Below are 55,957 nucleotides of genomic sequence, written 5' to 3'. Positions count from 1 at the left end.
CGACGGGCGCATCCAGGCGGTAGGTGTATTCGCGTTCGTAGGTCTGGTGGAAGGCCGCCAGGATGTCCGCCAGATGTCCGGCGGCGAGGTCTCCGGCGGGGATCGGCACCTCGGTTGTATGTTCCTGGTTCTGGTAACGCAGTTTGACGTAGCGGATGAAGCGGATGCTCTCGGCCGGCACGCTTTCCTGGACGAAGCGTTCGGTGGCGGCAGCCTCGATTTCGGCGAACAGGGTGGCGATCGCGCTTTCGGCACCCTCGGCCATGTCCATCAGGCGTGTCACGAAATAATCGTGCCGGAGGTCGGACATCATCATGCCCCAGGCCGAGAACACGGACGCGCTGGCGGGGATGACGACCTTGCGTACGCCGAGTTCCATGCCCAGTGCGACCGCGTGCATCGCGCCGCCGCCGCCGAAGGCGACCAGTGTGAAGTCGCGCGGGTCGAAACCCCGGTTCAGCGAAATCAGCTTCAGCGCATTGGTCATGTTGTTATTGGCAATGCGGATGATGCCGCGCGCCACGTCGGTGGTGGAGATGCCGATCTTCGCGCCGAGCGCCTCCAGTGCGCGTTCGGCCGCCTCCATGTCGGCCTTCACCGACCCGCCGCAGAAATAATCGCGGTTGATGCGGCCCAGCCAGAGATTCGCATCGGTCGTCGTCGCGTCGGTGCCGCCGCGTCCGTACGCGGCGGGACCGGGACTGGCCCCGGCGGATTTGGGACCGACATGGAGTTTGGCGAATTCATCGACCCAGGCGATGGACCCGCCACCGTTGCCGATTTCCACCAGGTCGACGACCGGCACCATGATCGGATAGCCGGCGGAGGTCCGGTCCCGTTCGATCCAGTAATCGGTCATGATCCGGACCTGGCCATTCTCGATCAGCGAGCATTTGGCCGTGGTGCCGCCGATATCGAGCGCCAGCACGTTCGGCTCGCCGATCATGCGCCCCAGTTCGGCGGCGCCCCAGAAGCCGGAGGCGGGGCCGGATTCGACCATCGTGATCGGGGTCGCCGCGGTGGAGTCGACGGAATCGACCCCGCAATTCGACTGCATGATGAAAAGGTTTCCGGCAAAGCCGCGATCGCTCAGGCCGCTGCGCAGGCGCGACAGGTAGCGTTCGGCCACCGGTTGGACATAGGCCGACAGGACGGTCGTGTTCGTCCGTTCATACTCCCGCCATTCGCGGGTGATCTGGTGGGAGGCGACGACGGAAACCTCGGGCCACAGACGACGGATTTCGGCTGTTACGGCCTGTTCATGCGATGGATTGGTGTACGAGTGCAGGAAGCAGACCGCGATGGCCTGCACGCCTTCGGCACGAAACATGTCGATGATGGAGGGCAGCGCGGCCATATCGAGGGGCGTGGATTCCTCGCCTTTGTAGGACAGTCGGCCCGGCAGTTCCGCGCGCAGGTGGCGGGGCACGAACGGCGGCGGCTTGCGGTAATTGAGGTTGAAGAAATCGGGTCGGTTTCCTCGGGCGATTTCCAGGATGTCTCGAAAGCCCTCGGTGCTGATCAGGCCGACCTTCGCGCCCTTGCGCTCGGTCAGTGCGTTGATGACCACCGTTGTGCCGTGGGCGAGAAAATCGATCGTGCTGGCCGTTATCCCGGCCTTTTCGATGACGTTCAGAACCCCCTGCTCGAAGTTCGGGGGCGTCGTATCCGATTTGGCCGTCAGGACATGCGACTCGCCTGTGGCGTGATCGGTTTCGAAACAGACCAGATCTGTGAATGTTCCGCCGACATCTGTTGTTACGCGGATCGTTTTTCGTGACATAATCCGATCTCCTGACCGAGATTGTTATGACAAGAGGCAGACTGCGCCTGGAACCTTGAGAAACTGCGCCGCCTGAACGCGCGAGGGCGTGTAATGTCCGGCCTCGTGCAGGCAGTTGATGCTGCCGATATTCCGCCCGCCGACGATGACGGGAACATTGATGACCGAGGCGCAGCCGAGCGAATGAATCAGGGCGTGGTCGTTGAAGACTTCGGCGATTTCCGAAATCGTGTTGGCCACGAACGTCTCGTGCCGTTCAAGGACGATGGTGGACCATTTTCCGGGGCTGAGCGGCTTGGTGCCCGATACGGGATAGGCATCGGGCATGTTGGTATAGCGGCGCTCGGAAACGCCCTTTTCCAGATCATAGGCCGTGATGGTGAACAGCTTGACCCCCACCGTCTGGTCCGCGAGCGTGTGCAGCGCATGAAACATGCCCGCGGGTTGTTCGCACCCGTTCTGCATTGCTGGAATGAAGATATCGTCCAGTTGTTCGGACATGATCTTTCCCTCGCCGGTCGGATGATGATCCGGCCGGTGTGTTTATTGATGTAGCCTTTGCACTGTCCCTTTTTGGGAAAGTGTCGCGATGTTACTTGCGTGCCATGACTATGCATCGCTCCGTTTTCGGGAGCGGGTTATTGCCACGACATCGGTGACGGGCGTGACATGCCCATCTTCGGCGAACACATCCATCGTGCAGGTGTGCAGGACGGAGGCGGGTTGCATGGTATGGTTCCAGACCGAATGCTTGTGCGTCGACTGGAAATGCGCTGAATCGCCCGTACGAAGGATCGCGCGGTGGCCGGCGACTTCCAGGGTGATTTCCCCGGCCAGCACGAAGAAGATTTCCTCGCCCTCATGGCTGACGGGTGCGTCGCGAAAGCCGGGCGGCTTATGGATGATCACGCTGCGCAGGATATTTCCCTGGAAGGGAACGGACAGGCGTTCGTATCGAACCGCTGTATGGGTCGATGGGTCCAGCGACCGTTCGTGACGTTCTTCGCCTGCATCCTTTTCCAGCCGGAAGTTGGAAAAGAAATCGTTGGTGTCGATGCCCAGAGCCTGGCCGATCGAGAGCAGGGATGTCAGGGACGGGACGGTGATGCCGCGTTCCACCTGCGAGATGAAGCCTACGGAAAAACCCGCTGCGCTGGCGACATCTTTCAGGGTCAGGCCACGCTCCTGGCGGACGGCACGCAGCCTTTGCCCCAGTGGGGCAAGGCCGTCCGCCTGCGCTAGTCGAGAGGTGCGTGAACCCTGTTGAGACATCGCAAATCGTACCATACCCAGTTCGTTCCGTCATACGATTGAAGTATTCCTTCAAACTGTCAATCAGAATTTTAGCTGGGGTGAAATTTCGTCCGTGAGGGTGGGGTAAAGTCGGGCAATGGTTTTCTTTCTCTCTCTTGGCGTGCTGGTGAGGGGAGGTGGCAGCGGCCGGCCCACTCATGGATCGCGACGGCGAACAGGATGGTTGCCAGGTCGGTCGATGCGGTGGAAAGAAGATGTTGGCCACCGAACGGGCTGACGGTGGCGAGAACAGACAGGCTCGTGAAATAGACGAAGATCCAGCCGGCATGGCGCGGGTCGCGATGCAGGGTGACGCGCCCATCGCGTGTGAAGCGCAAGGCCAGCATGATCGTTGAGCGCCCGAGCGGCATGGGCAGCAGCCAGCGCAGGGTTGGTCAGCCTGTCCAGAGTACGATCAATGTTGCGATGGCGAATGCGAGCGGAGAATACAGGGTAAAGGGGGATACCGACGCGGTGCTGGTGGTCGACGAGACCGGTTTTCTCAAGAAGGGGACTGCATCGTGCGGGGTAGGACGGCAATATAACGGGTCCGCGGGCAAGATCACGAATTGCCAGATTGGCGTGTTCACGGCTTGTGTCTCCGCCATGGGGCACGCATTTCTCGACCGGGCTTTGTATCTGCCGAAGGCCTGGACGGAAAAGCCTGAGCGCTTGGCGGCGGCCCATGTGCCGGACGATGTCCAGTTTGCCAGCAAACCGTCTCTGGCCACCGTGATGATCGGTCGGGCGCTTGCGGCCGATGTGCCGTTCCGGTGGGTGGCCGGCGACAGCGTCTATGGCGTCGGGGAGTTGGAAATGGCTTTGCGCCGTGCCGGCCGGAGCTATGTTCTGGGCGTGAATGCCAATCATCACTTCCATTCCTGGCGGCCGGATGTCTGCTGGGCCGGCGAGGCGCGCGAGATTGTCGACACCCTGCCGGACGCCGCCTGGGTCCGCTGTTCCGCCGGACACGGCACCAAGGGCGAGCGGCTGTATGACTGGCTGTATTGCCCGATGGCCGATCTCGAAGCCTCCGAATATTCAGAGACCTCAACCGGGACATGGACCCGTGGGCTGCTGGTCCGGCGCAATCCCTCCGATGGCGACCTGGCGTATTTCACGACCTGGTGCCCTCAGGGAACACCGCTCGAGACCCTGGTGCGCGTCGAGGGTACGCGCTGGCGCATTGAAGAGGGTTTCGAGACCGCCAAGAACGAATTCGGCCTCGACCACAACGAGACCCGATCCTGGCATGGTTGGCACCGTCACGTCTCGCTGGTCATGCTGGCTTACGCCATGATGGCCGCTGTGCGGTCCAAGGCCAACGCCATGGCGCTCAAAAAAAGCCAGTTGGACTAACGCGACAGCTCATCCGCTGGTCAATCCAGGAAATCCGCCGTCTTGCCATGAAGAGGACCCGAAGCCGCGCCTCCATCGGGCATATCCTCCGATGGTCGTTCTTTCGACGCGCTCATCAGGTTGCAGCCTGCCTCTCTCATAGCAAACAGAAAGCGCAACTGTAGTGATAGGCCGTCTTGCGCGGTCTCGCCAGAGATTCCGGTTTCTGACGCTCCAATCGCCAGTTCAATCGCAAACGCCGCACGCCCTATTCGATTACCTCTGCCATCAACTTAATCATATAAACTTATCGATCAGGACAAGGGAGTCTTTTCCGGAAGGGGGGAGGATGATATGGCCCGGCCTTATGCCCTCTGAAGGAAACGCACCATGCCGCCGGAACTGATCGCGGTGCTGATCGCGGTCAGCGATGACCGGCCGATGGTGCTGACGCTGGACGGTGGCCGCCTGCTGCCGTCCGGACCGCTGGAGGCCGGCCATCGGTCGCTTCAGACCGGTCTGCGGCTGTGGGTTGAACACCAGACCGGCCATGCGCTGGGGCATGTCGAACAGCTTTATACCTTTGCCGACGCGCCGGTGGATGGCGGGCCTGACGAGCGGCGGGTCATGATTTCCTACCTGGCGCTGACCCGCATCCGCCGGGGGGAGCGTGGGTGGCGCGGCTGGTACGAGTACTTCCCGTGGGAGGACCAGACCGCGCCCGAAGGGCGTGACCTGGTGGTGCGCATTGCGGGGCTGCTGGAGGGATGGGCCGGTCGTGCCCCGTCCGCCGCCAGGCAGGAGGCCCGGCGCCAGCGCGTGGCCCTGACCTTCGGGCTGGAAGGGTTGGGCTGGGACGACGAACTGGTGCTGCAACGCTACGAACTGCTGTGGGAGGCCGGGCTGGTGCCGGAATCCGCCCCGCCGGGAGAGGCGGTGCTGCCCGGCATGGGCATGGCGCGGGACGAGCGGCGGGTGCTGGCCACCGCGATGGCGCGCCTGCGGGCCAAGATCCGCTATCGGCCGGTGATCTACGAACTGATGCCCGACAGTTTCACGCTGCTGCATCTGCAACGCACGGTGGAAGCCGTGGCCGGCCAGCCGATGCACAAGCAGAATTTTCGCCGGCTGGTGGCCCAGCAGGGGCTGATCGAGGAAACGGGCGAGGTGGCGCCGGATACGCGGGGCCGGCCGGCGCGGCTGTTCCGCTTCCGGCGCGAGGTGATCGGCGCGCGGCGGATCGCGGGGTCCAAGCTGCCGCTGGCGCGTGCCGTGTGAAAGCGTGTCCGCAATGACGCGCCGGCGGCGGGCCGATCTTGCTCATCCGAGCATTTCCGGACAGGTTGTGTGGGCGATGTTCACGGATATGTTTTCATTAACCAATGAACTGGAACTGGGCCGTTTTTTTCGTGATGCGAGGCTGGCCGCGTGCCGCCGTGGCTTGACGTGGGCCGCCGGCGGGTTGAACAGCACGAATGCGACGCCATTTAGCCCTATTATGCTCAACATGAGTATAAAGGTCGAAGGAGACCGTGATGTCCGAAACCCTTGCCGCTCCGTCTCAGCTTGACGCGCTTTATGATCGTGTCGCCCGTGTCGTCCCGCGTCTGGAGTGGGATCTGTTCGCTGACGATATCGCGGCGATCCTGGAGCTGAAGCGTCGGCGCAATGCGGTGATCCTGGCCCATAATTACCAGACGCCGGAAATCTTCCACTGCATTGCCGACATTCGGGGCGACAGTCTGGCGCTGGCGCGCGATGCGCAGGGGCTGGATGCCGAGGTGATCGTGATGGCCGGCGTGCATTTCATGGCCGAGACCGCCAAGCTGATGAACCCCGACCGCACGGTGCTGATGCCGTCGCTGGAGGCCGGGTGCTCGCTGGCCGATTCGATCACGGCCGAGGACGTGCGCGCCCTGCGCCGCGCCCATCCGGGCGTGCCGGTCGTGACCTATGTGAACAGCACGGCGGAGGTGAAGGCGGAGAGCGATATCTGCTGCACCTCGGCCAATGCGCGGCGGATCGTGGAAAGCCTGGGCGTGCCGCGCGTGATCATGATCCCCGACGAGTTCCTGGCGCAGAACGTGCAGCGCGAGACCGGCGTGGAGATCATCACCTGGCGCGGTCATTGCGAGGTGCATGAGCGTTTCACGCCGCAGGAAATCCGCGCTTGGCGCGCCGACAATCCCGACGTGGCGGTGCTGGCGCATCCGGAATGTCCGCCCGCCGTGGTGGCGGAGGCCGATTTTTCGGGCTCGACGGCGGCGATGTCGGATTTCGTCTCCAGCGGCGCGCATCGCAAGGTGCTGCTGGTGACCGAATGTTCCATGAGCGACAATCTGGCCGCCACGCATCCTGACGTGGAGTTCGTCCGGCCGTGCAATCTGTGCCCGCACATGAAGCGTATTACGCTGCGGGCCATCCGCCACGCGCTGGAGACCATGAGCCATGAGGTGACGATCCCCGAGCATCTGGTGGCGGGCGGGCGGCGTGCGGTTGAACGGATGCTGGCGGCGTGACCGGTTTCGCCGCCCTGGCCGGGCAGCCGGTCATTGCCGGGGGCGGGCTGGCCGGTCTGGCGACCGCGCTGCTGATGGACCGGCCCTGCGTGCTGCTGTCGCCGATGCCGCTGGGGCAGGATGCCGCCAGCGCGCTGGCCCAGGGCGGGATCGCGGCGGCGATCGGGGCCAATGATTCGGTTTCCCTGCATGAGGCGGACACGCTGGCGGCGGGGGCCGGGCTGTGTGTGGCCGACGCGGTCGCGGCGATTGTCGGGGCCGGGCCGGATGCGGTGGCGGGGCTGCGGTCGCTGGGCGTGGTGTTCGATATGGGTGCCGACGGGACGCCTGACCTGCATCTGGAAGCCGCGCATTCCCGCGCCCGCATCGCCCATGCGCTGGGCGATGGGACGGGGGCCGAGATCATGCGCGCGCTGGTGGCGCGGGTGCGGGCCACGCCGCGCATTACGGTGATGGAGGGCGCGCGCCTGCGGCGGCTGATCGTGCGTGACGGACGGGTGGCTGGTGTGGAGATCGTGCGCGGTGGGGTGATGCTGGCCCTGCCGACCGGTGCCTGTGTCATTGCCACCGGCGGGCTGGGCGCGCTGTTTCCCGCGACGACCAGCCCGGTGGGCGGGCAGGGGCTGGGACTGGCCTGCGCCGCGCGGGCTGGCGCGGTGTTGCGGGATATGGAGTTCGTCCAGTTTCATCCCACGGCGCTGGCCGATGGGCCGGCGGGGGCGCCGCGGGCGCTGGTCAGCGAGGCGGTGCGGGGGGCCGGGGCGGTTCTGGTGGACGAGACCGGCGCGCGCTTTACCGACGAGCTTGCACCGCGCGACGTGGTGGCGCGGGCGATCCAGGCGCATCTGACGGGCGGACATCAGGTGCTGCTGGATGCGCGGGCGGCGACGCATGGGGCGTTTGCGCGGCATTTTCCGGGTATCGCGCGGGCCTGCGCGGCGCGGGGACTGGACCCCGACCGTCAGCCTCTGCCGGTGCGGCCGGCGGTACATTACCATATGGGCGGGATCGAGACCGATCTGAACGGGCGCAGCACGGTGCCCGGCCTGTGGGCATGCGGCGAGGCGGCATCGACCGGGTTGCATGGCGCCAATCGGCTGGCCAGCAATTCGCTGCTGGAAGCCTTTGTCTGCGCGGGGTTCGTGGCGCGGGATCTCGAGGCCGCGTCGTTGCCCGCGCCCGGTCCGGTCGGTGACCCGGTGCCGGATGAAGGGGACGGGGTAGGGCTGGCCGACATGCATGCCTGCCTTGGCCGTGCCGCCGGCATTCTGCGCGATGAGGCCGGGCTGGCGCGTGCCGCGCGGGCGCTGGCGCCCCATGTGGCCACCGACGATCGTGCGCTGGTGGGCGCGATGGTGTGTCTGGCGGCACTGGAGCGGTGGGAAAGCCGGGGTGGCCATTATCGCACCGATTATCCGCTGACCGCCGCGACTGCCGTGCATTCGCGCCTGACGCTGGCGCGGACGTTGAGCATGCTGGATGCGCTGTCGTCCGGCGCGCCTGTTTCCACTCCTGCCGATGGATTGACCGTGCCATGACCCCTTTGCCCGACCTGATGCTGGAACCGCTGGTGCGTGCGGGATTGCTGGAAGATCTCGGCTGCGGTGGTGACCTGACCACCGATGCGCTGGCCCTGCCCGGCCAGATGCTGCGTACGGCGCTGGTGGCGCGCCAGCCCGGCGTGGTGGCGGGGCTGGCGATGGCCCGCCTGGCCTTTACGCTGATGGACCCAACGGTGCGTTTCGAGATCGAGCGGCCGGATGGCAGCGTGGTGGCGCCAGGCGAGCGGATCGCGCGCGTGACCGGGCCGGCGCCGGCCATTCTGGGCGGCGAGCGGGTGGCGCTGAATTTTCTGTCGCATCTGTGCGGGATTGCCACCGCCACCGCCGGGATCGTGCGGGCCGTCGCGGGCACGAAGGCGCGCGTGTGCTGCACGCGCAAGACGCTGCCGGGGATGCGCGCGATCCAGAAATATGCCGTGCGGGCTGGTGGGGGGGCGAATCATCGTTTCCGCCTGGATGATGCGATCCTGATCAAGGACAATCACATTGCCCTGGCGGGCGGCGATGTGGCGCATGCGCTGGCGGCGGCGCGGGCGCGGGCGGGGCATCTGGTCAGTATCGAACTGGAAGTGGATACGCTCGACCAGTTGGCCCAGGCGCTGCGCGCGGGGGGAGCGGATGCGTTCCTGCTGGACAACATGACGCCCGACCAGTTGCGCGAGGCGGTGGCGATGGTGAACGGGCGGGCCGTGACCGAGGCCTCGGGCGGGATTACGCCCGATAGCGCGCCTGAGATCGCCGCGACGGGGGTGGATATCCTCTCGATCGGGTGGCTGACCCATACGGTGCGGGCGCTGGATATCGGCCTGGATTATGAGGCGGCCGCCTGAAAATCGGGCTGGTGGCTCGACAGGCCGGCAGATCCCTGTTCATCATGACCGGCAGGGCGCTCTGGTACGCCCGCCTATGATGGAAGCCGCGCGATGTCCCTGCGTCCCGCCGTTTTGTTTGTCTGCACGGGCAATATCTGCCGTTCGCCGCTGGCGGAGGCCGCGTTTCGGGTCGCGGCCGGTCGTTATGGGCTGGAGGTGCTGGTCGATTCGGCCGGAACCGGCGACTGGCATCGAGGTGCTGCGCCCGATCGGCGGGCGCAGGCGGTGGCGCGACGGCATGGGCTCGATATCGGCGATTATCGCGCGCGGATCGTCGGTCCGGGCGATTACCGGATTTTTACCCATATCGTGGCCCTCGATCCGGGGCATCTGAAGATCCTGCGCGGTCGCAGGCCGATGGATGCGACGGCGGAGCTTTCGCTGCTGCTGGATCATGTGCCGGGGCGTGAGGGGCAGGGTGTGGCCGACCCGTATTACGGGGAGGCGCGGGCATTCGACGTGACGTGGGACGATGTGCGGCAGGGAGCCGAAGCCCTGGCGCTGAAACTGGCCCGCGCAACGCGGGACTGACCGGCGAGGGAGGCGCGCGATGACGCGAGTGGGGCTGATCGCCTGTCTGGGAGCCATGCTGGTACTGGTGACGCCGACCGTCGGGCGGGCCGCGCCGCCGATCGAGCGGCTGCGCCTGCCGGCGGGGTTTCATGTCTCGGTCTATACCGACCAGGTTCCTTCGGCGCGGGAAATGGCGGTGGGGGCGCGGGGCACGCTGTTCGTCGGCTCGATGACCGGCGGCGTGGTCTATGCGGTGACGGGTGGGCCTGAACGGGCGGCGCGGGTTCGGATCGTGGCGCGCGGGTTGACCATGCCGGTGGGCGTCGCGTTCCGCCATGGTGACCTGTATATTTCCGACGTGCGCGACATCGTGGTGCTGCGCGGGATCGAGGACCATCTGGACGACCCGCCGAAGCCCGAGGTCGCGGTGACGGACCTGCCGTGGCGGATGGGCGACCATGGCTGGAAATTCATCGCCTTCGGGCCGGACGGCAAGCTGTATGTGCCGATCGGGGCGCCATGCAATATCTGCGATGTCGGCCATCGTTTCGGCAAGCTGATGCGGATGAATCCGGATGGGTCCGATCGCGAGGATATTGCCTGGGGACTGCGCAATAGTGTGGGGTTCGACTGGCAGCCGGGCACCGGGACGCTGTGGTTTACCGATAACGGGCGCGACCTGCTGGGGGATGATATGCCCAGTGACGAGCTGAACCGGCTGGATCGTCCTGGCGAGTCCTTCGGGTATCCGGTGTGCCACCAGGGCGATAGTCTGGACCCGGTTTTCGGGCGAGGGCAGGATTGCCGCGATTTCACCCCGCCGGTGCTGAAGCTGGGCGCGCATGTCGCGGCGCTGGGGATGCGGTTCTATCGTGGCGGCATGTTTCCCCAATCCTATCGGGGAGCGGTGCTGATCGCGGAACATGGATCGTGGAACCGCAGCCGGCTGGCGGGCTATCGGGTCATGGCGGTGCGTTTCGGCCCCGAGGGCGGGGTGGCGTCTTACACGCCGCTGCTGGACGGGTTTCAGGCCGATGAAACGCCTTGGGGGCGCCCGGCGGATGTGCAGCCGCTGGCGGATGGCAGCGTGCTGGTGAGCGACGACCTGGCCGGTGCGATCTATCGCGTGACCTATCGCGCACCATAGGGTGCGGTTTACCTGCCGGCGTCGGGAAACCCGCGGCGCAGGCCAAAGCGATAATGATTTGGGAAAGGGTGGCGCGAGTGACGGGGCTCGAACCCGCGACCTCCGGCGTGACAGGCCGGCGCTCTAACCAACTGAGCTACACCCGCATCGGCTTGGGGTTTGTGCCCCACGTCCGTGTGTGGAGGGCGAATTAACAAAGCCCGGCGATTCTGGCAACAGGCTACACGGAAAAAAATGACGGTCGGCGAAAAACCTGCCCGGCGCGGTGGGGCGCCGGGCGGGGGAAATTCAGTTCGCGCCGGCTTCGCCCAGGGCCTTGGCGCCATCGAGCGTGACGGCGACTCCGTGGACCGTGGCGGCGACCCGGACGGCCGTCTGGACCTGTTCGGCGGACAGGCCGCCCTCGCGCACCACCCGCTCGTGGCTTTCGACGCACATGCCGCAGCCATTGATGGCCGAGACGGCGAGCGACCACAGTTCGAAATCCAGCTTTTCGATGCCGGGGCGGCCGATGACGTTCATCCGCAGGCGCGCGGGCATCTTGGCGTAGTCGCCTTCGACCATATGCACGAAGCGGTAATAGATGTTGTTCATGCCCATGATCGCGGCGGCGGCCTTGGCGGCTTCGAGGGCTTCGGGCGAGAGGACCGATTTGTATTCTGCCACGATGGCGCGCGTGACGTCCTCGTTGCGCGCGGCGAGGGCGGAGGCCACGAAGGTTCCGGCCAGTTGCTGCGGCGTCAGGGTGATGTCGTTGGCCAGGGAGCTGAGATTGAGCTTCAGATCCTTCGCGTAATCGGGAAGGCGTTCCTTGAGCGATTCGATCGACATGGCGGCGTGACCTGCTGGGCGGAGGCGTCCGGCCGGCCATGCGGACGGTCGCGGGGAGGCTCCGGCGAATGAATAAAGGAAGACGGGCGTTTTCCGTCGTCGTTTATCGGGCGTCACCGTGTGGTGATCCGGCACCCGTGGCGGGCGGAGCCCGCGTCCGCCTGTCCGGCCCCGGACAGGCGGCGTGGTCCGGCCTGGTGGCCGGACCGTCCTGATCGGGAGGCGATCAGGGCTTCAGGAAGGCTTCGCCCTGCTTCCAGTTGCACGGGCACAGCTCGTCGCTCTGCAGCGCGTCCAGGATACGCAGGACTTCCTGCGGGTTGCGGCCGACCGAGAGGTCGTTGACGCTGACGTGGCGGATGATGCCTTCCGGGTCGACCAGGAAGGTCGCGCGGTTGGCGACGCCGGCCGTCGGCGACAGGACGCCCAGGGCGGTCGACAGCTCGCGCTTGATGTCGGCCAGCATCGGGATCTGAAGGCCCTTGAGGTCTTCGTGATGCAGGCGCCAGTTCAGATGCACGAACTCGCTGTCGATCGAGACGCCGTAGACCACGGTGTCACGGTCCTTGAATTCGCCGGCCAGCTTGCCGAACGCCACGATTTCGGTCGGGCAGACGAACGTGAAATCCTTCGGCCAGAAGAAGACCAGCTTCCACTTGCCCGCATCGCTCTTGTCCGAAATCTGGACGAAATCGCCCTTCAGCCCTTCCGGGCCGCCGGGGACGGCTGCCAGATCGAATTCCGGAAATTTATCGCCGACTGTCAGCATCGGTTCTGCTCCCTTGCATTAGGTGGTCGTGACCGTGGCCACAGAAGGCGGTCACGGCATGGGTTGTATCTATGGCTCCGAAGGCGATATCATGCCAATGAATAATTTATATCCGGATGATCGAGTGAGTCGATGACGCCCCTGCCTTCGGCCCAGCAACTGCGCTATCTGATCACGTTGGCGGAGATGCGCCATTTCGGCCGTGCGGCGCAGGCTTGCGCGGTGACGCAATCCACGCTTTCGGCCGGTATCCTGGCGCTGGAACGGCAGTTGGATATTCAGCTTCTGGATCGCAATGTGGGCAAGCGTGTGGTCTTTACCCCCATCGGCGACGAGGTGGCGGCGCGGGCGCGATTCGCGCTGGAGGCGCTACAGGCCGTGCAGGACGTGGCCGATGCCTCGCGCGCGCCGATGACCGGGCTGCTGCGGCTGGGGGTGATTCCGACCATCGGGCCTTTCGTGCTGCCGGGGCTGGTGGCGCGGCTGCGCCGGCATTTTCCGCAGATTCGTCTGTCAGTGAACGAGGACCTGACCGGCAATGTGCTGGACAAGCTGGCCCTGGGCCGGCTGGACCTGGTGCTGCTGGCCATGCCCTGCCCATGCGAGGGGGCCGAAATGCTGCCCTTGTGGCGGGATGAATTCATGCTGGTGCTGCCGGCCAATCATCCGCTGACGGCGCTGGAGGCGATTCCGGTGGAGCGTATTGCCGGCGAGCGGATGGTCCTTCTGGAAGACGGCCATTGCCTGCGCGATCAGACCCTGGCGCTGTGCCGGCAGGACCGCGGATGGACCAGCACCGAGGGCGAGGAGGAATTCGTCGTGACCTCGCTCTATACGCTGGTCGAGATGGTGGCGGATGGGCTGGGGATTGCGCTGTTGCCGCAACTGGCGGTGGAGTCGGGCATTCTGCGCGACCATCCGGTGGTGGTGCGGCCGGTGACGGGGTGCCAGGCGTGGCGCACCATTGGGCTGGGCTGGCGTGCGCGCTCGCCGCGCGCGGGGGATTTCCGCCTGCTGGCCCCGCATGTTCGGCCACCGGGGCTCGGTGCCTCGGTCGAGGGGTGAAAATACCGCCTGAAAGGGCCGAAAACGGGGGTGGATGGTTGACTCGGGGGCGCTCGACCGGTATTCGGCCCGTCTTCGCGGTTTACCGCCGCCAGTGAGGGTCGGGTCATGAAGATCAGAAACAGCCTGAAGTCGGCCAAGGTTCGTGACAAGGACTGCCGTGTGGTCCGTCGTCATGGCAAGGTCTATGTCATCAACAAGAAGAACCCCCGCATGAAGGCCCGTCAGGGCTGAATGTTGCGGGCGGCCTTGGCCGTTCCGTTCTTTTTGGGTGACGCGAAAACCCGCGCCTGCCTCCGGATTCCGGGCGGTTGGCGTGGGTTCTCGCGCGTACGCGCGTTGGCGACGGCATGGCTGTGGCTGGGCTGCGTCATGCCCGCGTGGGCGGATGCGCCAGCCGGGCATGCTGCTCCGGCGCCGGCTGCTTCCGCTGGGGCGGGGGATGAGGGGCATCCCGGCCCGTCTGCGACTCCGGACCTGTCTGTTCTGACGGCGCAACTGGCGCGAGCGTCCTCCCGGGCGGCGGCGGTGGATCTGGAAGTCCGGCTGGAGCGGGCGCGGCGACATGCGCTTTCTCCCACCACACGCCTGTTGCAACGCGGTGCCGTGGCGCATCTGGCCGAGGGCAAGGCGTTGAGTGCGGTCGAGGATCTGGACGATGCGCTGGTGTTGCAGCCGGATATCGCGATCCTGTGGCGCGACCGGGCGCAGGCACGGCTGGCGGCGCGCGACCTGACCGGAGCAATTGCCGACCTGGGTGTTGCGCTCCAGCATGATGGGCAGGACGCGGTGGCGTGGCGGTTGCTGTCGGCGATCGAGGAACAGCGCGGCGACTGGCAGGCGGCCGAGCGGGCCTGGCAGCGGGTGATGGCGCTGGACCCGATGGTGGAGGGCGGCCGCGCCAAGGGCGAGCAATTGCATCTGAAGGCATTTGGTCGCCCGACCTGATGGGCGGTGCCGCGGATGTAGTCTCGGATTATATGTCTGGGGCGTGGGTGTGAGATGCCCGCATTGTATGACGTAACTGTCGCGATTCCTGACATTTTATGGCATACTGGGTGCATGAGTGATCAGGCCGTACGTGGAACGACGACGGGTGGGCGCCGGGCGGTCGGACCGGTGCCGGATCGTGCGCTGTTGCGGGCGACCGCGCTGGCGCATCTGGCCCGTTTCGGTACGACCCGCGCCGGGTTGACGCAGGTGCTGGAGCGCCGCGTGCAGCGCTGGGCGCGGCGGGCCGTCGAGGGCGGCGAACTGTCGGAAGAGGTGGAAAGCCGGACGGCGCCGCTTGGTGCGGTGATCGCGCAGGTGGTGGCCGACATGGTGGAACTGGGTGCGGTGGATGATGCGGCCTTTGCCGGGTCGCGTGCCCGGTCGCTGACACGCTCCGGCCGGTCGCGCCGGGCGGTGCAGGCGCATCTGGCCGCGCGCGGGGTCGAGGCGGAAACGGTTGGGGCCGTGCTGGATGACGCGCTGGGCGCGCGCGGGCAGGATGGACAGGACGTGGAACTGGCGGCGGCGCTGATCTTTGCGCGTCGGCGCCGTGCCGGGCCGTTTGCCCCCGCGCGGGAGGGGGGCGAGGACGTGGTTTCGGGCGACGAGGCGACGGTGCGCCGCCGCAAGGTGCTGGATGCCATGGCGCGGGCCGGGTTTGGTCGCGCGACGGCCGAGGCGGCGCTGGATATGGACCCCGAGGAAGCCGAGGACCGGATTATCCGGATGAAATCGGCGTGACGGGCCGCGCCAGGCGCGTGCGTTGGCTGATGCTGTGCGGCCTGTTGCCGCTGGCGGCCTGTGGAGGTGGCAGCAGCGGTGGCAGCGGTCGTGGCTGGAACGGGCCGGTGCAGTGCGCGCCCTATGCGCGTTCGGTGACCGGGTTGCGGTTGAGCGGTGCCGCCGCCGGCTGGTGGCGGCAGTCGGAAGGGGCGTATGCGCATACGCAGGTGCCTGCGCCGGGCGAGGTGCTGGTGTTCCGCTCTACCCGCCGGCTGCCGGACGGGCATGTGTCGGTCGTGCGGCAGGTGCGTGGGTCGCGCGCGATCCTGGTCGATCAGGCGAACTGGGTGCCGGGGCGCATCGATCGGGGCATTCCGGTGGTCGATGTCTCGCGGGCCAATGACTGGTCTGCGGTGCGGGTCTGGTGGCAGCCGGTTCACAGCATGGGTAAAAGCGTCTATCCCACATATGGGTTCATCTCGCGCGACCTGCCGGATCGTCCGTCGCCGGACGCTTGAGCGGGTGCGGGACGGGGCGCTTGCATGGCGGGCTTCCCGGTTCCATGTCTTATCGGGATTCATGTGATGTCGGGATTGTCCGGGCGGATCGGGGTCGGTCCGGAAGCCGACGGCGCCACGGCGCGGAAACGAGGGTGTGTGTTATGGGTAGCTTGAGCATCTGGCACTGGCTGATCGTTCTGGCCGTCGTGCTGGTTCTGTTTGGCGGCGGCGGCAAGATCAGCACGCTGATGGGCGATGTCGCGCGCGGCGTGAAATCGTTCAAGAAGAACATGGCCGACGACGAGAACATGGAAAACAGCAATCCGGGGCCGGGCGGGCATATCGCGCCGCCGGGGCCGGCGGCCGGAGCGCAGCGCGATGCCAGCTTCTCGGCATCCGGTCGCCCCTCTGGTTCCTCGACCCCCTGAGGCTGCGGCCAGGGCGAACGATTCAGGATCATTTTCCGATATGGACCAGATGACGACGACGGATCTGTGGTCCGGCGCGGTGCAGGATGTCATCGCCGCCGGCCGGCGGATGGACCGGTTTGGCTGGGTGCCGGCCACGGCGGGCAATATCAGCCGCCGCCTGCCGGACGGGCGGATTGCGATCACGCGGTCGGGCGGGCACAAGGGTTGCCTGACGCAGGAGGGCGTGATCGAGGTCGGGATGGATGGCAAGGCCGTGCATCCGGGCGACCGGCCTAGTGCCGAGACCCTGCTGCATTGCCAGCTTTACGCGCATGACCCGGCCATCGGGGCGGTGCTGCATGGTCATTCCGTCGCTTCGACCGTGCTGTCGATGGCGACGACCGATGGTGCCCTGACCCTGGCGGACTATGAGGTCCAGAAGGTGTTCGAGGGGCAGACCACCCATGACGCCAGCGTGCGTGTGCCGGTGTTCGACAATGACCAGGACATTGCACGGCTGTGCACCGTCGTGGCGCCCGAGCTGGGGCGGATGCCGGCGGGATACATCATTCGCGGCCATGGCGTTTATGTGTGGGGCGCCACCATGGACGTGGCTCTGGCCCGGCTGGAGGGGCTGGAGTTTCTGCTGGCTTGCGAACTGGAAAAGAGGAAGCTGCGCCGATGAGCCGCCTGACCGTCTATCGCGATGACGATCCGGGCCGCGTCGTGTCGCGGACCGACAGCGCGCCGGAGATTGCCCAGGCCCTGCGGGGGATCGGTGTGCGGTTCGAACGCTGGGACAGTCCGGTGGTGCCGCCGCCCGATGCCTCGCCCGAAGCCGTGCTGGACGCCTATCGCCCCTATCTGGACGAACTGATGGGGGAGACCGGGGCGGGATCGGCCGATGTGGTGCGGATTACCACCCAGACCCCGAACCTGGCCGAACTGCGCGCGAAATTCCTCTCGGAACATATCCATAGCGAGGATGAGGTCCGCTTCTTCGTCCATGGCTGGGGCAATTTCGTGCTGCATGTCGGCGGCAGCGTCTATGACGTGCATTGCGTGGCGGGCGACCTGATTTCGGTGCCGGCGGGCATTCCGCACTGGTTCGATGCCGGGATGGAGCCCGATGTGGTGGCGTTGCGGGTCTTTACCGACAAGACCGGCTGGATCGCCCAATATACGGGCGACGATATCGCCCGGCGCTTTCCAGCAGCCTGAGGAGCGGATGACGGTGGCCGAAGCGGCGACGCACGCGGACGGGGGGATCGACTCCGTTCTGCTGGATATCGAAGGCACGACGATTCCGGTCGCCTTCGTGCATCAGGTTCTCTTCCCCTATGCCCGCAAGGCGTTGCCCGAATTGCTGGCGACGCGCGGCGACGAGCCGGCCGTGCGGGACGCCGTGGCCGACATCGCCCGGCTGGCGCCCGGCGTGGCGCCGCTGGCGCAGTTGAATGACTGGATGGACCGGGACGAGAAGATCGGGCCGCTGAAGGCGTTGCAGGGGCTGGCATGGGCGGAAGGCTACCGCACCGGTGCCTTGCAGGCGGCGCTGTATCCCGACGTGCTGCCGGCCTTGCGGCGCTGGCATGAAGGCGGGCTGCGGCTGGCGGTCTATTCTTCGGGCTCGGAGGCGGCGCAGCGCCTGATCTATGGCCATACGACCGAGGGCGACGTGCGCGGCCTCTTCGACGGGTTCTATGACCTGCGGATCGGCGGCAAGCGCGAGGCGGACAGTTATCGCGCCATTCTGGCCGAGGCCGGATGGGAGGCGGGGCGCACGTTGTTTCTCTCCGATATCGTGGCCGAACTGGATGCCGCGGCGGCGGCGGGGCTGCGGACCTGCCAGCTTGCCCGGCCGGAGGATGGCACCCGCCCCGGCGAGGGGCATCCGGTGGCCGCCACGCTGGATGAGGTGGCGCGCCTGTTTGCTTTGCCTGGCACGCCATGAGGGCGCATCTGCATACCGGCTGGCGGCATATCCCCGACGCGGCGCGGGGCATGGCGGCGGCGCTGGGCAATTTCGACGGGGTGCATCTGGGCCATGCCCATCTGCTGCACACGCTGCATACCGCGCGGCCCGATCTGGGGCTGGCGGTGGTGACGTTCGAGCCTCATCCGCGGGAAGTGTTCCGCCCGCAGGACCCGCCTTTCCGCCTGACCCTGGCCGAGGAGCGGCTGGCCGCCCTTTCGGCGCTGGGTGTGAGGCACGTTTTCCAGATTCCCTTCGATGCCGCCTTCAGCGCCATGACCGCCGAGCAGTTCGTGACGGACGTGCTGCATGAGGGACTCGGCCTGCGGCACCTGGCCTGCGGCACCGATTTTGCCTTCGGCCATCGTCGGGGCGGTAATGTCGCGTTCCTGGCCGAGCGGGCCGAGGAACTGGGGATCGGGATGACCATTGTGCCGGCGCTGGCCGACGCGGGGGGGCCTTATTCCTCGACGCGCATCCGCAGGCTGTTGCAGGACGGGTATCCCGAGCGCGCGGCCGAGGAACTGGGACGGCCCTGGGCGATCCGGGGCGTGGTGCAGCATGGCGACAAGCGCGGCCGCCTGCTGGGCTTTCCGACAGCCAATGTGCCGCTGGGCCGGCATCTGGAGCCCGCGCGGGGTGTGTATGCCGTGACGGTGCGGCTGCCCGATGGGCAGGCCTGGCCGGGGGTGGCCAATATCGGCCGGCGCCCGACCATCGATGACGGGCAGGAAAGCCGGCTGGAAGTCCATCTGCTGGATTTCGAGGGGGATCTGTACGGCCAGACGCTGTCTGTCGCGCTGCATACGCTGTTGCGCGACGAACGGCGCTTTGACGGGCTCGATGCGCTGAAGGCGCAGATCGCCGAGGACGCGGCGACCGCCCGGACATATCTGGATCGGCTGACGCGGACGGGCCTGTGATACGGCCTGCCAAGCTTGACCATCTGGCGTGCGGCTCCGCATAAGGTTGGGTCCGCGAGGGGAATAATCTTTCCGTCGCATCGTTGTTCATTGTCGCCAGTAGCCAGAAATTCAGGGTCATGACCGAGTCGAAGTCACAGGATCTCTATCGGGATACGGTATTCCTGCCGAAAACCAGCTTCCCCATGCGGGGCAGCCTGCCGACGCGGGAGCCGGAGATTCTGGCGCACTGGGCGGCCAGCGGGCTGGACGGGCAGTTGCGCGCGCAGGCGGAGGGGCGGCCGTCCTTCATGCTGCATGACGGGCCGCCTTATGCGAACGGTAACCTGCATATCGGCCACGCGCTGAACAAGATCCTGAAGGATGTGGTCAATCGCGCCCATCGGATGGCCGGTTTCGCGGTGCATTACCGCCCCGGCTGGGATTGCCACGGCCTGCCGATCGAATGGAAGATCGAAGAGGAATATCGCAAGTCCGGGCGCGACAAGGATTCGGTGCCGGTCCTTCAGTTCCGCGCCGAATGCCGGGCCTATGCCGCGAAATGGGTCGAGATCCAGGCCGCCGAGTTCCGCCGCCTGGGTGTGCAGGCCGAGTGGGACGAGCGCTATGCCACGATGGATTTTTCCTCCGAAGCCACGATCGCCGAGGAAATCGGCCGCTTTCTGCTGAACGGGCTGCTCTATCGCGGGCTGCGCCCGGTGATGTGGAGCCCGGTGGAGAAGACGGCGCTCGCCGAGGCCGAAATCGAATATCGCGACCATGAATCGACCACGATCCATGTCGCGTTTCCGTTCATCCACGACCCGACGCCGACCGGGGTGCTCCAAGATGTTTCGGCCGTGATCTGGACGACCACGCCCTGGACCATCCCCGGCAACCGCGCCATCGCCTTCGGGCCGGAGATCACCTACGCGGTGCTGCGCGTCGACGGGGTGACCGACAATGCGTTGCTGGAGCCGGGCGCCCGCCTGCTGGTGGCCGAGGCGCTGATCGCGCCGTTCTGCGCCGCCGCCGGGATCACCGAGCATTACGTGCTCTACACCATGCCGGGCGAGGCGCTGACGGGGGCGATCTGTGCCCATCCGCTGCGCGGGCAGGGCTACGATTTCGACGTGCCGCTGCTGGGCGGCGATTTCGTGACCACCGATGCGGGCACCGGGCTGGTCCATATGGCGCCGGCCCATGGCGAGGACGATTTCGCGCTGACGGTGGCGAACGGGATCGAGGTGCCGGAACTGGTGCTGGATGACGGGCGCTATGCCGACTGGGTGCCGCTGTTCGCGGGCGGGCATGTCTTCAAGGCGGCCGAGCCGGTCTGTGTGGCGCTGACGGAGGCGATGCAGAAGGCCAACGATGCCGGCGAGGCGCCGGCCGGGCTGGTTGCGCGTGCGACGCTGGTGCATTCCTATCCGCATTCCTGGCGGTCGCGCGCGCCGGTGATCTATCGCGCCACGCCGCAATGGTTCATCCGCATGGATGGCGAGGGCCAGTTGCGCGCCCGTGCCCTGCGTGCGCTGGAAGACGTGACGTTCGTGCCCGCCCAGGCGCGCAACCGCCTGACTTCGATGGTTGCCGGGCGCCCGGACTGGTGCATCAGCCGCCAGCGGGCGTGGGGGGTGCCGATCGCGGTGTTCGTCGAGAAGCGGAGCGGCGAGGTGTTGCGCGACCCGGTGGTGATGCAGCGCATCGTGGACGCCTTCCGCACCGAGGGCGCGGATGTGTGGTACAGCGCGCCCGCCAGCCGGTTCCTGGGCAACGACCGCAACCCCGACGAGTACGAGCAGGTGTTCGACATCGTCGATGTGTGGTTCGAGAGCGGATCGACCCATGCCTTCGTGCTGGGGCGTGACGGCATGCCGTTCCCGGCCGATCTGTATCTGGAAGGGTCCGACCAGCATCGCGGCTGGTTCCAGTCCTCGTTGCTGGAAAGTGTGGGCACGCGCGGGATCGCGCCCTATCGCGCGCTGGTGACCAACGGCTTCGTGCTGGACGAGCAGGGCCGCAAGATGTCGAAGTCGCTGGGCAATGTGGTGGCCCCGCAGGACGTGAACGACTCGCTGGGCGCGGATATCCTGCGCCTGTGGGTGATGAATTCAGACACCAACGAAGACCTGCGCATCGGCAGCGAGATCCTGAAACAGCAGGGCGAACTCTATCGCCGGCTGCGCAACACGCTGCGGTGGCTGCTGGGCGCGCTGGACGGGTTCACCGACGCCGAGCGTGTGCCCTACGAGCAGATGCCCGAACTGGAACAGTGGGTGCTGCATCGGCTGACCGAACTGGGCGCGCAGATCGACCGGGCGGTGAAGACGCACGAATGGGTCGGCGTCTATGCCGCTGTGCATGGGTTCTGCGCCACCGACCTGTCGGCGTTCTATTTCGACGTGCGCAAGGATGCGATCTATTGCGACGGTGCGGACAATCTGCGCCGTCGGGCCGCCCGTACGGTGCTGGACCAACTGCATCGCTGCCTGTGCGCGTGGCTGGCGCCGGTGCTGGTCTTTACCGCCGAGGAGGCGTGGACCGCGCGTTTCGGCGAGGCCGAGAGTGTGCATCTGCAATCCTTCCCCGCGCTGCCCGAGGAATGGATCCGCCCGGATCTGGCCGATCGCTGGATGACGCTGCGTGGTGTGCGCCGGGTGGTGACGACCGAAATCGAGGCGGCCCGGCGCGGCGGCATCGTGGGGTCGTCGCTTCAGGCGGCGCTGGAACTGAAACTGTCGGAGGAAGAGGCCGGACGCTTCGCCGATATCGATTGGTGCGAACTGGCGATCGTGTCGCAGGCGTCGATCACGGTGGAGCCGGGGGCGGCGTCGATCTTCCTGGCCGGTGAGGGCGATGAGCGCGACGGTGGGGCTGTGGGTGCCCATGGCGCGCCGGTCATCTCCGCGGCGTCGGGGCATAAATGTGCCCGCTGCTGGAAGGTGCTGGACGAGGTGGGGAGCCAGGCTGCCCATCCTGAATTGTGCCTGCGCTGCGTCGCGGTCGTCGATGCGCGGGCCGGGGCATGAGTGAGGCCGTGCTGGGGGGCGGCGCTTTTCGGCCGGCCCTGCGCTGCCGGGTTATCGGCGCGGCGCTGTTCCTGCTTGTGCTGCTGCTGGATCAGGGGAGCAAGTACTGGATTCTGTACGGGTTGGACCTGCCGAACCGGGTTTCGGTTCCCGTGCTGCCGTTCTTCAGCCTGACCATGGTGTGGAACCATGCCATCACGTTCGGCATGCTGGGTGGCATGGCGGGGATGGGGCGGGTCGTCTTTACGGTCGTGGCGCTGGCGGTGGTGCTGGTGCTGACGATCTGGCTGGCGCGGACCAGCCGCCCGTGGGTGGCCGCGGGGCTTGGCGCGGTCATGGGCGGGGCGATCGGCAATGTGATCGACCGGCTGCATTACGGCGCGGTGGTCGATTTCGTGCACCTGCATGCGTATGGATACAGTTTCTATGTGTTCAATCTGGCGGATGCCGCGATCGATTGCGGCGTTGCCATTTTATTGTTCGACAGCCTGACCGAGCGGCGTGGCCTTGCCGGAACCGGGCAGGAGCGGTAGAAAGCGAAGCATGGCGCCCCTATTCCCTCGTCTGGTTCCGTTCGCACTTCTGCTGTCGGGCGGAGTCCTTCTTGCCGGTTGCTCCGGCTCGGACCTCAATCGGGCCTTCGGCCTGGAACGCGATTCGCCGGACGAATATACGGTGACGACGCGCGCCCCGCTGTCGATGCCGCCGACGCAGGAACTGGCGGTTCCGCACAGCGACTCATCGCGCCCGCAGGACGAGAGCCCGAGATTGCAGGCGCTCGAGACCCTGTCGCCCAACGTCGCGCTTCAGGGCGCCGATGGCGCGCCGAGCGCCGGCCAGGCCGCGCTGGTGAACGAGGCCGACGCGGCCTCGGACAGTTCGGACAAGGGTGAGCTTGGTCCGGCCGGGCAGGGCTTTATCAACCAGTTGATGTTCTGGAACGGCGGGGGAGCCGGCGGCGAGGTGGACGGCGAGGCCGAGAACCGCCGTCTGCGCCAGAATTCGGCGCTGGGCAACAGCCCGACCCAGGGCGCCACGCCGACCGTCAAGAGCAAGGCCCCGAGCAAGTAGAACCAGGGATGGCCGGGCCGGGTTGCCGGCCGGCATGGAGGAAGGGGACCGGCCTTGGCTGGTCCTTTTTTTATTTTGGCTCTGGTTTCCCTCCACCGAAAAGGATTTCGCCCCCGTGGGGCGGATGGTCTAGCCTGCGCGCATGAGTGATTCGTCGAGCCTGCCCGCCCGACCGGTGATCCGGCGTTTGTCGGAACAGGTGGTCAACCGCATCGCGGCGGGCGAAGTCATCGAACGCCCCGCCGCCGCGTTGAAGGAACTGGTCGAGAACGCGATCGATTCCGGGGCGCGGCGGATTTCGATCCTGCTGGAACAGGGTGGGATCGACCGGATCGAGGTGGTCGATGATGGGTGCGGCATGACGCCCGACGACCTGATGCTGGCGGTCGAGCGGCATTGCACCTCGAAACTGCGTGACGAGACGCTGGTGCGGATCGAAACCCTGGGGTTTCGGGGCGAGGCGCTGCCGTCGATCGGGGCGGCGGCGCGGCTTTCGGTGACCTCGCGCCCGCATGGGGCCGACAGCGCGTGGCGGCTGACGGTGGAAGGCGGGCTGGTGGGTACGCCCGCGCCCTGCGCCGGCACGGCGGGAACCCGCGTGGTGGTGGAGGACATGTTCTTCGCCACGCCCGCCCGGCGCAAATTCCTCAAGAGTCCCCGCGTCGAGGCCGGGCATGCCGATATTACCGTGCGGCGGCTGGCGCTGTCGGTGCCGCATGTGGCCTTTCGCCTGCAACTGGACGAGCGGGTGGTGTTCGACCTGCCGTGCCAGGACATGGCGGAGCGGGTCGCCGCCATTCTGGAGACCGAGGGTGCGGACGGCATGCTGCCGGTCGAGGGGGTGAAAGGCGACCTGGTGCTGAGCGGGTTCGCCTGTGGCCCGTCGGTGCATCGGGCGACGGCGGCGGGGCAGATTCTGCTGGTCAATGGCCGGCCGGTGGTCGATCCGGTGCTGCGGACGGCGGTGCGCGTCGGCTATCGGCATGTGATCGAGCATGGGCGGCATGCGGTGGTGGCGCTGTCGCTGACCATTCCGCCGGACATGGTGGATGTGAACGTCCACCCGGCCAAGACCGAACTGCGTTTTGCCGATCCGGCGGCGGTGCGCGGGCTGGTGATCGGGGCGTTGGGCCGGGCGCTGGGCGGCGGTGCCGGCGTGGCCGGGGTGCGGCCGGGGCTGTTGCAGTCGCGCATGGCGGGGCCGGCGCGGATCTGGTATCCGCCATCCGACCCCGCACCCGCACCCGCGCGCCCGGCGGCGCCGGTCTTTGCGGCGCCTGGTCCGGCGGCGTTTTCCGGCGGGCGACTCGATCTGGGGGATCGGCCGGCCGCGCGCGTCCTGGACCCCATGGTGCCGGTTGCGCCTCCGGGACCGGGGGGCGGTTCGGGGCCGGTGGAAGAGGAGCGGGCCGTTCTGGCCGATCCGGTGGATTATCCGCTGGGGGCCGCGGTGGCGCAGGTGATGGGCACCTATGTGATCGCGGTGTCGGGCGACGGGGCGCTGGTGCTGGTGGACCAGCATGCCGCGCATGAGCGCCTGACGCATGAACGGCTGCGAGCCCAGTATCTGGACGGTACGCTGCGTGCCCAGCGCCTGCTGTTGCCCGAAGTGGTGACGCTGCCGCGTGGCGGGGCGGAGGCGGTGCTGGCCCGTGCCGGCACGCTGTCGGCCCTGGGGGTGGAGATCGAGCCGTTCGGGGGGGATGCTGTTCTGGTGCGGGCGTTGCCTGCGCTGCTGGGGACCGACGATCCGGCCGGCCTGCTGCGCGACATGGCCGAGGAAATGGCCGAAGACGATCTGGCCGATGCCGACGAGGTGCAGGCGCTGGATGGGCGGCTGGATGCCATCCTGGCCCGCATGGCGTGCCATGGCAGCGTGCGGGCCGGGCGCAGCCTGACGCGGGAGGAGATGGATGCGCTGCTGCGCGACATGGAACGCACCCCGCGCGCCGGCACCTGCTCGCACGGGCGGCCGACCTGGGTGAAGCTGAGTCGCGCGGATCTGGAGACCCTGTTCGGCCGGCGATAACCGGTGCGATCGACGGCGCGTGATGAAAAATGCGGGGCTGCTTCAACGTCAGCGTGTGGCCCCGGTTGCCCAAAATGCGGAAAACCGGTGCTGCTCGGGAGAACGTGATGCGGCGCACGGGTGGTCTCGTTGCCGGAACAGGGATAGGCTTCCCCATCTTTCACGGACGATGAGACCGACGTGCATCCCATCCTGCTCTCCCTGGTCACGTATCTGCCGCTGGGCGGCGCGCTTGCCATCTTCCTGATGCGCGGCACCTCCGAGGCGATCGAGACCGCATCGCGATGGGTGGCGTTGTGGACCAGCCTGCTGGTCTTTGCGCTGTCGGTGGTGATCTGGGCCGAGTTCGACCCGCGGGTGCCGGGCTTTCAGTTCGTGCAGCAGGCGGATTGGGCCGCGTCGTTCGGCGTGTCGTACCATACCGGGGTCGATGGGATCAGCCTGCTGTTCGTGCTGCTCTCCACCTTTCTGACGCCGCTGGCGGTGATCGGCGGGTGGAAGCTGGTGACGACGCGGGTGCGGGACTACATGGTGGCGCTTCTGCTGCTGGAAACCACGCTGGTCGGCCTGTTTTCGGCGCTGGATCTGGTTCTTTTCTACGTGTTCTATGAAGCGACGCTGATTCCGGGCAGTCTGATGATCGGCATATGGGGCGGGCCGAAGCGGGTCTGGGCCTCGATGCAGTTCTTCCTGTTCACCTTCGGCGGGTCGCTGTTCATGCTGCTGGCGCTGCTGGCGATGTGGACCATGACCGGCACCACCGACATCCCCGTGCTGATGCATGCGAATTTCGCCCCGGCCATGCAGTGCTGGCTGTTGCTGGGCTTTATCCTGGCCTTCGGGGTCAAGCTGCCGCTGTTCCCGCTGCATGCGTGGCTGCCCGATGCCTATACCGAGGCGCCCACGCCGACGACGGCCATGCTTTCGGGCGTGCTGTCCAAGGCCGGCGCGTATGGGCTGCTGCGTTTCGGCGTGCTGATGTTCCCCGATGCCGCCCGGATGTTCGCGCCCTATGTGCTGACACTGGGGGTGATCGCCGTGATCTATGCCGCCATCATCGCCCTGGCGCAGACGGACATGAAGCGGCTGATCGCCTATTCCTCGTTCTCGCATATGGGGGTGATCGCGGTCGGGCTGTTCACCCTGACGCCGGAGGGTATCGACGGCGCGATCTTCCAGATGCTGTCGCACGGCGTGATCATTACCGCGCTGTTCTTCTGCGTGGCCGCCGTGTCCTGGCGGGCGGAGACGCGCTCGATCGACGCCTTCTCGGGCGTTGCGCACAAGATGCCGGTGCTGGCGACGCTGGGCATGCTGTTCGTGATGGCCAATATCGGCCTGCCGGGGACCGGCGCCTTCGTCGGTGAGTGGCTGGTGATGGTCGGTGCCATCCATGTCTCGTTCTGGGTCGCCTTCCTGGCGGGCAGCAGCATGATCCTGGGTGCGGTCTATATGCTGGTGCTGTATCGTCGGGTGATGTTCGGCGCGCCAGGGCGTGGCGTGGTGGCGATGCTGCGCGACCTGACCGGGCCGGAACTGGCGGTTCTGGTGCCCTGCGCGCTGGTCACGCTGTGGATGGGCATCCACCCCACCAGTTTCCTGCGGGTGTTCGATCCGGCGGTGGTCAATGCCGTTTCGGCGCCGGCCGCCCAGGCGGCCCTTGCGCCGGTGCATCTCGCTTCCCGCTGACCCGTCCCGCATTCGGGAGGGCAACAGGGCGTGGCGTATATGCGCCGCGCCCTGATTTCGTTCGGTGACGGCCGGAGAGGCCCCCATTAAGGCGGGGTGCCCGCGCCTGGAGAGCGGATAAGCCGATCACGGTCTTGCGAGGTGCTGCGAGTATTGATACTAATAGTGGATACCGTGAATCGTGGTTACCGAATAAGAGCGCGCGTAGAAGACGACGGAGCGGCTAGTCGTTTGTTCGGTGTTCTGTTTCGGCTGTGAAATATACCGATCATCCCGCTGCGCCGCGATGCGTGATTTTTCCGCAGGGGCGTGTCCGGGCCGGTGGTCGGCGGAGCTGAGGAATGAATGCGGATGTTCGGCTTTCTGAAATGGCGGCTGGGGGATTCACGAGCGACGCTTGCCGCGCTTGATCGTTCGCTGGCCATTATCGAATTCGATCTTGCGGGCCGAATCCTGACCGCGAACGAGAATTTCCGTAAGGCGCTGGGCTATCCGCTGGGCGAACTCCGGGGGCGGCATCACAGTCTTTTCGTCGATCCCGTTTACGCCAGGAGCCCCGAATACAAGGCGTTCTGGGACAAGTTGCGCCAGGGTGAATTCGACGCCCGTGAATATGTGCGTATTGGAAAGGGCGGGACGGAGGTCTTTATCCAGGCGTCCTACAACCCTGTGCGCAATATTCTCGGCAAGCCCTACAAGGTCGTCAAAGTCGCGGCGGTCACGACCGAGGAGGCGATGCGGATGGCCGATTTCAAGGGCAAGATGGATGCGGTTTCCCGCGTTCAGGCGATGATCGAGTTTACGCCGGGCGGGGAGGTTCTGAACGCGAACGATGCGTTCCTCTCTTCCATGGGATACAGGCTCGACGAGATCCGGCGGCAGCATCATCGGATGTTCGTCGATGAGGATTTCGCCCGTTCGCCGGACTATGCGGCCTTGTGGCGGAAATTGCAGGCCGGCGAGTATGTGGCGGCCGAGTTCAAGCGGATTGGCAGGAACGGCAAGGTTGTCTGGCTTCAGGCTTCGTATAATCCGATTTTTGATCATCATGGGCGCGTTGCCAAGGTCGTCAAGTTCGCGACCGATGTGACCAGCCGTGTCCAGGCGGTGGACGAGGTTGCCGGTGGCCTGGACAAGTTGGCCAGCAATGCGCTCAGCCATCGTCTGGTGAAGCCGATCGACCCTGCCTACGAAAAGCTGCGCCGCGATTTCAACGCCGCGATGGAGACGCTGGAAGCCACGATGGGGGCGATTTCGGCTTCGGCGGGCGGCGTGGGCAACGGTGCGCAGGAGATCGCCTCGGCCTCGAACGATCTGGCGCGGCGCACCGAGATGCAGGCGGCCAACCTGGAGCAGACGGCGACGACCCTGGGGGAAATCACCCGTGTGGTGACGCGCAGTGCCGCAGGGGCCAGGGCGGCCTCGACCTCGGCTTCGGACGTGCGGGCCGATGCCGCGAAGTCCGGCGAGGTGGTGCGCGAGGCCATTGTCGCGATGGGGGAAATCAAGAACTCGTCGCAGGAGATCGGCCAGATCATCGGCATGATCGACCAGATTGCCTTCCAGACCAACATGCTGGCGCTCAATGCCGGGGTTGAGGCCGCGCGCGCCGGCGAGGCCGGCCGGGGTTTTGCCGTGGTGGCGTCGGAAGTGCGGACGCTGGCGCAGCGTTCGGCGGAGGCGGCCAGCGAGATCAAGGCGCTGATCGTCAGGTCGGGCGGCGCGGTGACGCGGGGCGCGAAGCTGGTCGAGCAGACCGGAATTGCGCTGAACGCCGTGGTGACGAAGATTTCCGCGATCGACGCGCTGGTCTCGGAGATCGCGCAGTCGACCCAGGAGCAGGCGATGGGGCTGACCCAGGTCAACGAAGCCGTTACGCAACTGGATCAGGTGACCCAGCAGAACGCGGCGATGGTGGAGGAAGCGACGGCTGCGGCCGGCAGTCTGAGCCATGAATCGCAGGAACTCATGCGGCTGATCAGCCGGTTTGAGACGCGCGACAAACCGCAGGTTCTGAAGGCCCTTTCGCCGGTCAGGGAATCGCGTTCGGCCGCCTGACAGGGGCGGCGCGCGGGCGGGACCGTCGGTAGACCCTTTCGCCGGTGTGGCGCGTTTCAGCCCGCTTGCTGGCGCCGACCCTGTTTGAATGCGTGCCGCCAGACAGGTGAGGACGTTCGTAAAAACAATAGTTCAGAGAAGGCCGTTCTTTGCCGCCGTGACGACGTCGCGCGTCAGGGCGTCCAGCAGTCGGGTGCCGATGCGGGCGTGCTGCCAGTAAAGCGGTACGTCCAGATGGTGATTCGGTGTCAGGCTGATCAGCCGACCGGTGCGCAGGTGTGACGCGACCAGCGGGATCGGGTTCATGCACCAGCCCATCCCCGCCAACGCGGCGTCTATGAAGCCGTGGGTGGAGGGAATCCAGTGGGTCGGCATTTCCGGTTCCGGCCCGAAGAGGGTGCGCGCCCAGCGGGCGTGCAGATCGTCCCGCCGGTCGAAGCGCAGGACCGGTGCCCGTGCCAGCGATGGGGCATCGACGCCGCCCGCGAACCATTGCGCCACGAAGGCGGGTGACGCCGTTGCGGCATAGCGCAAGGCACCCAGCGGCACGGTGCGGCACCCCTGGACGGGGGCGTGGTCGGTGGTCACGGCGGCCAGGACATCGCCCGAGCGCAGGCGTTCGGCCGTATGGTCCTCGCCGGCTATGACCAGATCGACCAGCCGGTCGCCGCGCCCGGCAAAGGCGGCGATGGCGGGAATGAACCAGGTGGCCAGGCTGTCGGCATTGACCGCGACGCGGATCGTCGGCGGCCCCGATTCGGCGATCTGGCTGGCCAGCCCCGGCAGGGCGGAGGCCATCTCGCCTTCCAGCAGGCGCACCCGTTCGACATGGGCGCACAGCCGGGTACCGACCGCCGTGGCGGTGCAGGGTTGTCCACGAACGATCAGCACGGCACCCAGCCGGTCTTCCAGCGTGCGCACGCGCTGCGAGACCGCCGAGGCCGTGACGCCCAGCGCCGTCGCCGCGCGTTCGAAACTGCCTTCGCGCGCGACGGCGGCCACGGCGGCGAGGGCGGCGTAATCGAGCATGGGATTTAGTTTCGCTTAATCGGATGAAGGGAATTAAGCTGGATTACGCGATGATGCCCCGGCATGGAAGCGGCCATGTTGATTCCTTCCGGCTTTGCCAGCGGGTTTGGCCTTGCGGCCGCCCTGATCGTCGCCATCGGCGCCCAGAACCTGTTCGTCCTGCGTCAGGGGCTGCTCCGCCGGCATGTCATGCCGGTGGTGATGTTCTGTACCCTGTCCGACATGGTGCTGGTCTCGGCTGGTGTGCTGGGGATGGGCGTGATCGTGCAGCGGATGCCCGCGCTGATCTGGGTCATGTCGTTGGGGGGTGCTGTGTTTCTGGCGTGGTACGGGCTGGGTGCCCTGCGGCGCGCGTTTGCGCCCGTCGCCATGGTGGCCGATGGGCGCGAAGGCCAGCATAGTCTGGCCGGTACGCTGGGGCGGGCGGCGGCGTTTACCTATCTGAACCCGCATGTCTATCTGGATACCGTGCTGTTGATGGGGGCGGTGGGTGGCGGCCTGCCCGGCGCGGCCAGGCCGCTGTTCGTGGCGGGGGCGGCGACGGCCAGCGCGCTGTGGTTCACCGGGTTGGGATTCGGCGCGCGCCTGCTGCGCCCGGTCTTTGCCCGGCCCGCCGCGTGGCGCGTGCTGGACGGGCTGGTGGCGGCGGTGATGCTGATGCTGGCCGGGATGCTGGCGGTGCGGGGTGTCGGCGGCGCGGCGCCGTATCTGGCCGCGTTGCACTGGCTCTGAGTTGTAAACGGTGGCCGCGCGTCCGGCGGCGTTTTGATGCGGCTGCCCGAGGCTGGTCATGACCGGCGGATATGTGCTTCGATCGTTGCATGACAGAGACGAGATGAGGAGAATGTCCGGATGCCAGCCCCGCCGTCAAAGCCGTGGTTTGCCGCGAAGCGTTATGGGGTCGGGTCGGGCCTGCCGATCGCATGGCAGGGGTGGGTGGTGCTGCTTGGGGGCCTCGCGGCTGTTTCCGGCGTTTCGGCGCTTTCTCTCATCTTTCATTCCACCAGGATGGTTTTTATCGAAATCCCCGTCGATTTCGTCGTTCTGGCCGTGCTTCTGGTGATCTGCGCGGCAAAGACGGAAGGGGGATGGAGATGGCGCTGGGGCGGGCAGGATACGTGAGGGCCGGGTGGCCGTATGCGGCTGTGCGCGGCAGGGGGCGGCGATCGTGAGGGCAGGCGAAGGCGGCGCGCGGACGGTTTCCGTCGGCGGCCCGGCGGGGGCCTATGGCTGGTCGCCGATCGTCATCATGGCGCTGCTGTTCTTCAGCATCGGGTTCGTCACCTGGCTGAATGGGCCGCTGATCACGTTCGTGCAGCTTGCGTTCAGCCTGAGCGATGTTGCGGCGTTTCTTGTACCCTCATGCTTTTATCTGGCTTATTTCATATTTCCATTGCCGGCCACGCTGCTGGCGCGCCGGGTCGGGTTGAAGGCCGGCATGGCGATCGCGCTGATGGTGATGGCGGTCGGTACGGCCCTGTTCGGCGAATGCGTGACCGGACGCTGGTATCCCGGCGCGCTGGCGGGGCTGGGGGTGATCGGGGCCGGGCTGTCGCTGTTGCAGGTGACGGTGAATCCCTACGTCACGTTGCTGGGGCCGCATGAACGCGCGGCGCAGCGGATCGCGATCATGGGGACCGCGAACAAGTTCGCCGGCATTCTGGCGCCGCTGGTCTTCGCCGCCCTGGTGATGCGCGATATCGGCGGCATCGCGACCCTGGTGCGGGCCGCGCCCTCGGCCGCCGCGCGCGAGGCCATCCTGACGCAGTTTACCCGCGCCGTGCATGCGCCCTATCTGTTCATGGCCGTGCTGCTGCTGGTGATGGCGGTGTGGGTCCTGCGGTCGCGCCTGCCGGAGATCGGGATCGGGGCGGAGGTGGGTGCGCCGGCGGAGGGGCGTGACGGGGGCCTGTTCCTGCTGGGCCTGGGGGTGTTCAGCACGTTTCTTTATGTTGGCGTTGAGGTGATGGCGGGGGATGCGATCGGGCTGTATGGCCGGTCCTTCGGCCTGTCGCTGGATGTGACCAAATATTTTACCGCCGTGACGCTGGCGGCGATGCTGGCGGGGTATCTGGCCGGCATGGTGATTGTGCCGCGGCTGGTGTCGCAGGAACGTTATATGGGGGTTTCCTGCGCCATGGGGCTGGCCCTGTGCGGGGCGGCGTGGATGACGACGGGCCTGCTGTCCGTGCTGTGCGTGGCCCTGCTCGGTTTTGCCAATGCGATGATCATGCCGGCCCTGTTTCCGGTGGTGATGCGGGCGATGGGCCGGCATGCCGACCATGCCGCCGCCCTGCTGGTGATGGCGTTTTGCGGTGGGGGCGTGCTGCCGCAGGTGTTCGTGCATCTGGCGCGATCCTGCGGGGTGCAGGCGGCGTTTGTCGGGGTCGCGGGGCCGGCTTACCTGGTCATTCTGGCTTATTGCGGCCTGATGCTGCGTCGGCGGGCGCGGTCGCCGGAGGCTCTATCGGGGTGAACGGGCCGGTCGGCTGGACGAAGATTTCGTTCCGCGAGCGGGGAATCCAGACCCGGTGGCGGCGGAGAAATTCCGCACCCAGCAGGCTGTGATCGGTCTCGCTGACCGGCATGACGGGATGATCGAAGTGGAAGGGCCCGACCTGGAAACGCTCGAAGCGATGCATGAACCGCACCAGTTTTTCGTCGTCGATTCCGATGCCGATGCCTGTACGATCTCTGGCGAGGTCGGATGTCGATACACCCGCGTCGCGCGCGTCATCGGTGGCGATCAGGGTGTGTTGCGCGCCGCTGTCGAGAATCGCGTCCATGGGATGGCCATTGAGTTTGACGCGGACGATGATCTTGGTCGGGTCGTTGGGGTCTTCATGGGTGGGGACGCTGTAAAAGCCGCCGTTCCAGCGCGGGATGAGGCCCTTGCATCCCCGGACATCGTACAGATTGACCTGATGGTTCGGCAGGTCGAAGACGACATCGTAACTGGACAGAAAATCCCCCCCGAGCAGTCCGACGATGGGAATCCCGTTGACTGCGCGGCCATCCATCCGTCTGCCGACGGCGACGAAGGACACATCCGACGCGGTGGCCGCGCCCAGGCCCATCGTGCGGGCCGTGACGATCGTGCCCAGGGTGTCGCCGCCCACGCCGCGCAGGCGGACCTGGCGGAATGTGGAATACAGGCCGAGCTTGTCGACCTGCCGTGGCCAGATGGCGGTGATCAGCGAGCCCGTATCGACGACGAACGCCACCGGGTGCCCGTTGATGGATGCCTTGACGATGGGGGAACCCTGTTCGTTCAGAACGGGCATATCGCCGACCGATGCGATGGTGCAGGCGCCGTTCTCGGCGCACGCGCTGAGAACGAGGGGGATGCAGAGCAGCGACCAGCGCAGGGAGCGAACCATGCCGTCATGGTAGGGCCAGTCGGGGAATCCTGACAAGCTGCCGGCACCATGCCGCGTGTTCAGTCGGCCATCCTGCCGGCCCGGGCGAACCAGGGAACCATGCGCCGCAGGGCCTCTTCCAGCCGGTCGGTCGAAACCGCGAAGCTGAAGCGCATGAAGCGGTTGCCTTCGACCGGGTCGAAATCCAGCCCTGGCGCGGTGGCGACCCCGGTATCGGCCAGCAGCCGGGCGCAGAAGGCCAGGCTGTCGTTCGTCAGGTGCCCGATATCGGCATAGATGTAGAAGGCGCCGTCGGGTGGGGCGATCCGCTCGATCCCGAGTTCCGGCAGGCGCTCCAGCAGCAGGTCGCGGTTATGGCGGTACATGCGGACATGGCCCTCCAGTTCCTCGCGGCAGTCGAAGGCGACGAGGCCGGCATGCTGGCTGAGCGAGGGGGGCGTGAGGAACATGTTGCCCACGCGCGTCCGCACGGCCTCGATCAGCGATGGGGGGGCGACCAGCCAGCCCAGCCGCCAGCCGGCCATGCTGAAATATTTGGAGAAGCTGTTGACGACCAGGGCCTCGGGCTCGTCCTGCAGGATCGAGCGGACCGGGCCGATATAGCTGAGTCCGTGATAGATCTCGTCGGACACGATGCGGATGCCTCGGTCCCGGCAGACGGTGACGATGGCCTGCATCTCGGCATCCGACAGGATCGTGCCGGTGGGGTTGGCCGGGCTGGCGAGGATGACGCCGTCGGGCGGCGGGTCCAGCGCCGCGATGGCGGCGGCTGAAAGCTGGAACCGATCGGCCGGGCCGCAGGGGATTTCGACCGGTTCCAGATAGAGCGCCCGCAGGGTGTTGCGATAGGCGACGTAGCCCGGCCGGGCCAGTGCGATCCGGGCGCCGGGCGTGAAGGCGCTGTTCAGAGCCAGCACGAAGGCCGGCGAGGCGCCGCAGGTCAGCCAGATCTGCTCGGGCAGGACGGTGGTGCCGTAGGTTTCCAGATAATGGCGGGCGATGCGCGCCTTCAGCGGCGTGCTTTCCCAATAGCCCATGCCGTCGCTGTCGAGGATGCGGTGGGCCTCGGCGATCGCGGCTTTCGGTGCGCCGGTCGAGGGCTGGCCGAATTCCATATGCACGATATCGCGCCCTTCCGCCGCCATCTGGTGGGCCAGCGTGCTGAGGCCGACGGCATGGAAGGGGTCGATGCGGGGGACGGTCATGGGCGGGGCCTCGTCCGGAGTGGCGAACCCTGTCGGCATAGTCGCCATGCCGGCCCCCGGCAAGCTGCTGGATCGGGCGCCGTCAGCGCGCCCGGCCGAGTTGGTGGCCGCTGGCCGTGCGCAGGAAGGTGCCCTCGCGCAGCCGGCCTTCGATTGCCTCCAGCGACAGGCCGCGCGTTTCGGGGACGAAGCGCAGCACGAACAGGAAGGCCAGCGCATTGATCAGGCCGAACAGCAGGAAGGTGCCGCCGGCGCCGAAGCTGTGGACCATCGACAGGGTGGTGAGCGAGATCAGCAGGTCGGCTGCCCAATGCGCGGCCGCCACCAAGCCCATGCCCTTGCCGCGCACCGACAGCGGAAAGACTTCGGCCCCGATGATCCAGATGGTGACCGACAGGCTGCCGACATTGAGCACCGCATAGCCCAGCAGCGCCGCGACCATCAGCCAGGGATGGGATGTGCCCATGGCCTGCATATGGAACAGCTCGGCCAGCACCAGCAGGCACAGGCTGGCGCCCGGCAGGAACCACAGCAGCAGCGCCCGCCGGCCGATGACCTCGACCGCCCAGTTGCCGAACAGCGTCGCCACGATGATCGCCACGCCGACCGCGACCGAGGTAAGGAGCGCCGAGCCCTCGCCGAAGCCGGCGCCGGAGAAGATGGTGGGGGCATAATAGAGGACGGCATTGATGCCGCTGAGCTGGCAGAGCAGGGCCACGCCGACCGCGGCGACCAGGGCGGGGCGGATCCACGGGCGCGCCAGTTCCGACCACGGGGCCTGCCGGTCGTGCGCGTCGATGATGCTTTGCAGTTCGTGCTCCGCCGTGCGGTGGCTGGAGCGGACCCGGCGCAGGACGGTGCGCGCGCCGTCGAAATCGCCCCGCATGGCCAGCCAGCGCGGACTGTTGGGCAGGAAGGCCATGCCCAGCAGCAGGATCACGGCGGGAATGATCCCGAGCCCGAACATGAGCCGCCAGCTTTCGTGGCGCAGCAGGTAGCCGGCGATGTAGGAGACCAGAATCCCGGAGACCACCGCGAACTGGAACAGGCCCACCAGGCGCCCGCGCCGATGGGCCGGGGCGAGTTCGGAAATATAGAGCGGCACGATCTGCGACGCGGCCCCCACCGCCAGGCCCAGCACGAAGCGCGCCACGGTGAGCATCCGGGTGCTGTCGGCCAGGGCGGCGACGAGCGTGCCGATGATGAAGATGGTGGCCGCCACCATCACGGTGCGCCGACGGCCGCAGCGGTCGGACAGCGGCGCCGCCCCCATGCAGCCGACCAGCGCGCCGGCGATGATGGCCGAGGTGACGATCTGCTGGCCGCCGATATCCAGGTGGAATTGCGGCGTGATCTGCAACAGGGCCGCCGAGATGATGCCGGTATCGTAGCCGAATAGCAGGCCGCCGGCGGCGGAAATGCCGGCGATGACGTTGATGAGCAGCTTTGCCTGCGGATTTTCTTTTTCATTCACTCAGTTATTCTATGAAAAGATTGGACGAAAATCAAAGAAAAGCAGAATGTCCGTTATAGAAAGACAGCAATGCCCGATGGGTTCGTGATAATTTTTCTCGTCCTTCAAGAAACTTTTCGGGCAGATGGTGTGCGGTCGGAAGGGCGATGACGGGGAGGGCGGCGTTATAGTGGGGATGCTCAATCACGCATCTGTGATTGAGAAATCTTGTGTCGATCAGGAAGTTGCCATGCTGATCGGGCCACACTTGTCATTCCGGGACGACACACCGGGAAACAATGATCAGGAAACGGAAAAGAATGAACAGCAATAAGACCTTCCGGCCTGCGGATTCAGAAGACGCGATAGCGGGAACCGGCCTGCGCCATGCCGGGGCCGTCCATGCCAACCTTCATGCGCCCGAACTGATCGGGCATGCGATCCGCCGGGATGAGGGCGCGTTGTCCTCCGGTGGGGCGCTGATGGTGCGCACGGGGCTGCATACCGGCCGTTCGGCGCAGGACAAGTTCGTCGTCGACGAACCTTCGACGCGCGACGGCGTCTGGTGGGGGGCCGTCAATGCCGCCCTGCCGAGGGAGGCGTTCCAGCGGGCCTGCGATTATGTGCGCGGCTATCTGGAAGGGCAGGAACTGTTCGTCCAGGATCTGTACGCAGGTGCCGATCCGGCCCATCGCATCCGGGTGCGTCTGGTGACGACCCATGCCTGGCACGCGCTGTTCGCGCGCAACATGTTCATTCGGCCCCCGGCGGCCGAACTGGCGGGGTTTGTGCCGGATTTCGTGATCCTGCATGCGCCCGACCTCGCGCTCGACCCGGTGACGCATGGGGTGCGGAGTGCGACCGGCGTGATCCTGTCGCTGGAGCAGCGGCTGGTGGTGATCGCGGGCACCCAATATGCCGGGGAGATCAAGAAATCCATTTTCACGGTCATGAACTGGCTGCTGCCGGAGCAGGACGTGATGCCGATGCATTGCTCGGCCAATATCGGGCCTGGCGGCGAAGTGGCCCTGTTCTTCGGCCTGTCGGGTACCGGCAAGACCACGCTGTCCTCCGACGCCGCGCGCCAGTTGATCGGCGATGACGAGCATGGTTGGTCGCGGGACGGCGTGTTCAATGTCGAAGGGGGCTGTTACGCCAAGGTGATCGGCCTGAAGCAGGAGGCGGAGCCCGAGATATGGGACGCATCGCACCGGTTCGGCACCGTGCTGGAAAATGTGATGGCCGATCGCGACGGTGTGCCGGACTTCATGAATGGCGGGCTGACGGAGAATACGCGCGCCTGTTACCCGATCGATTTCGTGGCCAATGCCAGCCCGGACGGGCGGGGTGGCGTGCCGCGCCATGTGGTGATGCTGACGGCCGATGCATTCGGCGTGCTGCCGCCCATCGCGCGGCTGACGCCCGCGCAGGCGGTGTATCATTTCCTGTCGGGCTACACGGCGCGGATCGCCGGGACCGAGAAGGGGCTGGGCAAGGAGCCGCAGGCGACCTTCAGCGCCTGTTTCGGCGCGCCGTTCCTGCCGCGCCCGCCGGAACTGTATGGCGCGCAACTGGCGGCCAGTCTGGCGCGGACGCCGGTGACGTGCTGGCTGGTGAATACCGGCTGGACCGGCGGCCCCTATGGGACCGGACGGAGAATCGCGTTGGCGCAAACGCGCGCGCTGGTCAATGCCGCGCTGGACGGGCGGTTGGACGACGTGCCGTTTCGGGTGGAAGAGCATTTCGGCCTGTCGATTCCCACCCATGTGCCCGGCGTGCCCGACACTCTGCTGGACCCGGCTTCGACCTGGGATGATCCGGCGGCCTATGCCCGCGCGGCGGCCGATCTCGCGGCGCGGTTCGCGCAGAATTTCGAGACCTTCCGGGAGGGGTGTGCGCCCGAGGTTCGGGAGGCTGCGATCCGTCCGCGCGCATCGTGACGGGTGCGGGCGGGCCGTGGGGACGGCCCGCCCGGCGCGCGACAATGTGACGTGCCGTGCCGCCCGGCGATGCGGCTTGCTCTTGACCCCCGCCCTTTGGGCGGGATTAAGATCGCGCCGTTCTCCGGGGAGTCGCATGTGAGCGGCTGAGAGAGGGGTGTTTTCCCCCTGACCCGTCGAACCTGATCCGGGTCATGCCGGCGAAGGGATGGGAATTGAGCGCGGCGCTGCGATGTGCCGCCGTCATGACATTTCGCGCCGGCGCGCCCCCTCAATGAGCAAAGAGGACGCGCCATGAATATCCAGACACCCCCCAGCCCGCCGCGCCAGCCGACGCGCACGCCCGCGACCGGCGATGTGACGGTCGGGCCGCGTGCCGGTGGCCGGAAGGTCTATCAGAACGGCACGCTGTTTCCTGACCTGCGGGTGCCCTTTCGGCAGGTCGATCTGCACGCCAGTTCCGGCGAGCCGCCGGTGACGCTGTACGATCCCTCCGGCCCCTATACCGATCCGACCGCCAAGATCGATATTGCGCGCGGCCTGCCGGCCCTGCGCGCCGGATGGATTGCGCGGCGCGGCGATTGCACGGTGGTGGAACAGCCGCGCGCGGTGCGGCCGGAAGATAATGGGGGGGCAAGCGGGGCCACGCTGGCGCCGGCTTTCGACAATACCGGGCGGGTGGTGTGGCGTGGCCGGCCGGGGCGGCCGGTGACGCAGCTTGATTATGCGCGCGCCGGGATCGTGACCGAGGAGATGGAATATGTTGCGATCCGCGAGAATCAGCGCCGTGCGGCGACGGATCAAGCATTGCGGGATGGCGAGGATTTCGGCGCCAGCATTCCGGATTTCGTGACGCCGGAATTCGTTCGCGCGGAAATCGCCCGTGGGCGCGCCGTGCTGCCGGCGAACATCAACCATCCGGAACTGGAGCCGATGATCATCGGCCGGAACTTTCTGGTGAAGATCAATGCCAATATCGGCAATTCCGCCGTGCTGGGTCATGTGGCCGACGAAGTGGACAAGATGGTGTGGGCCACGCGCTGGGGCGCGGATACGGTGATGGACCTGTCCACCGGCCGGAACATCCACAATATCCGCGACTGGATCATCCGCAACAGCCCGGTGCCGATCGGCACGGTGCCGATCTATCAGGCGCTGGAGAAGGTCGGTGGCGTGGCGGAGGACCTGACGTGGGAGGTGTTCCGCGACACGCTGATCGAACAGGCCGAGCAGGGGGTGGACTATTTTACCATCCATGCCGGGGTGCGGCTGGCCTATGTGCCGCTGACGGCGCGGCGGGTGACGGGCATCGTCTCGCGTGGGGGCTCGATCATGGCCAAATGGTGCCTGGCGCATCATCGCGAGAGCTTCCTGTATGAGAAATTCGGTGAGATCTGTGAGATCATGCGGGAATATGATGTCAGCTTCAGCCTGGGGGACGGGTTGCGGCCGGGGTCGATCGCCGATGCCAACGATGCCGCCCAGTTCGCCGAACTGCGCACGCTGGGCGAACTGACGCGTGTGGCGTGGGACCATGGCTGTCAGGTGATGATCGAGGGGCCGGGCCATGTGCCGATGCACAAGATCAAGGCCAATATGGACGAGCAACTGGCCCATTGCGGCGAAGCGCCGTTCTACACGCTTGGTCCGTTGACGACGGATATCGCGCCTGGATACGACCACATCACGAGCGCCATCGGGGCGGCGATGATCGGCTGGTTCGGCACGGCCATGCTCTGCTACGTCACGCCCAAGGAGCATCTCGGCCTGCCCGACCGCGACGATGTGAAGACCGGGGTGATCACATACAAGCTGGCGGCCCATGCGGCCGACCTGGCCAAGGGGCACCCGGCGGCGCGGCTGCACGACGATGCGGTGTCGCGCGCGCGTTTCGAATTCCGTTGGGAGGATCAGTTCAATCTGGGACTGGACCCGGAGACGGCACGGTCTTTCCATGATGAGACGCTGCCGAAGGATGCGCATAAGACGGCGCATTTCTGTTCGATGTGCGGGCCGAAATTCTGCTCGATGAAGATCAGCCAGGATATTCGTGACGCGGCGCGCGGCCAGAATGACGGGGCCGGAATGTCGGCCGCCGAAATCGCGGCCGGGCTGGCGGAGATGGGCGAGAAGTTCCGGGTTGGCGGGAGTGCGATCAACGTGACGGTAGAGTGAGGTTTCTGTTCTTTTTTGAAAAAAAAGAACCAAAAAACTTTGATCTGTTAAGGGATATCCTGCGGGCGTCGTAAAACCCTAAATGGATAAAAGTCTTTTTGCTTCTTTTTCTTCAGAAAAAGAAGACCTTCCTGCCGCCGCACGAAACCGTGCGGTGGCGGGATCCGCCTCGTAAAAATCGGCCATGGGATAGGGCGCGCGGGCCAGTTCGTCCACGGCCGCGATGATTGTTTCCGCTTTCGCGTCATCCATCAGCACGCTGAAATTCAGGCGTGTCCAGCCGGGTTTGCGCATTTCCTCACCCGACAGGATCGCGGTGCGCAGGGCGTCGGACTCCGTACGATCGATCCCCAGCAGGCGGTGGGCGTAGGGGCCGGCGCAGGCGCAGCCGCCCCTGGCCTGGATGCCGTAGCAATCGGACAGCATGCGGGTGAAGAGTTGCTGGTGGACCATGCCGCCGTGCTGCCGGTCGTGGATCTGCATCGAGAAGATCGGCAGGCGCCGTGTGGCGGCCGGGTTGCCGAGGATGACGAGATTGGGGTTGTGGTCCCAGACCGCGCGGGCGGCGTGATAGAGCGCATCGTTGCGCGTATTCATGAAATCCTGCCCGATCGCGTCCTTGACCAGGAAGGCGAGGGCGGCGCGGATATCGCCGACCACGTTGGGGGTGCCGGCTTCCTCGCGCGTGGCGATGCCGTCGGCGTAATCGTGGCCCCAGGGGGAGACGAAGCGCACCGTGCCGCCGCCGGTCACGACCGGACGGGTCAGCGTCACGGCCGCGTCGCGGATGATCGTGATGCCTGAGGCGCCCGGACCGCCGATGAATTTGTGGGGCGACACCACGATGGCGTCTTTTTCCCACGGCGTGTTGGGCTTCATGTCGATGGGCAGATAGGGACCGCCGCCGGCGTAGTCCCAGACCGCGAGGGCGCCGTTGGCTTTCAGCAGCGCCGTGACCGCGTCGGTGTCGGTGATGATGCCGGTGACGTTGGAGGCGGCCGAGAAAGCACCGATTTTCAGGCGTGACGGGCCGGCTTCCGCCAGGGCTGCCGCGAGATGGGCGAGATCGGGTCCACCCTCGGGGGCTTCGTCGATTTCCACGATTTCGGCGCCGCTTTCGCGCCAGGGCAGGATGTTGGAATGGTGCTCGTAAGGACCGATGAAGACGACGGGGGTGGAACCGTTGCGCACCGCTTCGGGCACGCCCAGCAGGGCCACCAGACGGTTCAGCCCCGCCGTGGCGCCGGACCCGGTGAAGATGGTCGAAAATCCTGCGTCGGCGCCGCATAAAAGGGCGATGGTAGCCCGCGCGGCGTGGCGCAGGCGGCTGACATGCCGGCCGCAGAACGAGGCTTCGGTATGGCTGTTGGCGTACCAGGGGAGGACGTGATTCATCACGAACTCCTCGACCTGGCGCACGGCCCGGCCCGAGGCCACGTAATCGGCATAGATCAGCTTGTGGGTGCCGAAGGGGCCGGGGACGGGGGCGCCTTCGCCGATCAGGCCGGCACGGAGGCCGTCCAGGCCGCCCGCGCGCAGTGACATCGTGAAATCCGAGAAGAGATCCTGCCCGTCGCGCATCGCCGTTTGCCTCCTTCAATGGGTGGCAAAAAAATAGACGGGATCTGGTGGAAGAACTTTATCGTTTTCTCGATTGAAGTGGTCAGAATTGGGTCATATGATCGGGTATGGCGGAAAAACTGGATCATTTTGATCGAGCATTGCTTCAGGCCCTGCAACGCGATGCCGGATTGTCGCAGCGCGATCTGGCCGAGCGGATTGGGCTGTCGCAGAATGCCTGCTGGCGGCGTCTGCACGCACTGCGCGAGCGCGGGATGATCCGGCACCAGACGGTGCTGCTCGATCCTGAAGCCCTGGGGCTGGGGCTGACGGTTTTTGTGATGGTACGCACACGCCACCATTCCCAGGACTGGCTGGACCGCTTTCGCGAGGCGGTGGTGTCGGTGCCGAATGTGATCGATTTCTACCGGATCGCCGGCGATTACGACTACATGCTGAAGATTGTGACGACGGACATGAATGCCTTCGACGCCATCTATCGTTCGCTGATCGCGCGGGTCGAACTGGATACCGTTACGTCGTACATGGCGATGGAGGCGATCTGCGATCGGCGGGACCTGCCGTTGTGACGGCAGGCCCCGGGGATCATAGGTGCCTGGGGCTCAGACTTTGTTGATCGCGCCCTTTATGGCGCCTTTCGCCTTTTCGGCGGTGCCCTTCAGCTTCTGTGCCTCGCCTTCGGCTTCCAGGCTGGGATTGCTGGTCGCCTTGCCGACATTGCGCTTGATTTCGCCGACCACCGTGTCCGCGTGGCCTTTGATCTTGTCCTTGAATTCGCCCATTTCCGTGCCTCCTTGGTTTCGCGCCTCCTGGGGTGGACGCGGGCATGGATTGAAACGCCATGGTCCCGGCGGGGTTGCGTGCGGGTGCCGCGGGGCAGGGTATGCAGCCATGCCCTGAGCGGGTCAGTGCGGCTTGACGCCGAGCCTCCTTGAATGACCAGGAGGCGGTGATGGGCACGCGCGGGCGGGAGGGAGGCGGTCTGAAACGGACTGGCTTCAGAGGGTGTCTTCCGGGGGAGGCTCGGTCAGCGGGGGCATGTCCGGAGTGAGGTGCAGCGCCAGATACAGCGCGACGATATCCGTGCTGGACCCCAGGTCGAGGCCGCAGATGCTTTCGATCCGCCGGAGGCGGTAGTCGAGGCTGTTGCGGTGCAGGCCGAGGGCGGCGGCGGTGGGTTGCGGCCGCATGCCGTGGGCCAGCCATGTCCGCAGCGTATGCAGCAGCATCGCGTGTCCGGGGGCGTGAAGCAGGGGGCGCAACGGGGCGCGGAGTTCCTGTGTGCGCCAATCCTGGGAGGGGGCATCGAGCAGGACCGCCAGGCGCATTTCGTCATAGAACAGGAGGTCGCGCGTCGCATGCAGGCGCCGCCCGACATCCAGCGTCGCCCGCGCCGTGTGAAAGGAGCGTACCAGCCCGTCCGTCCCTTCGACGAAGCCGCCCAGTGCCAGCCGCAGGTCCAGCCCGGTGGCGGCGCGTGCCCGCGCCAGCAGGCGGTGTGCCCGCTCGCGATGCCAGTCCAGACTCCAGGTGCCCTTGGTGGTCAGGGCCGGTTTCAGCACCGCGATTTCGCTCAGCGACAGGGGGGCGATCAGGTTGCCGCGTTCGGGTTCGCAGAGCAGGGTGATCAGTTGATGCCGCTCGCCGAGGAGGGATGCGGCGTCGGGGCCTTCGGAGCGGATTTCGATGATCGCGGCCACCCGTGGCTGTCGCAGGTCGATGCCCAGCCGTGCCGCCGACCGGGCCAGGGCCGGTGGCGTGGGAGCCTCGCGCACCAGGCTCAGCACCAGTTCCTCGCGCAGGCGGGCCTCGCGCGACAGGGTACGGTTCTGGCGCGCATGTTCGAGCATCGTCTCGGCCGCCATGCGGACCAGTTCGGCATAGGGGCGCAGCGTGCCGGGCGCGCCGGTCAGCCCGACGCAGCCCACGATGGCGCGGCCGATCCGCAGCGGCAGGTTGACGCCTGGCCGCGCGCCGCCGAACTGCCGGACGGCGCGGGCTTCGATCTCGACCGCGCTGCTGCGTGCCAGCACCAGCAGGGCGCCGTCATGAACCTGACCCAGCCGGTCGGGGTCGCCGCTGGCGATGATGACGCCTCGGGCGTCCATCACATTGATGTTGCAGCCGGTAATGGCCATCGAGCGATCGACGATCGCCTGGGCGAGGGCGGGGTCGATGTCCGGGCGGCCCGAACCGTCGGGCGGGGCGGGCTGGGCGGTTGGGTCCGATATGCTCATGGATTGTCTGTCATCTGCCCGGAATTTTGTGCCGATTCTGACATATTTATCGTGCATATGCACCAAGACGGCGGGGCGGTTCTGCCCGTAGGGTCGATGCAAAGGCGCGAACACCGCATGGTGTCGCGCGCCCCGTCCTTATCCCGCCCCGGGACATGGGCGGGCAAGAAGAACAAGCATCGGGGAAGAATGATGCACGTAGCCTCCGTACCCTCGCCGTCGGCCGTGGACCGGCTGGATGCGACCTTTCGCAAGGTCGCGGCCAGGGTGGTGCCCTATATTTTCGTCTGTTACCTGTTCAATTATCTGGACCGGGTGAATGTCGGCTTCGCCAAGCTGGACATGCTCGATGCGCTGCATATGTCCGAGCGCGCCTATGGTCTCGGGGCCGGGATCTTCTTCCTTGGCTATATCGCCTGCGGCGTGCCCAGCAACCTGATGTTGCAGCGCGTGGGCGCGCGGCGATGGCTGGCGATGATCATGATCATGTGGGGCCTGCTGTCGGCCGCGCAGATGTTCGTGGCCGGCCCGGCCAGCTTCTATCTGCTGCGGTTCGTGACCGGTGCGGCGGAGGCGGGGTTCTTTCCGGGGCTGGTGCTGTATCTGACGCGCTGGTTCCCTTCCGAGCGGCAGGGGCGGGCGCTGACGCTGTTCATGTCGGCGATTCCGCTTTCCGGCGTGGTCGGTGGCCCGCTGTCGGGCTGGATGCTGTCGCATTTCGCCTCTGCGCCCGGTGGGCTGGCGGCGTGGCAGTGGCTGTTCCTGCTCCAGGGACTGCCGACCGTGGCGCTGGGCATCGGCATGGTGATGCTGTTGAGCGACACGATCGAACAGGCGGCTTGGCTGGGACCGCAGGAACGGGCGGCTGTTGGAGAGGCGTTGCGGCGCGACCGGCTGGAGCAGCCGAAGCAACTGGCCGACAATTTCGGGGCCGTGCTGCGCAATCCGGCCGTCTGGATGCTGGGGCTGCTGTATTTCTGCATCCAGGCCAGCGTCTATGCGATCAATTTCTGGCTGCCCACGATCATCCGGTCCAGTGGCATTCATGATGCGGCGACGATCGGCTGGCTGAGTGCCGTGCCCTATGTAGGGGCCAGTCTGTTCATGATCGTCATGGGGCGTTCGGCGGACCGGATGCGCGAACGGCGGTGGCATCTGGCCGTCCCGCTGCTGATGGCGGCGGCCGGGCTGGCGCTCGCGGCGCGGTTTCCGGATTCGATGCCCGTGGCACTGGGGGCGCTGACGGTGGCGACTGCCGGCGCGTTGACCGGGTTGCCGATGTTCTGGCCGCTCTGCAACGGTTATCTCAGCCCGGCGGCGGCGGCCGGCGGGCTGGCGCTGATCAATTCGATGGGACAACTGGCGGGGTTCGTCAGCCCGTATCTGGTTGGCTGGGTGAAGGACGCGACCCAGCGGACCGATGGGGCGCTGGCGCTGCTGGCGGCGATGGCGGTGTTGGGCGTGGTGTTGGTGCTGCGTATGCCCCCCTCCCGCGTCAACCGCTGAAAGCGTGGCCGGACATGCGCGCTGGCGGCGATCCGACGCGCGTTTCCTGCGCTCCGGTGCTCACGGCCATTGAGGCCGCTCCGCTCCGGTGCTCGGAAACACACGACGGGCGCGACCCTGGCGGGTCGCTCTCGCTCGCCAGCGCACATGTCCGGCCACGCTTTGCTGGCCTGGAGGGATGTGTGTGTTGTGGCGATCTGAGGCGCGTTTCCTGCGCTTCGGTGCTCACGGCCATTGAGGTCGCTCCGCCCGGTGCTCGGAAACACACGACGGGCGCGACCCTGGCGGGTCGCTCTCGCTCGCCAGCGCACATGTCCGGCCACGCTTTGCTGGCCTGGAGGGAGGTGTGTGTTGTGGCGATCTTACGCGCGTTTCCTGCGCTCCGGTGTTCGGAAACACACTCCGGGCGCGGCTCTGGTGGGTCGTTCTCGCTTGCCAGCGCACATGTCCGGCCACGCTTTGCTGGCCTGGAGGGATGTGTGCGTTGGGGCGATCTGAGGCGCGTTTCCTGCGCTCCGGTGTTCGGAAACACACTCCGGGCGTGGCCCTGGTGGGCCGTTCTCGCTTGCAGCGCACATGTCCAATCCGGCTTTGAGACACGACCGGCATAGAAAAATAAAAACGGGGAACGGCGATGAAGATCGTGATCGTGTGTGACTCCTTCAAGGAAAGCCTGTCGGCCCTTCAGGTGGCCGATGCGATCGAGGACGGGTTTCGCGAGATCTATCCCGACGCGACCTATGTGAAGCTGCCGGCCGCAGATGGGGGCGAAGGGACAGCGGAGTCGCTGGTGTTGGCCACGGGCGGGCGGATGCTGACGCGGGAGGTGACCGGGCCGCTGGGGACGCCCGTCATGGCGGCGTTCGGCATTCTGGGTGACGGACAGACGGCCGTGGTGGAAATGGCCGCCGCCGCCGGGTTGATGCTGGTGCCGCGTGACCGGCGCGATCCGCTGACGGCCACGACCTACGGTGTCGGGCAACTGATCCTCGCGGCGCTCGACGAAGGGTGCCGGCATGTGATTCTCGGACTCGGCGGCAGCGCCACCAATGACGGCGGGGCCGGCATGGCACAGGCTCTGGGGGCTTCGCTGCGCGACCGTGACGAGGTGGAGCTGGCGTTCGGTGGTGCGGAACTCGCGCGTCTGGCGCGCATCGACCTCTCACGCCTCGATGCCCGGTTGGCGGGTTGCCGGGTCGAGGTGGCCTGCGATGTCGATAATCCGCTGACCGGACCGTCCGGGGCCTCCGCGGTCTTCGGTCCGCAGAAAGGGGCGACGCCCGAGATGGTGGGCCTGCTGGATGACGCGCTGGCCGGATATGCCCGGCATGTCGCGGCCGCGACGGGGTGCGAGATCGACGCCGTGCCCGGTGCCGGCGCGGCGGGCGGGATGGGGGCGGCGGCGCTGGCGTTCCTGGGGGCCACCCTGCGGCCGGGGGTGGAGATCGTCATGGAGGCGCTGGGGCTGGATGCCATCCTCTCCGACGCCGACCTGGTGATTACCGGCGAGGGCCGGATCGACGGGCAGACCGTGCATGGCAAGGCCCCCATCGGCGTCGCCCGTGTCGCCCGTCGGCACGGACGACCGGTGATCGGCATCGCCGGGTCGTTGGGGCACGATGCGGCAAAGGTGCATGCCCATGGAATCGACGCCGTCTTCAGCGTCGTCAACCGGCCTTGCACGCTTGAGGAAGCCCTGGCCGAGGCGGCGACCAATGTGCGGGTGACGGCACGCAACGTGGCTGCCACGAGTGCCATTTTCCGGGCCAGGTGAGATAAATGTAACCAATGGGGCGCGGTTTTGGTCGGGAGTGATTTTATTTTATGTCAAATATGACAGAACGAAGACGGTGGTTTTGCGGCGAGTCTGTTTTGCTTGGATGGGGGATGTTTTATTAACGCATTGTTTTTAATGATATAAGATGAAAATCTGGCCTGCGCAGGGTGCTGAGGGTGGGTCTTTTGGTTGCTTGGATATTAACTTAAATTAACTAAAAGACCATCGTTCCTTGTAACATATAGAGCCGGACGCGGCCGCATCTGGGCCATGGATGCGTGCAATGGGCGTGGCGGCATGTCCGCAGAGGGGGAACCGGCGGGGACGCATTCTTGATCTGGCGCCTGATTTCCCCGATAGCTTGCCAAAGGAGCAGGAGGCTCGTGGCGATCGGTGAGGATCGCATCAGGGAGTGGCGCGGTATGGCGATCGAGTGGGCCGAGGCCGCATCGCATGCTGGTACCGGGTTCTTTCAGGCGACAATGGGTGTTTTGATGCGTCGTTCGGCCGGCGGCCGCCGCGACTGTTCGTTTTTTATGGTCTCGAAGAGGGCAGGGGAACATTATGAAGACTAAGGGCGGTATCCGTATCGCGATCGTGGGTGTCGGCAATTGTGCCAGTGCCCTGATTCAGGGCATTCATTATTACGGCCCGAACCGCCACAACGAGGAAGTCATCGGCCTGATGCACGAGAGCCTTGGTGGCTATCGTCCCAGCGACATCGAGGTGGTGGCGGCGTTCGATATCGACGCGCGCAAGGTCGGCACCGATGTCAGCCGTGCCATTTTCTCCGCCCCCAACTGCGTGGTGAAGTTCGAGCCGAACATCCCCGACAGCGGCGTGACCGTGCGGATGGGCGCGGTGCTGGATGGCGTGTCCGAGCACATGGCCAATTATGACGAGAAGCGCAGCTTCGTGCGGGCCGACGCCCCGGAGCCGAGCCGGGAAGACGTGGTGGCGGAACTGCGCCGCAGCGGCGCCGAGATCCTGGTGAACTACCTGCCGGTCGGATCGGAGAAGGCCACGCGCTTCTATGCCGAATGCGCGCTGGAGGCCGGGGTCGGCTTCATCAACAATATTCCGGTCTTCATCGCCAGCGATCCGGAATATGCCGCCCGCTTCGCCGAGCGCAACGTGCCGATCATCGGTGACGACATCAAGTCGCAGCTCGGCGCGACCATCGTGCATCGTGTGCTGACCGACCTGTTCGCCAAGCGCGGCGTCAAGATGCTGCACACGTACCAGCTCAACACGGGCGGCAACACCGACTTCCTGAACATGAAGAATCAGGAGCGTCTGGCGTCGAAGAAGACCTCGAAGACCGAAGCCGTGCAGGCCGTCGCGAAGACGCGCATGGAGAACGAGGATATCCATGTCGGCCCCAGCGACTATGTGCCGTGGCAGAACGACAACAAGGTCTGCTTCATCCGCATGGAAGGCCACGCCTTCGGCAACGTGCCGATGGAACTGGAACTGCGCTTGTCGGTGCAGGATTCGCCGAACTCGGCGGGTGTGGCCATCGACATGATCCGCTGCTGCAAGCTGGCGCTCGATTCCGGCGTCGGTGGTGTTCTGGCCGCGCCCAGCGCCTATTTCTGCAAGCATCCGCTGGTCCAGTACACGGATGACGAAGCCTACAAGATGGTCGAAGAGTTCATCACCACCCATTCGACCGAGGCCGTTCCCGCCTGATGAAGTGCCTGATCGTCGCCGCAGGGCAGGGCAGCCGTCTGCGTGACAAGGGGCCGCTCAAGCCCCTGGTCACGATCCGGGGGCGGCCCCTGATCGCCGAGGTTATCGACCGTGCCCGCCGTGGTGGGGTCGATGAATTCGTCATCATCAACGGCTATCGCGGCGATGAGTTGCGTACGGCCCTGGACGACATGGCGGAATGTGACGGGGGGCGCGTGACCCATGTGCATAATCCGGCATGGGACCGCGCCAACGGGGTTTCCGTTCTCTGTGCCCGGCCGTTCCTCGACGGGCCGTTTCTGCTGACGATGTGCGACCATGTGCTGGACCCGGAGATCAATCGCCTGATGGCGGCGATCCCGACAGGCCGGGACGGTGTGACGCTGGGTGTTGACAGCAATGTGGAGCGCATGCTGAACGATCCGGACGACGTGACGCGCGTTCTGTGTCGGGACGGACGGATCGAGCGTATCGGCAAGTCGCTGACGGAGTTCAATGCGTTCGATACCGGGATCTTCCGGTGTACGCCCGAGATGTTCGATGCGCTGGAAAGCAGCCAGGCAGAGGGCGAGGATAGTATATCCGGCGCCATGAACACGCTGGCCCGCTGGCACAAGGCGTATGTCCTCGATATCGGCGAACATCTGTGGATCGATGTCGATGATCCGGTGGCCTACGACAAGGCCGAACGTCTGATGGCCCAAGGGCTGCTTTGACAGGGATCGCTCCCGGCCCGTATGGCGCGGGGAACCAGGGAAACAAGGGTGCCATCGTGTTGCAGCAGACAGATCCCGTGCGGCGCACGTCGGAAATCGAAGAACTGACCAACCTGTACGTCATCCATCCGGTTTCGGGATGGCTGACGCGGCATTTCGCGCGTCTGGGGGTGGCACCCAATGCCGTGTCGCTCGGCGGGATGGCGGCCGGGGTGCTGGCGGGGGCGGCCTATCACCATGTCGGCGATGTGCGTTTCGCGGTGGCCGGGTTCCTGCTCATGGTCGTCTGGCATGTGATGGACGGGGCGGACGGCCAGCTTGCGCGCCTGACGGGCAAGCAGTCGCAGACCGGCAAGATTCTGGACGGTATCTGCGATTACGTGACGTTCGTCTCGGTTTATGTCGGGCTGGCGCTGGCGCTTTCCGCCCTCTACGGCGCGTGGGTCTGGGCGCTGGTCGTGCTGGCGGGCGGATGCCATGCGGTGCAGTCGGCCGCCTATGAACGGCAGCGGCAGGATTATAATTTCTGGGGCTGGGCGCGTGGATCGGCGCCGGTGGCACGGGCGAAGGTCGCCTCCGGCCGGCGCGTGGGCGACCTGCTGTTCGGGCTGTATAATCGGCTTGAGGCGCTGACCGCGCCGGGCGGGGAGGCGGGGCTGAACCAGCGGCTGGCGGCGTTGCTGGCCGAGCATCCCGACCGGGGGCCGGTGATCCGCCAGGCCTATCGCGAGGCGTTTGCGCCGCTGCTGCGTGGCTGGTCGATCCTGTCCGCCAATTATCGGACGATCGGCATCTTTCTCTGCGTGATCTGCCGCGTGCCGCTGGCTTATTTCATGTTCGAGATCGTGGGGTTCTCGGCGATCCTGATGCTGCTGCTGGCGCGACAGCGCATGTGCGACGGGGCGTTCATGGCCGGACTTGATGGTCTGGCCGGGGACGTGCCTTGCCCCGGTGAACGCCGCCGCGATCAGGCGGTGTTCGCGGTGAAGGCGGAAGCGTCGCTCGTGCCGTGATGCGGCAAGGGCTTTGCCCTTGACCCACCAAAGGGCAGTCGCCCTTTGGAAACCCGTTCGTTTTCGGGTGGTTGGGAGCTTGGTTCTTTATTCTCGGGTGTGGATGAAGAGATAGGCCGCCGACAGCATCAGCAGGATGGGAGGGGTGAGGGCTGTGATCGCCGGGTTCAGGTCCAGCAGCAGGCCCAGCCGGTTGGTGATTTCCTGCCCCAGTGAGAACACGATGGCGATCGCGATGCCGATGGCCATGCGATAGCCGAGGCTCTGCGAGCGCGGTGGCCCGAAGACGAAGGGTGCGGCGCAGGCGATCAGCGCGATCATGGCGAATGGCGTGCTGATGCGCGACCATAGTTCCTGCTCGTAGCGCGTGGCCGGCAGATGATGCCGCTTGAGATCGCGAATGTAGCGATACAGGGCGATGGGCGGCACGCTCTCGGGCGGCAGGCTGAGGAAACGGATCTGCCGCGACGACAGGAAGGCATGCCATGTCATGCTGTCCTGGTGGCTCGTGTGGAACTGGTCGGCGACGATGTCCTTGCGTGTGACGTCCGTCAGAACCCAGTTGTCGTCCGCGCCGATCGTGGCGTGGGCCGCATGCAGATAGCGTGTCAGCGCGCCCTGGTCGTCGAAACGGTAGATGTCGATGTCTTCGCCCAGCTTTTCGTTGACGAAGCGGTGGACGCCGAGAAACTGCTGGTCGCCATGAGCCCAGAACGCCGTGTTGTCCGCGGCGTTCACCGCGCCGGAGGTGAGGGCGGTGGCACGCCCCTGCTGCGCCATGTGGCGCGCCGAGGGCACGACGAACTGCCCGACCAGGAACAGCAGGACGATCGTCGGCACGATCAGGCGCAGCACGGCGCCGATGATCTGCATTTCGGAGAGTCCGATCCCTTGCAGGGCCGTAAGCTCGGAATGTTTGGCGAGGCCGCCCAGGCCCAGCAGGCATGCCAGCAGCAGCGCGATGGGCGTGACCTGCATGAAGCGTGCCGGCGCCAGCAGGGCGGTATAGGCGGCGGCGTCGGCCAGGCGATAATGTCCCTGGCCGACGTAGGAGAGCTGGTCGACGAATTCCAGGAGGCTGAACAGGGCCGTGAGCCCCAGTGCGACCAGGACGAAGGCCCGCAGCGTGACGAGCTGGATATAGCGGTCGAAGCGTTTCAGTTTCATGGCGCGTCGGCCCGTCGGGACAGGAGATCGGCGATCTGGCCGCGCAGCATGAAGCCGGTCAGGACCGCCAGCAGGGCGGGCGCCCACCAGATGCCGGGGAACGCGGCCACCATGCCGTGCTGCACCCAGGTGCGGGCGGACGTATAGAGCAGGTAATAGACGAAGAAGATCAGGATCGCGGTCCCCAGCTTGCCGTAGCGGTTCTGCCGGGGGCGCCCGCGTGCCAGCGGCACCGCCAGCATCGCCAGCAATATGGTTGTGAGGGGGGTGGACAGGCGCCACTGGAATTCCGCCACGTCCGCCGGCTGGTGCGAGGCGGCGATGCTCAGGCTGCCGGTGGTCACCGAACTGTCGTCCGGCGCGTCCACCACATGGCGGTTCGGGTCCTGCGTGATTTCGCGCACGGTCATGACCTGGTCATGCGCGCCCGGCCGGGTGGCGATATCGTAGATATGGGCATTCTTCAGCCGCACGTAGAAATCGGTCCGGCCGTTGACGTCGTCGGCTACGGGATAGCCGAGTTCGGCATGGATGATCCTTGTGTCGTTGGGGCGGCGCAACTGGACGAAGATATCCCGTGCCGGGCCGTTGGGCCCCTGGCGCCGGGTGAGGAAGATGACGCGCGCGCCGTTCTGCACGACGTAGAAGGTGCCGGGTTGCATTGCGTCCACATCCAACGTCAGTTCGGCGCTGCGCGAGAGGGCATGCAGGCGCTCGTACGCCCACGGGCGCACGACCAGCGACAGGATGCCGACCCCGATGGCGACGCACCCGGCCAGTGTCATGACATGGCGGAGCAGCATGCCGGGGGTGACGCGCAGGGCATGGAGCGCCGTGATTTCGGAATTGCCGTACAATGTGCCCAGTGCCAGCACGATGGACAGGTACAGCGCCACCGGGACCAGGACTTCCAGGCTGATCAGGAGCTTGAGCACGATCAGTTCCACGATCGTGTTGGTGGACAGCAGCCCGTTGACCGCGTCCGACAGGAAATCGGCGGCGCTGTAGCCGGCGAACAGGGCCATGCACACCACCAGCATGGTTGCCAGTGGCTTCCCGATTTCGCGCAGAAGATAGGTACGAATGATCAAGGTATGAAAACCGTCCGTCGGGGGCATGGATCGCGCCGGGGCGTACAAGTGACTCTCTTCGCCCTGTCACGCGGGACGGGTGCGGTCTGTGCCGCATGGGAACATGCCCGTGACCGATCGAGAATAAAAGAGAGGCCCATTTTCGTCAAACCGCTCGCGGCCCGCCGGCTTCAGGAGCCTGAGGGCGGCAGGATCGGCGACCCTGTGCGGATCAGATGTTGCAGCCAGCGCCAGGATTGGTGCCGGTACTGCCGCCATTGGGGTGTCTTCCAGCGTTCGACCGGATCGGGTGCGGCGGCCAGGCGCTCGGAGATCGCGGTCATGATCCGCGTGGCGCGGGCTTCCCATGTCAGGGTGCGGCTTTCCGCCTGCGCGGCTTCGGCGAGGCGTGCGCACAGGGTGGGGTCGTCGGTCAGTCGTCGCACGGCGTCGGCCAGCGCCTGGGGGGAATCAGGCTGGCAGAGATAGGCATTTTCTTCGTGGCGCAGGATTTCCTGCACGTCCGGCGTCTTTCCGGCCAGGATCGGGCGGCCGGAGGCCAGGTAGAAGAACAGCTTGAGCGGAAGTACCGTCGATCCGAACCGCGTCAGGGGCTGGAGCGACGGTGGGACCAGCAGGATATCGGCCGCCGCGACATACTGGCCCAGGGCCTCGGATGGCTGGAAGGGAACGATCCGCACGTTGGGCAGGAGGCGGGCCTTTTCCTCGATCGGTCCTTCGCCATAGGAACCGACGAGGATGAACAGTCGGTCGGGCAGCAGGCGCGCCGCCTCGATGACGACATCGAGGCCCTTCTTCTGGTTGATCCGGCCCGTATAGACGATCGTCCGGGCGGTTGTGGGAATGGACAGGGCCTGTCGCGCGATGGCCGGGGCGGGGATCGCATCCAGCCGTCCGGGTTCGAAGCCGTTATGGATGCAGCGCAGTTTTGCGGCGGGCACCCCCAGTTCCAGATATTTCCGCCGCGTATAATCCGAGTGGCAGATATGGAGGATGAAGCGCGGGTGGTTCATCAGCCGGTGCAGCCAGCGGCGGAGCGGAGGGATCTGGTCGGGCCACGGGCGATAATGGTCGAAGACCACGCGCTGGCCGAACCGGATGGCCATCCAGGCGATCCACAGATTGCGGGTATAGACCAGATCGGCCTGGCGGAAGGCGCTGCGGCAGACGATGGTCAGGCCGCACATCAGGTGACGCAGGGCGGCCGGGCTGGCCGGTGCCCAGGCGCGCACGATGTCCAGGCCCGTGGCCTCGGCCAGGGTCGCGCAGGAGGCCCGGTCGCGCATGGGAACGTGCAGCCGCGCGCGGGAGGTCAGGCGGGCCAGGTAGCGGGCGGTGGTGATGAAGACTTCGGCGTCGGCCTCGGCGCTGGGGAGCGGATTTTCGAACGCGAACAGGATCTTGATCCCCGCATCCGGGTTTCCGGCATGGCCGTTTTGTCTCAATGGTCGCATCCATCAGGCTTTTGTCCGGGCGCTGGCCCGCCGATGGCGCATATGACCGGGAACGTGGGTGGGTGTCCAGAAGGGAGGCCCGCCGCGCCGGGGAGGGAATGGAACCATGGCAGGCATGGCGCGCTACGAAGACGGGTGGCCGTGTCTTTTTCGGTCCTTGTCTGGTTCGGAGGAAACGGTCATGGCTGATCTGACCGCCATTGAGATCCTGTCGCACCTGACCGCGCTGCGCGCCCAGGTGGCGGGGCTGTATTCGGTCTTGCAGGCGCCCCGGACCGCGCCGGAGCCTGCGCCTTCGCAGGGGGTGGGAGACGGCGAGCGTGTGACGGTTACGCTGAATGTTTCCGTTCTGCGGCGCGTCGAGGATTGGCAGGCGCGGCAGTCGGACCTGCCGAACCGCGCCATCGCGCTGGAACGGATGATCGAGGCTTTTCTCGATCTGGAGGCGTGGGCCCGGCGCCCCGGCGCGGGCACCGAGGGCGCCGGAGCCTGACTCCGGCGCTGTAACCGAAGAGAGGGTTACGGCCAGCCGGTTGCCGGAATGTCGAAATGCTGGATCAGCTCGTGGTCGGGCAGTTGTGCCAGTTCCTTGGGCACGGCCAGGATCAGCTTGTCCTGCGCGACGCCGGTCAGTTCGGCGCGGATGGCGTGCAGGAGATGACCCGGCGCGGCCAGGATGAAGCGGCTGATCGTGCCGTCGGTCACGCCGCGATTCAGCGCCTCGGCGATGGTGGCGGCGAAATGTTCGGTGGGTGCGATGTGGTCGGTCGTGTGCAGCGCATGCCCTTCGTGGCGCAGCAGGCGCGCCGTATGCGCGTCGGCGACGACATACGTCACGGGGTCGATCGTTGTCATGATCTTCTTCTCCCTGTCGAAGACGTCATCATCTTTCACCCGAATGCATGGTCCGGGAAGGGGGATACGCCGTGTGCGTCATCACTTTCCGCGATCCGGCCGGCGATGGCGCAGAATTGCCGGCGGACGGCGCGGGCATGGGGGTTGAGGTGGGCGATGGCGTGGGAGACCTCCGGGGCATCGTTTTGCACCATGGCGGCGGCGGCGCGGATGAGGGCGAAACTGCTGGTGCTGATCCGTTCGGGCATCGGACCCATTTCGGAGAGGATATGGGCCAGCAGATGGGTCAGGCCCTGCGCCATCGCGGCGTCTCGGTCGTGGGCGTCGGGCGTGGTCACGATGACCTCCAGCCCCAGGGTGCGGCGCAGGAACGCGGCGAGGGGGCCTGGCCGGGTGCCGCGTAGCGGGCAGAGCACGATGCGGTGGCCTGCGATGCCGTCGCGCGCGCTCTGCGGGCCGAACAGCGGGTGGGTGGCGATGATGCGGACATGCGCGGGCAGTTCGCGGCACAGGATGTCCGCCGGCAGGATCTTGACCGATCCGACATCGGCGACCAGCGCATGAGGTGGCAGGTGCGGTGCGATGCTGCGCGCCACCGCCTGCATCCGCGTG

Annotated in this window: 53 protein-coding genes, 1 tRNA gene, 1 pseudogene and 1 riboswitch (2 of these 56 cut by a window edge); of the genes and pseudogenes, 36 read left to right on the top strand and 19 right to left on the bottom strand. The window is 66.2% G+C overall.

Annotation, left to right across the window (positions count from 1 at the left end):
- The 4 genes from HLH25_RS01585 to HLH25_RS01570 form a co-directional block, all read right to left on the bottom strand.
- Positions 1-1,783 carry the 5' portion of a hydantoinase/oxoprolinase family protein gene (locus HLH25_RS01585; RefSeq protein WP_182972371.1) on the bottom strand. Its footprint begins 305 nt before the window's first position, so 1,783 of the gene's 2,088 nt are visible here — the first part of the coding sequence; its start codon is at positions 1,781-1,783; its stop codon lies beyond the left edge, outside the window.
- Positions 1,784-1,807: 24 nt separating this feature from the next.
- Positions 1,808-2,284: a GAF domain-containing protein gene (locus HLH25_RS01580; protein ID WP_220791621.1), complete on the bottom strand. Its 477-nt coding sequence runs from the start codon at positions 2,282-2,284 to the stop codon at positions 1,808-1,810.
- Positions 2,285-2,392: 108 nt separating this feature from the next.
- Entirely contained in the window at positions 2,393-3,055 is a 663-nt protein-coding gene (locus tag HLH25_RS01575) for a helix-turn-helix domain-containing protein (RefSeq protein WP_182972370.1), read from the bottom strand.
- 71 nt (positions 3,056-3,126) lie between these two features.
- Complete coding sequence (locus tag HLH25_RS01570; protein WP_182972369.1) at positions 3,127-3,423, bottom strand: hypothetical protein; 297 nt, start codon at positions 3,421-3,423, stop codon at positions 3,127-3,129.
- 115 nt (positions 3,424-3,538) lie between these two features.
- Between HLH25_RS01570 and HLH25_RS01565 the strand changes: the two are divergent.
- From HLH25_RS01565 to HLH25_RS01535, 7 genes and pseudogenes are all read left to right on the top strand, one after another.
- Positions 3,539-4,435 (top strand): annotated as a pseudogene (locus HLH25_RS01565) (IS701 family transposase); the annotation flags it as partial.
- Between the two features lie 369 nt (positions 4,436-4,804).
- Positions 4,805-5,692 carry an NUDIX hydrolase gene (locus HLH25_RS01560; protein ID WP_182972368.1) on the top strand — a complete coding sequence of 296 codons (888 nt, stop codon included), beginning with the start codon at positions 4,805-4,807 and terminating at the stop codon, positions 5,690-5,692.
- Between the two features lie 257 nt (positions 5,693-5,949).
- Positions 5,950-6,933 carry a quinolinate synthase NadA gene (gene nadA / locus HLH25_RS01555; protein ID WP_182972367.1) on the top strand — a complete coding sequence of 328 codons (984 nt, stop codon included), beginning with the start codon at positions 5,950-5,952 and terminating at the stop codon, positions 6,931-6,933.
- Entirely contained in the window at positions 6,930-8,471 is a 1,542-nt protein-coding gene (locus HLH25_RS01550; protein ID WP_182972366.1) for an L-aspartate oxidase, read from the top strand. The genes nadA and HLH25_RS01550 overlap by 4 nt, the downstream gene beginning before the upstream one ends.
- Complete coding sequence (nadC, locus tag HLH25_RS01545; RefSeq protein ID WP_182972365.1) at positions 8,468-9,325, top strand: carboxylating nicotinate-nucleotide diphosphorylase; 858 nt, start codon at positions 8,468-8,470, stop codon at positions 9,323-9,325. Before HLH25_RS01550 ends, nadC begins: the two co-directional genes overlap by 4 nt.
- A gap of 93 nt (positions 9,326-9,418) precedes the next feature.
- Positions 9,419-9,898 carry a low molecular weight protein-tyrosine-phosphatase gene (locus HLH25_RS01540; protein WP_182972364.1) on the top strand — a complete coding sequence of 160 codons (480 nt, stop codon included), beginning with the start codon at positions 9,419-9,421 and terminating at the stop codon, positions 9,896-9,898.
- 19 nt (positions 9,899-9,917) lie between these two features.
- Complete coding sequence (locus tag HLH25_RS01535) at positions 9,918-11,027, top strand: PQQ-dependent sugar dehydrogenase (RefSeq protein ID WP_182972363.1); 1,110 nt, start codon at positions 9,918-9,920, stop codon at positions 11,025-11,027.
- 69 nt (positions 11,028-11,096) lie between these two features.
- On the opposite strand, the gene HLH25_RS01530 is transcribed toward HLH25_RS01535, so the two are convergent.
- The 3 genes from HLH25_RS01530 to HLH25_RS01520 form a co-directional block, all read right to left on the bottom strand.
- A tRNA-Asp gene (locus HLH25_RS01530) sits at positions 11,097-11,173 on the bottom strand.
- Between the two features lie 142 nt (positions 11,174-11,315).
- On the bottom strand, positions 11,316-11,858 hold the full coding sequence (locus HLH25_RS01525; protein WP_182972362.1) for a carboxymuconolactone decarboxylase family protein: 543 nt from the start codon (positions 11,856-11,858) through the stop codon (positions 11,316-11,318).
- A gap of 226 nt (positions 11,859-12,084) precedes the next feature.
- Positions 12,085-12,627, bottom strand: coding sequence for a peroxiredoxin (locus HLH25_RS01520; RefSeq protein WP_182972361.1), 543 nt, complete (start codon positions 12,625-12,627; stop codon positions 12,085-12,087).
- Positions 12,628-12,759: 132 nt separating this feature from the next.
- On the opposite strand from HLH25_RS01520, the gene HLH25_RS01515 reads away from it, so the two are divergent.
- From HLH25_RS01515 to HLH25_RS01440, 16 genes are all read left to right on the top strand, one after another.
- On the top strand, positions 12,760-13,692 hold the full coding sequence (locus HLH25_RS01515) for a hydrogen peroxide-inducible genes activator (protein ID WP_182972360.1): 933 nt from the start codon (positions 12,760-12,762) through the stop codon (positions 13,690-13,692).
- Positions 13,693-13,800: 108 nt separating this feature from the next.
- The gene (ykgO, locus tag HLH25_RS01510; protein ID WP_012223099.1) at positions 13,801-13,926 is read left to right on the top strand and encodes a type B 50S ribosomal protein L36; all 126 of its coding nucleotides are present in this window, start codon (positions 13,801-13,803) and stop codon (positions 13,924-13,926) included.
- 33 nt (positions 13,927-13,959) lie between these two features.
- A complete protein-coding gene (locus HLH25_RS01505) occupies positions 13,960-14,640 on the top strand; it encodes a tetratricopeptide repeat protein (protein WP_246400832.1) in 681 nt (226 codons plus the stop codon).
- A gap of 114 nt (positions 14,641-14,754) precedes the next feature.
- The gene (locus HLH25_RS01500) at positions 14,755-15,426 is read left to right on the top strand and encodes a regulatory protein RecX (protein ID WP_182972359.1); all 672 of its coding nucleotides are present in this window, start codon (positions 14,755-14,757) and stop codon (positions 15,424-15,426) included.
- Positions 15,427-15,455: 29 nt separating this feature from the next.
- The gene (locus tag HLH25_RS01495; protein WP_182972431.1) at positions 15,456-15,926 is read left to right on the top strand and encodes a CHAP domain-containing protein; all 471 of its coding nucleotides are present in this window, start codon (positions 15,456-15,458) and stop codon (positions 15,924-15,926) included.
- A 143-nt stretch (positions 15,927-16,069) separates the two neighbouring features.
- A complete protein-coding gene (locus HLH25_RS01490; protein WP_182972358.1) occupies positions 16,070-16,336 on the top strand; it encodes a twin-arginine translocase TatA/TatE family subunit in 267 nt (88 codons plus the stop codon).
- A 40-nt stretch (positions 16,337-16,376) separates the two neighbouring features.
- Positions 16,377-17,003: a methylthioribulose 1-phosphate dehydratase gene (locus HLH25_RS01485; RefSeq protein ID WP_182972357.1), complete on the top strand. Its 627-nt coding sequence runs from the start codon at positions 16,377-16,379 to the stop codon at positions 17,001-17,003.
- Complete coding sequence (locus HLH25_RS01480; RefSeq protein WP_182972356.1) at positions 17,000-17,539, top strand: 1,2-dihydroxy-3-keto-5-methylthiopentene dioxygenase; 540 nt, start codon at positions 17,000-17,002, stop codon at positions 17,537-17,539. Before HLH25_RS01485 ends, HLH25_RS01480 begins: the two co-directional genes overlap by 4 nt.
- A 7-nt stretch (positions 17,540-17,546) precedes the next feature.
- Positions 17,547-18,272: an acireductone synthase gene (gene mtnC / locus HLH25_RS01475; protein ID WP_182972355.1), complete on the top strand. Its 726-nt coding sequence runs from the start codon at positions 17,547-17,549 to the stop codon at positions 18,270-18,272.
- Positions 18,269-19,216: a bifunctional riboflavin kinase/FAD synthetase gene (locus tag HLH25_RS01470; RefSeq protein ID WP_182972354.1), complete on the top strand. Its 948-nt coding sequence runs from the start codon at positions 18,269-18,271 to the stop codon at positions 19,214-19,216. The genes mtnC and HLH25_RS01470 overlap by 4 nt, the downstream gene beginning before the upstream one ends.
- A 119-nt stretch (positions 19,217-19,335) precedes the next feature.
- Positions 19,336-22,227 carry an isoleucine--tRNA ligase gene (ileS, locus tag HLH25_RS01465; protein ID WP_182972353.1) on the top strand — a complete coding sequence of 964 codons (2,892 nt, stop codon included), beginning with the start codon at positions 19,336-19,338 and terminating at the stop codon, positions 22,225-22,227.
- On the top strand, positions 22,224-22,760 hold the full coding sequence (gene lspA, locus HLH25_RS01460; RefSeq protein ID WP_182972352.1) for a signal peptidase II: 537 nt from the start codon (positions 22,224-22,226) through the stop codon (positions 22,758-22,760). Before ileS ends, lspA begins: the two co-directional genes overlap by 4 nt.
- Before the next feature lie 10 nt (positions 22,761-22,770).
- Positions 22,771-23,298 (top strand): DUF3035 domain-containing protein, encoded by a 528-nt coding sequence (locus HLH25_RS01455; protein WP_182972351.1) that lies wholly within the window; start codon positions 22,771-22,773, stop codon positions 23,296-23,298.
- A 142-nt stretch (positions 23,299-23,440) separates the two neighbouring features.
- Positions 23,441-25,327: a DNA mismatch repair endonuclease MutL gene (gene mutL / locus HLH25_RS01450; protein ID WP_182972350.1), complete on the top strand. Its 1,887-nt coding sequence runs from the start codon at positions 23,441-23,443 to the stop codon at positions 25,325-25,327.
- 180 nt (positions 25,328-25,507) lie between these two features.
- On the top strand, positions 25,508-27,016 hold the full coding sequence (locus tag HLH25_RS01445; RefSeq protein ID WP_182972349.1) for an NADH-quinone oxidoreductase subunit M: 1,509 nt from the start codon (positions 25,508-25,510) through the stop codon (positions 27,014-27,016).
- Between the two features lie 351 nt (positions 27,017-27,367).
- Positions 27,368-29,074, top strand: a complete 1,707-nt coding sequence (locus HLH25_RS01440) for a methyl-accepting chemotaxis protein (RefSeq protein ID WP_220791620.1) — start codon at positions 27,368-27,370, stop codon at positions 29,072-29,074.
- Between the two features lie 132 nt (positions 29,075-29,206).
- Here HLH25_RS01440 and HLH25_RS01435 read toward each other — a convergent pair whose 3' ends face one another.
- Entirely contained in the window at positions 29,207-30,103 is an 897-nt protein-coding gene (locus tag HLH25_RS01435) for a LysR family transcriptional regulator ArgP (protein ID WP_182972347.1), read from the bottom strand.
- A gap of 75 nt (positions 30,104-30,178) precedes the next feature.
- On the opposite strand from HLH25_RS01435, the gene HLH25_RS01430 reads away from it, so the two are divergent.
- From HLH25_RS01430 to gluP, 3 genes are all read left to right on the top strand, one after another.
- Positions 30,179-30,835 carry a LysE/ArgO family amino acid transporter gene (locus HLH25_RS01430; protein ID WP_182972346.1) on the top strand — a complete coding sequence of 219 codons (657 nt, stop codon included), beginning with the start codon at positions 30,179-30,181 and terminating at the stop codon, positions 30,833-30,835.
- A gap of 120 nt (positions 30,836-30,955) precedes the next feature.
- A complete protein-coding gene (locus tag HLH25_RS01425) occupies positions 30,956-31,225 on the top strand; it encodes a hypothetical protein (RefSeq protein WP_182972345.1) in 270 nt (89 codons plus the stop codon).
- Between the two features lie 127 nt (positions 31,226-31,352).
- Positions 31,353-32,579 carry a glucose/galactose MFS transporter gene (gene gluP / locus HLH25_RS01420; RefSeq protein ID WP_182972430.1) on the top strand — a complete coding sequence of 409 codons (1,227 nt, stop codon included), beginning with the start codon at positions 31,353-31,355 and terminating at the stop codon, positions 32,577-32,579.
- On the opposite strand, the gene HLH25_RS01415 is transcribed toward gluP, so the two are convergent.
- From HLH25_RS01415 to HLH25_RS01405, 3 genes are all read right to left on the bottom strand, one after another.
- Complete coding sequence (locus HLH25_RS01415; RefSeq protein ID WP_182972344.1) at positions 32,512-33,519, bottom strand: retroviral-like aspartic protease family protein; 1,008 nt, start codon at positions 33,517-33,519, stop codon at positions 32,512-32,514. The two genes, gluP and HLH25_RS01415, sit on opposite strands and share 68 nt — an antisense overlap.
- A gap of 23 nt (positions 33,520-33,542) precedes the next feature.
- Positions 33,543-34,688 (bottom strand): aminotransferase class I/II-fold pyridoxal phosphate-dependent enzyme, encoded by a 1,146-nt coding sequence (locus tag HLH25_RS01410; RefSeq protein ID WP_182972343.1) that lies wholly within the window; start codon positions 34,686-34,688, stop codon positions 33,543-33,545.
- 82 nt (positions 34,689-34,770) lie between these two features.
- A complete protein-coding gene (locus tag HLH25_RS01405; protein ID WP_182972342.1) occupies positions 34,771-36,162 on the bottom strand; it encodes a sugar porter family MFS transporter in 1,392 nt (463 codons plus the stop codon).
- A 299-nt stretch (positions 36,163-36,461) separates the two neighbouring features.
- On the opposite strand from HLH25_RS01405, the gene pckA reads away from it, so the two are divergent.
- Both pckA and thiC read left to right on the top strand, forming a co-directional pair.
- Positions 36,462-38,081 carry a phosphoenolpyruvate carboxykinase (ATP) gene (pckA, locus tag HLH25_RS01400; RefSeq protein WP_182972341.1) on the top strand — a complete coding sequence of 540 codons (1,620 nt, stop codon included), beginning with the start codon at positions 36,462-36,464 and terminating at the stop codon, positions 38,079-38,081.
- A gap of 115 nt (positions 38,082-38,196) precedes the next feature.
- A riboswitch (TPP riboswitch) is annotated at positions 38,197-38,308 on the top strand.
- A 67-nt stretch (positions 38,309-38,375) separates the two neighbouring features.
- Positions 38,376-40,256: a phosphomethylpyrimidine synthase ThiC gene (thiC, locus tag HLH25_RS01395; protein WP_182972340.1), complete on the top strand. Its 1,881-nt coding sequence runs from the start codon at positions 38,376-38,378 to the stop codon at positions 40,254-40,256.
- 78 nt (positions 40,257-40,334) lie between these two features.
- On the opposite strand, the gene HLH25_RS01390 is transcribed toward thiC, so the two are convergent.
- Positions 40,335-41,837: an aminotransferase class V-fold PLP-dependent enzyme gene (locus tag HLH25_RS01390; protein ID WP_182972339.1), complete on the bottom strand. Its 1,503-nt coding sequence runs from the start codon at positions 41,835-41,837 to the stop codon at positions 40,335-40,337.
- Positions 41,838-41,944: 107 nt separating this feature from the next.
- Between HLH25_RS01390 and HLH25_RS01385 the strand changes: the two genes are divergently transcribed.
- Complete coding sequence (locus HLH25_RS01385) at positions 41,945-42,406, top strand: Lrp/AsnC family transcriptional regulator (RefSeq protein ID WP_182972338.1); 462 nt, start codon at positions 41,945-41,947, stop codon at positions 42,404-42,406.
- 33 nt (positions 42,407-42,439) lie between these two features.
- On the opposite strand, the gene HLH25_RS01380 is transcribed toward HLH25_RS01385, so the two are convergent.
- Both HLH25_RS01380 and HLH25_RS01375 read right to left on the bottom strand, forming a co-directional pair.
- Entirely contained in the window at positions 42,440-42,619 is a 180-nt protein-coding gene (locus HLH25_RS01380) for a CsbD family protein (protein WP_182972337.1), read from the bottom strand.
- A 216-nt stretch (positions 42,620-42,835) separates the two neighbouring features.
- Positions 42,836-44,074 carry a sugar diacid recognition domain-containing protein gene (locus tag HLH25_RS01375; protein ID WP_182972336.1) on the bottom strand — a complete coding sequence of 413 codons (1,239 nt, stop codon included), beginning with the start codon at positions 44,072-44,074 and terminating at the stop codon, positions 42,836-42,838.
- Positions 44,075-44,263: 189 nt separating this feature from the next.
- On the opposite strand from HLH25_RS01375, the gene HLH25_RS01370 reads away from it, so the two are divergent.
- The 6 genes from HLH25_RS01370 to HLH25_RS01345 all read left to right on the top strand — a co-directional run bounded on the left by HLH25_RS01370 (position 44,264) and on the right by HLH25_RS01345 (position 50,778).
- Positions 44,264-45,580, top strand: coding sequence for an MFS transporter (locus tag HLH25_RS01370; protein WP_246400830.1), 1,317 nt, complete (start codon positions 44,264-44,266; stop codon positions 45,578-45,580).
- 634 nt (positions 45,581-46,214) lie between these two features.
- Positions 46,215-47,354 (top strand): glycerate kinase, encoded by a 1,140-nt coding sequence (locus tag HLH25_RS01365; RefSeq protein ID WP_182972335.1) that lies wholly within the window; start codon positions 46,215-46,217, stop codon positions 47,352-47,354.
- Positions 47,355-47,740: 386 nt separating this feature from the next.
- Positions 47,741-47,932: a hypothetical protein gene (locus HLH25_RS01360; protein ID WP_182972334.1), complete on the top strand. Its 192-nt coding sequence runs from the start codon at positions 47,741-47,743 to the stop codon at positions 47,930-47,932.
- Positions 47,922-49,049 carry an inositol-3-phosphate synthase gene (locus HLH25_RS01355; protein WP_182972333.1) on the top strand — a complete coding sequence of 376 codons (1,128 nt, stop codon included), beginning with the start codon at positions 47,922-47,924 and terminating at the stop codon, positions 49,047-49,049. The genes HLH25_RS01360 and HLH25_RS01355 overlap by 11 nt, the downstream gene beginning before the upstream one ends.
- Positions 49,049-49,765: a phosphocholine cytidylyltransferase family protein gene (locus tag HLH25_RS01350; RefSeq protein ID WP_182972332.1), complete on the top strand. Its 717-nt coding sequence runs from the start codon at positions 49,049-49,051 to the stop codon at positions 49,763-49,765. Before HLH25_RS01355 ends, HLH25_RS01350 begins: the two co-directional genes overlap by 1 nt.
- Before the next feature lie 56 nt (positions 49,766-49,821).
- Positions 49,822-50,778: a CDP-alcohol phosphatidyltransferase family protein gene (locus HLH25_RS01345; protein WP_310889032.1), complete on the top strand. Its 957-nt coding sequence runs from the start codon at positions 49,822-49,824 to the stop codon at positions 50,776-50,778.
- Positions 50,779-50,865: 87 nt separating this feature from the next.
- Here the strand turns inward: HLH25_RS01345 and lptG are convergent, their stop codons facing one another.
- From lptG to HLH25_RS01330, 3 genes are all read right to left on the bottom strand, one after another.
- Complete coding sequence (gene lptG, locus HLH25_RS01340) at positions 50,866-51,945, bottom strand: LPS export ABC transporter permease LptG (RefSeq protein WP_246400828.1); 1,080 nt, start codon at positions 51,943-51,945, stop codon at positions 50,866-50,868.
- Complete coding sequence (lptF, locus tag HLH25_RS01335) at positions 51,942-53,036, bottom strand: LPS export ABC transporter permease LptF (protein WP_182972331.1); 1,095 nt, start codon at positions 53,034-53,036, stop codon at positions 51,942-51,944. Before lptF ends, lptG begins: the two co-directional genes overlap by 4 nt.
- Before the next feature lie 170 nt (positions 53,037-53,206).
- Positions 53,207-54,481: a glycosyltransferase family 4 protein gene (locus HLH25_RS01330; RefSeq protein WP_246400826.1), complete on the bottom strand. Its 1,275-nt coding sequence runs from the start codon at positions 54,479-54,481 to the stop codon at positions 53,207-53,209.
- Between the two features lie 190 nt (positions 54,482-54,671).
- On the opposite strand from HLH25_RS01330, the gene HLH25_RS01325 reads away from it, so the two are divergent.
- Positions 54,672-54,983 (top strand): hypothetical protein, encoded by a 312-nt coding sequence (locus tag HLH25_RS01325; RefSeq protein WP_182972329.1) that lies wholly within the window; start codon positions 54,672-54,674, stop codon positions 54,981-54,983.
- Positions 54,984-55,009: 26 nt separating this feature from the next.
- On the opposite strand, the gene HLH25_RS01320 is transcribed toward HLH25_RS01325, so the two are convergent.
- Positions 55,010-55,345, bottom strand: a complete 336-nt coding sequence (locus tag HLH25_RS01320) for a host attachment protein (RefSeq protein WP_182972328.1) — start codon at positions 55,343-55,345, stop codon at positions 55,010-55,012.
- A gap of 35 nt (positions 55,346-55,380) precedes the next feature.
- Positions 55,381-55,957, bottom strand: partial view of a prephenate dehydrogenase/arogenate dehydrogenase family protein gene (locus tag HLH25_RS01315; RefSeq protein ID WP_182972327.1) — the 3' portion only. It continues 227 nt past the right edge of the window; 577 of the gene's 804 nt are visible here — the last part of the coding sequence; its start codon lies beyond the right edge, outside the window; it ends in the stop codon at positions 55,381-55,383.

Origin of the sequence: Gluconacetobacter dulcium (genome assembly GCF_014174165.1) — a bacterium.
GTDB classification, from domain to species: Bacteria; Pseudomonadota; Alphaproteobacteria; order Acetobacterales; family Acetobacteraceae; genus Gluconacetobacter; species Gluconacetobacter dulcium.
The sequence above is the reverse complement of the archived record's forward strand: the minus strand, read 5'-3'. Positions and strand labels throughout refer to the sequence as shown.

What these genes read in the sequence shown, in the direction of transcription:
- mtnC (WP_182972355.1), top strand. Translation starts at nt 17,547, where the DNA reads ATGACGGTGGCCGAAGCGGCGACGCACGCGGACGGGGGGATCGACTCC.
- HLH25_RS01425 (WP_182972345.1), top strand. Translation starts at nt 30,956, where the DNA reads ATGCCAGCCCCGCCGTCAAAGCCGTGGTTTGCCGCGAAGCGTTATGGG.
- HLH25_RS01430 (WP_182972346.1), top strand. Translation starts at nt 30,179, where the DNA reads ATGTTGATTCCTTCCGGCTTTGCCAGCGGGTTTGGCCTTGCGGCCGCC.
- HLH25_RS01560 (WP_182972368.1), top strand. Translation starts at nt 4,805, where the DNA reads ATGCCGCCGGAACTGATCGCGGTGCTGATCGCGGTCAGCGATGACCGG.
- nadC (WP_182972365.1), top strand. Translation starts at nt 8,468, where the DNA reads ATGACCCCTTTGCCCGACCTGATGCTGGAACCGCTGGTGCGTGCGGGA.
- lspA (WP_182972352.1), top strand. Translation starts at nt 22,224, where the DNA reads ATGAGTGAGGCCGTGCTGGGGGGCGGCGCTTTTCGGCCGGCCCTGCGC.
- ykgO (WP_012223099.1), top strand. Translation starts at nt 13,801, where the DNA reads ATGAAGATCAGAAACAGCCTGAAGTCGGCCAAGGTTCGTGACAAGGAC.
- HLH25_RS01580 (WP_220791621.1), bottom strand. Translation starts at nt 2,284, where the DNA reads ATGTCCGAACAACTGGACGATATCTTCATTCCAGCAATGCAGAACGGG.
- thiC (WP_182972340.1), top strand. Translation starts at nt 38,376, where the DNA reads ATGAATATCCAGACACCCCCCAGCCCGCCGCGCCAGCCGACGCGCACG.
- HLH25_RS01485 (WP_182972357.1), top strand. Translation starts at nt 16,377, where the DNA reads ATGGACCAGATGACGACGACGGATCTGTGGTCCGGCGCGGTGCAGGAT.
- HLH25_RS01410 (WP_182972343.1), bottom strand. Translation starts at nt 34,688, where the DNA reads ATGACCGTCCCCCGCATCGACCCCTTCCATGCCGTCGGCCTCAGCACG.
- HLH25_RS01535 (WP_182972363.1), top strand. Translation starts at nt 9,918, where the DNA reads ATGACGCGAGTGGGGCTGATCGCCTGTCTGGGAGCCATGCTGGTACTG.
- HLH25_RS01375 (WP_182972336.1), bottom strand. Translation starts at nt 44,074, where the DNA reads ATGAGCATATCGGACCCAACCGCCCAGCCCGCCCCGCCCGACGGTTCG.
- HLH25_RS01435 (WP_182972347.1), bottom strand. Translation starts at nt 30,103, where the DNA reads ATGCTCGATTACGCCGCCCTCGCCGCCGTGGCCGCCGTCGCGCGCGAA.
- HLH25_RS01525 (WP_182972362.1), bottom strand. Translation starts at nt 11,858, where the DNA reads ATGTCGATCGAATCGCTCAAGGAACGCCTTCCCGATTACGCGAAGGAT.
- HLH25_RS01570 (WP_182972369.1), bottom strand. Translation starts at nt 3,423, where the DNA reads ATGCTGGCCTTGCGCTTCACACGCGATGGGCGCGTCACCCTGCATCGC.
- HLH25_RS01540 (WP_182972364.1), top strand. Translation starts at nt 9,419, where the DNA reads ATGTCCCTGCGTCCCGCCGTTTTGTTTGTCTGCACGGGCAATATCTGC.
- HLH25_RS01365 (WP_182972335.1), top strand. Translation starts at nt 46,215, where the DNA reads ATGAAGATCGTGATCGTGTGTGACTCCTTCAAGGAAAGCCTGTCGGCC.
- gluP (WP_182972430.1), top strand. Translation starts at nt 31,353, where the DNA reads ATGGCGCTGCTGTTCTTCAGCATCGGGTTCGTCACCTGGCTGAATGGG.
- HLH25_RS01490 (WP_182972358.1), top strand. Translation starts at nt 16,070, where the DNA reads ATGGGTAGCTTGAGCATCTGGCACTGGCTGATCGTTCTGGCCGTCGTG.
- pckA (WP_182972341.1), top strand. Translation starts at nt 36,462, where the DNA reads ATGAACAGCAATAAGACCTTCCGGCCTGCGGATTCAGAAGACGCGATA.
- HLH25_RS01380 (WP_182972337.1), bottom strand. Translation starts at nt 42,619, where the DNA reads ATGGGCGAATTCAAGGACAAGATCAAAGGCCACGCGGACACGGTGGTC.
- HLH25_RS01370 (WP_246400830.1), top strand. Translation starts at nt 44,264, where the DNA reads ATGATGCACGTAGCCTCCGTACCCTCGCCGTCGGCCGTGGACCGGCTG.
- HLH25_RS01480 (WP_182972356.1), top strand. Translation starts at nt 17,000, where the DNA reads ATGAGCCGCCTGACCGTCTATCGCGATGACGATCCGGGCCGCGTCGTG.
- HLH25_RS01520 (WP_182972361.1), bottom strand. Translation starts at nt 12,627, where the DNA reads ATGCTGACAGTCGGCGATAAATTTCCGGAATTCGATCTGGCAGCCGTC.
- ileS (WP_182972353.1), top strand. Translation starts at nt 19,336, where the DNA reads ATGACCGAGTCGAAGTCACAGGATCTCTATCGGGATACGGTATTCCTG.
- HLH25_RS01470 (WP_182972354.1), top strand. Translation starts at nt 18,269, where the DNA reads ATGAGGGCGCATCTGCATACCGGCTGGCGGCATATCCCCGACGCGGCG.
- HLH25_RS01390 (WP_182972339.1), bottom strand. Translation starts at nt 41,837, where the DNA reads ATGCGCGACGGGCAGGATCTCTTCTCGGATTTCACGATGTCACTGCGC.
- HLH25_RS01320 (WP_182972328.1), bottom strand. Translation starts at nt 55,345, where the DNA reads ATGACAACGATCGACCCCGTGACGTATGTCGTCGCCGACGCGCATACG.
- HLH25_RS01455 (WP_182972351.1), top strand. Translation starts at nt 22,771, where the DNA reads ATGGCGCCCCTATTCCCTCGTCTGGTTCCGTTCGCACTTCTGCTGTCG.
- HLH25_RS01325 (WP_182972329.1), top strand. Translation starts at nt 54,672, where the DNA reads ATGGCTGATCTGACCGCCATTGAGATCCTGTCGCACCTGACCGCGCTG.
- HLH25_RS01440 (WP_220791620.1), top strand. Translation starts at nt 27,368, where the DNA reads ATGTTCGGCTTTCTGAAATGGCGGCTGGGGGATTCACGAGCGACGCTT.
- HLH25_RS01515 (WP_182972360.1), top strand. Translation starts at nt 12,760, where the DNA reads ATGACGCCCCTGCCTTCGGCCCAGCAACTGCGCTATCTGATCACGTTG.
- HLH25_RS01385 (WP_182972338.1), top strand. Translation starts at nt 41,945, where the DNA reads ATGGCGGAAAAACTGGATCATTTTGATCGAGCATTGCTTCAGGCCCTG.
- nadA (WP_182972367.1), top strand. Translation starts at nt 5,950, where the DNA reads ATGTCCGAAACCCTTGCCGCTCCGTCTCAGCTTGACGCGCTTTATGAT.
- HLH25_RS01500 (WP_182972359.1), top strand. Translation starts at nt 14,755, where the DNA reads ATGAGTGATCAGGCCGTACGTGGAACGACGACGGGTGGGCGCCGGGCG.
- mutL (WP_182972350.1), top strand. Translation starts at nt 23,441, where the DNA reads ATGAGTGATTCGTCGAGCCTGCCCGCCCGACCGGTGATCCGGCGTTTG.
- HLH25_RS01350 (WP_182972332.1), top strand. Translation starts at nt 49,049, where the DNA reads ATGAAGTGCCTGATCGTCGCCGCAGGGCAGGGCAGCCGTCTGCGTGAC.
- HLH25_RS01495 (WP_182972431.1), top strand. Translation starts at nt 15,456, where the DNA reads ATGCTGTGCGGCCTGTTGCCGCTGGCGGCCTGTGGAGGTGGCAGCAGC.
- HLH25_RS01575 (WP_182972370.1), bottom strand. Translation starts at nt 3,055, where the DNA reads ATGTCTCAACAGGGTTCACGCACCTCTCGACTAGCGCAGGCGGACGGC.
- lptG (WP_246400828.1), bottom strand. Translation starts at nt 51,945, where the DNA reads ATGAAACTGAAACGCTTCGACCGCTATATCCAGCTCGTCACGCTGCGG.
- HLH25_RS01355 (WP_182972333.1), top strand. Translation starts at nt 47,922, where the DNA reads ATGAAGACTAAGGGCGGTATCCGTATCGCGATCGTGGGTGTCGGCAAT.